General features: G+C 66.6%; 56 protein-coding genes and 1 pseudogene (1 of these 57 cut by a window edge). 31 read left to right on the top strand and 26 right to left on the bottom strand.

The genetic code is table 11. The annotated features are described in order from the left end of the window. Positions 1 to 349: the final stretch of a pirin family protein gene (locus tag A5779_RS02540; protein WP_055119343.1), read on the top strand. The gene continues 626 nt to the left of window position 1, outside the view; only the last 349 of its 975 coding nucleotides appear in the window; the start codon falls outside the window, past its left edge; its stop codon occupies positions 347 to 349. A gap of 4 nt (positions 350 to 353) precedes the next feature. Here A5779_RS02540 and A5779_RS02535 read toward each other — a convergent pair whose 3' ends face one another. Continuing rightward, complete coding sequence (locus A5779_RS02535; protein ID WP_064878615.1) at positions 354 to 2,510, bottom strand: FUSC family protein; 2,157 nt, start codon at positions 2,508 to 2,510, stop codon at positions 354 to 356. Positions 2,511 to 2,521: 11 nt separating this feature from the next. Then, positions 2,522 to 3,097 (bottom strand): TetR/AcrR family transcriptional regulator, encoded by a 576-nt coding sequence (locus tag A5779_RS02530; RefSeq protein WP_064878612.1) that lies wholly within the window; start codon positions 3,095 to 3,097, stop codon positions 2,522 to 2,524. Between the two features lie 123 nt (positions 3,098 to 3,220). On the opposite strand from A5779_RS02530, the gene A5779_RS02525 reads away from it, so the two are divergent. The 3 genes from A5779_RS02525 (at position 3,221) to A5779_RS02515 (ending at position 5,819) form a co-directional block, all read left to right on the top strand. Next, on the top strand, positions 3,221 to 3,856 hold the full coding sequence (locus tag A5779_RS02525) for a TetR/AcrR family transcriptional regulator (RefSeq protein WP_064878610.1): 636 nt from the start codon (positions 3,221 to 3,223) through the stop codon (positions 3,854 to 3,856). A gap of 71 nt (positions 3,857 to 3,927) precedes the next feature. After that, on the top strand, positions 3,928 to 4,890 hold the full coding sequence (locus tag A5779_RS02520; RefSeq protein WP_064878608.1) for an SAM-dependent methyltransferase: 963 nt from the start codon (positions 3,928 to 3,930) through the stop codon (positions 4,888 to 4,890). Beyond that, entirely contained in the window at positions 4,887 to 5,819 is a 933-nt protein-coding gene (locus A5779_RS02515; RefSeq protein WP_064878606.1) for a class I SAM-dependent methyltransferase, read from the top strand. The genes A5779_RS02520 and A5779_RS02515 overlap by 4 nt, the downstream gene beginning before the upstream one ends. Positions 5,820 to 5,882: 63 nt before the next feature. Here A5779_RS02515 and A5779_RS02510 read toward each other — a convergent pair whose 3' ends face one another. Both A5779_RS02510 and A5779_RS33955 read right to left on the bottom strand, forming a co-directional pair. Next, the gene (locus tag A5779_RS02510) at positions 5,883 to 6,080 is read right to left on the bottom strand and encodes a hypothetical protein (RefSeq protein ID WP_064878604.1); all 198 of its coding nucleotides are present in this window, start codon (positions 6,078 to 6,080) and stop codon (positions 5,883 to 5,885) included. Positions 6,081 to 6,239: 159 nt separating this feature from the next. Then, the gene (locus A5779_RS33955; RefSeq protein ID WP_165609125.1) at positions 6,240 to 6,392 is read right to left on the bottom strand and encodes a hypothetical protein; all 153 of its coding nucleotides are present in this window, start codon (positions 6,390 to 6,392) and stop codon (positions 6,240 to 6,242) included. A 231-nt stretch (positions 6,393 to 6,623) separates the two neighbouring features. On the opposite strand from A5779_RS33955, the gene A5779_RS02505 reads away from it, so the two are divergent. The 8 genes and pseudogenes from A5779_RS02505 to A5779_RS34850 form a co-directional block, all read left to right on the top strand. Next, positions 6,624 to 7,487, top strand: a complete 864-nt coding sequence (locus A5779_RS02505) for an SDR family oxidoreductase (RefSeq protein WP_064878602.1) — start codon at positions 6,624 to 6,626, stop codon at positions 7,485 to 7,487. A 5-nt stretch (positions 7,488 to 7,492) separates the two neighbouring features. Further along, complete coding sequence (locus tag A5779_RS02500; protein ID WP_064878600.1) at positions 7,493 to 8,464, top strand: NADPH:quinone oxidoreductase family protein; 972 nt, start codon at positions 7,493 to 7,495, stop codon at positions 8,462 to 8,464. Between the two features lie 2 nt (positions 8,465 to 8,466). Continuing rightward, on the top strand, positions 8,467 to 9,162 hold the full coding sequence (locus A5779_RS02495) for a haloacid dehalogenase type II (RefSeq protein WP_064878599.1): 696 nt from the start codon (positions 8,467 to 8,469) through the stop codon (positions 9,160 to 9,162). Between the two features lie 9 nt (positions 9,163 to 9,171). Next, on the top strand, positions 9,172 to 9,894 hold the full coding sequence (locus A5779_RS02490) for a class I SAM-dependent methyltransferase (protein ID WP_064878597.1): 723 nt from the start codon (positions 9,172 to 9,174) through the stop codon (positions 9,892 to 9,894). Beyond that, positions 9,891 to 10,394: a DUF456 domain-containing protein gene (locus A5779_RS02485; RefSeq protein ID WP_064878668.1), complete on the top strand. Its 504-nt coding sequence runs from the start codon at positions 9,891 to 9,893 to the stop codon at positions 10,392 to 10,394. The genes A5779_RS02490 and A5779_RS02485 overlap by 4 nt, the downstream gene beginning before the upstream one ends. Next, positions 10,391 to 10,927, top strand: coding sequence for a YceI family protein (locus A5779_RS02480; protein WP_110776807.1), 537 nt, complete (start codon positions 10,391 to 10,393; stop codon positions 10,925 to 10,927). The genes A5779_RS02485 and A5779_RS02480 overlap by 4 nt, the downstream gene beginning before the upstream one ends. Before the next feature lie 119 nt (positions 10,928 to 11,046). Then, positions 11,047 to 11,532 (top strand): hypothetical protein, encoded by a 486-nt coding sequence (locus tag A5779_RS02475; protein ID WP_064878595.1) that lies wholly within the window; start codon positions 11,047 to 11,049, stop codon positions 11,530 to 11,532. A gap of 17 nt (positions 11,533 to 11,549) precedes the next feature. Next, positions 11,550 to 15,704 (top strand): annotated as a pseudogene (locus A5779_RS34850) (HAD-IC family P-type ATPase); the annotation flags it as partial. Positions 15,705 to 15,817: 113 nt separating this feature from the next. Here A5779_RS34850 and A5779_RS34760 read toward each other — a convergent pair. Beyond that, complete coding sequence (locus A5779_RS34760) at positions 15,818 to 15,880, bottom strand: Rv1535 domain-containing protein (protein WP_237671824.1); 63 nt, start codon at positions 15,878 to 15,880, stop codon at positions 15,818 to 15,820. Between the two features lie 129 nt (positions 15,881 to 16,009). On the opposite strand from A5779_RS34760, the gene A5779_RS02465 reads away from it, so the two are divergent. After that, entirely contained in the window at positions 16,010 to 16,282 is a 273-nt protein-coding gene (locus A5779_RS02465; protein WP_064878591.1) for a hypothetical protein, read from the top strand. A gap of 6 nt (positions 16,283 to 16,288) precedes the next feature. On the opposite strand, the gene A5779_RS02460 is transcribed toward A5779_RS02465, so the two are convergent. Together A5779_RS02460 and A5779_RS02455 are read right to left on the bottom strand one after the other, a co-directional pair. Continuing rightward, positions 16,289 to 17,089 (bottom strand): tyrosine-protein phosphatase, encoded by an 801-nt coding sequence (locus tag A5779_RS02460; protein WP_064878589.1) that lies wholly within the window; start codon positions 17,087 to 17,089, stop codon positions 16,289 to 16,291. Then, positions 17,086 to 18,339, bottom strand: coding sequence for an acyl-CoA dehydrogenase family protein (locus A5779_RS02455; RefSeq protein ID WP_064878587.1), 1,254 nt, complete (start codon positions 18,337 to 18,339; stop codon positions 17,086 to 17,088). Before A5779_RS02455 ends, A5779_RS02460 begins: the two co-directional genes overlap by 4 nt. A 43-nt stretch (positions 18,340 to 18,382) precedes the next feature. On the opposite strand from A5779_RS02455, the gene A5779_RS02450 reads away from it, so the two are divergent. Beyond that, positions 18,383 to 18,868 carry a nuclear transport factor 2 family protein gene (locus A5779_RS02450; protein WP_064878585.1) on the top strand — a complete coding sequence of 162 codons (486 nt, stop codon included), beginning with the start codon at positions 18,383 to 18,385 and terminating at the stop codon, positions 18,866 to 18,868. Here A5779_RS02450 and A5779_RS02445 read toward each other — a convergent pair. Together A5779_RS02445 and A5779_RS02440 are read right to left on the bottom strand one after the other, a co-directional pair. Then, positions 18,814 to 20,058, bottom strand: coding sequence for an MFS transporter (locus A5779_RS02445; RefSeq protein ID WP_236734625.1), 1,245 nt, complete (start codon positions 20,056 to 20,058; stop codon positions 18,814 to 18,816). The genes A5779_RS02450 and A5779_RS02445 overlap by 55 nt on opposite strands. Positions 20,059 to 20,104: 46 nt before the next feature. Then, entirely contained in the window at positions 20,105 to 20,986 is an 882-nt protein-coding gene (locus A5779_RS02440) for a LysR family transcriptional regulator (protein ID WP_064878583.1), read from the bottom strand. Positions 20,987 to 21,040: 54 nt separating this feature from the next. On the opposite strand from A5779_RS02440, the gene A5779_RS02435 reads away from it, so the two are divergent. Further along, a complete protein-coding gene (locus A5779_RS02435; protein ID WP_272868659.1) occupies positions 21,041 to 21,679 on the top strand; it encodes a response regulator in 639 nt (212 codons plus the stop codon). Position 21,680: 1 nt separating this feature from the next. After that, a complete protein-coding gene (locus A5779_RS02430; RefSeq protein ID WP_064878579.1) occupies positions 21,681 to 22,847 on the top strand; it encodes a sensor histidine kinase in 1,167 nt (388 codons plus the stop codon). A gap of 6 nt (positions 22,848 to 22,853) precedes the next feature. On the opposite strand, the gene A5779_RS02425 is transcribed toward A5779_RS02430, so the two are convergent. After that, positions 22,854 to 24,467, bottom strand: a complete 1,614-nt coding sequence (locus A5779_RS02425; RefSeq protein WP_064878576.1) for an LCP family protein — start codon at positions 24,465 to 24,467, stop codon at positions 22,854 to 22,856. A gap of 91 nt (positions 24,468 to 24,558) precedes the next feature. Here A5779_RS02425 and A5779_RS02420 point away from each other — a divergent pair, with 91 nt between their 5' ends. After that, positions 24,559 to 25,473, top strand: a complete 915-nt coding sequence (locus tag A5779_RS02420; RefSeq protein WP_064878574.1) for an alpha/beta fold hydrolase — start codon at positions 24,559 to 24,561, stop codon at positions 25,471 to 25,473. Here the strand turns inward: A5779_RS02420 and A5779_RS02415 are convergent. After that, the gene (locus tag A5779_RS02415) at positions 25,448 to 26,587 is read right to left on the bottom strand and encodes an acyl-CoA dehydrogenase family protein (RefSeq protein WP_064878571.1); all 1,140 of its coding nucleotides are present in this window, start codon (positions 26,585 to 26,587) and stop codon (positions 25,448 to 25,450) included. The genes A5779_RS02420 and A5779_RS02415 overlap by 26 nt on opposite strands. A gap of 31 nt (positions 26,588 to 26,618) precedes the next feature. Further along, positions 26,619 to 27,779, bottom strand: a complete 1,161-nt coding sequence (locus A5779_RS02410) for an ROK family transcriptional regulator (RefSeq protein ID WP_064878569.1) — start codon at positions 27,777 to 27,779, stop codon at positions 26,619 to 26,621. A gap of 249 nt (positions 27,780 to 28,028) precedes the next feature. Between A5779_RS02410 and A5779_RS02400 the strand changes: the two genes are divergently transcribed. Together A5779_RS02400 and A5779_RS32725 are read left to right on the top strand one after the other, a co-directional pair. Further along, entirely contained in the window at positions 28,029 to 30,740 is a 2,712-nt protein-coding gene (locus tag A5779_RS02400) for a cadherin-like domain-containing protein (RefSeq protein ID WP_236734624.1), read from the top strand. A 221-nt stretch (positions 30,741 to 30,961) separates the two neighbouring features. After that, a complete protein-coding gene (locus tag A5779_RS32725) occupies positions 30,962 to 33,754 on the top strand; it encodes a cadherin-like domain-containing protein (RefSeq protein ID WP_082941491.1) in 2,793 nt (930 codons plus the stop codon). A gap of 129 nt (positions 33,755 to 33,883) precedes the next feature. Here A5779_RS32725 and A5779_RS02385 read toward each other — a convergent pair whose 3' ends face one another. From A5779_RS02385 to A5779_RS02365, 5 genes are all read right to left on the bottom strand, one after another. Next, positions 33,884 to 34,267 carry a RidA family protein gene (locus tag A5779_RS02385; RefSeq protein ID WP_064878563.1) on the bottom strand — a complete coding sequence of 128 codons (384 nt, stop codon included), beginning with the start codon at positions 34,265 to 34,267 and terminating at the stop codon, positions 33,884 to 33,886. A 76-nt stretch (positions 34,268 to 34,343) separates the two neighbouring features. Continuing rightward, positions 34,344 to 35,783: a Re/Si-specific NAD(P)(+) transhydrogenase subunit beta gene (gene pntB / locus A5779_RS02380; protein WP_064878560.1), complete on the bottom strand. Its 1,440-nt coding sequence runs from the start codon at positions 35,781 to 35,783 to the stop codon at positions 34,344 to 34,346. A gap of 34 nt (positions 35,784 to 35,817) precedes the next feature. Beyond that, positions 35,818 to 37,344, bottom strand: coding sequence for a Re/Si-specific NAD(P)(+) transhydrogenase subunit alpha (locus tag A5779_RS02375; RefSeq protein WP_064878558.1), 1,527 nt, complete (start codon positions 37,342 to 37,344; stop codon positions 35,818 to 35,820). A gap of 118 nt (positions 37,345 to 37,462) precedes the next feature. Further along, a complete protein-coding gene (locus A5779_RS02370; protein WP_064878658.1) occupies positions 37,463 to 38,476 on the bottom strand; it encodes a magnesium transporter CorA family protein in 1,014 nt (337 codons plus the stop codon). A gap of 62 nt (positions 38,477 to 38,538) precedes the next feature. Continuing rightward, entirely contained in the window at positions 38,539 to 39,207 is a 669-nt protein-coding gene (locus A5779_RS02365; protein WP_064878556.1) for a TetR/AcrR family transcriptional regulator, read from the bottom strand. 123 nt (positions 39,208 to 39,330) lie between these two features. Here A5779_RS02365 and A5779_RS02360 point away from each other — a divergent pair, with 123 nt between their 5' ends. Beyond that, the gene (locus A5779_RS02360; RefSeq protein ID WP_064878554.1) at positions 39,331 to 40,644 is read left to right on the top strand and encodes a cytochrome P450; all 1,314 of its coding nucleotides are present in this window, start codon (positions 39,331 to 39,333) and stop codon (positions 40,642 to 40,644) included. 56 nt (positions 40,645 to 40,700) lie between these two features. Then, positions 40,701 to 41,315, top strand: coding sequence for a DUF3159 domain-containing protein (locus A5779_RS02355; protein ID WP_064878552.1), 615 nt, complete (start codon positions 40,701 to 40,703; stop codon positions 41,313 to 41,315). Between the two features lie 13 nt (positions 41,316 to 41,328). On the opposite strand, the gene A5779_RS02350 is transcribed toward A5779_RS02355, so the two are convergent. Next, the gene (locus A5779_RS02350) at positions 41,329 to 42,186 is read right to left on the bottom strand and encodes a 3-hydroxyacyl-CoA dehydrogenase (RefSeq protein ID WP_064878550.1); all 858 of its coding nucleotides are present in this window, start codon (positions 42,184 to 42,186) and stop codon (positions 41,329 to 41,331) included. Continuing rightward, positions 42,183 to 42,854 (bottom strand): TetR/AcrR family transcriptional regulator, encoded by a 672-nt coding sequence (locus A5779_RS02345; protein WP_082941490.1) that lies wholly within the window; start codon positions 42,852 to 42,854, stop codon positions 42,183 to 42,185. The genes A5779_RS02350 and A5779_RS02345 overlap by 4 nt, the downstream gene beginning before the upstream one ends. A gap of 186 nt (positions 42,855 to 43,040) precedes the next feature. On the opposite strand from A5779_RS02345, the gene A5779_RS02340 reads away from it, so the two are divergent. Genes A5779_RS02340 through A5779_RS02330 form a run of 3 tightly spaced genes read left to right on the top strand, consistent with a single transcriptional unit; the run spans position 43,041 to position 45,698 of the window. Further along, positions 43,041 to 43,904: an ABC transporter permease gene (locus tag A5779_RS02340; protein WP_064878548.1), complete on the top strand. Its 864-nt coding sequence runs from the start codon at positions 43,041 to 43,043 to the stop codon at positions 43,902 to 43,904. Further along, positions 43,901 to 44,929, top strand: coding sequence for a taurine ABC transporter substrate-binding protein (locus A5779_RS02335; RefSeq protein WP_064878546.1), 1,029 nt, complete (start codon positions 43,901 to 43,903; stop codon positions 44,927 to 44,929). The genes A5779_RS02340 and A5779_RS02335 overlap by 4 nt, the downstream gene beginning before the upstream one ends. Further along, positions 44,913 to 45,698: an ABC transporter ATP-binding protein gene (locus A5779_RS02330; RefSeq protein ID WP_064878544.1), complete on the top strand. Its 786-nt coding sequence runs from the start codon at positions 44,913 to 44,915 to the stop codon at positions 45,696 to 45,698. The genes A5779_RS02335 and A5779_RS02330 overlap by 17 nt, the downstream gene beginning before the upstream one ends. Positions 45,699 to 45,793: 95 nt before the next feature. On the opposite strand, the gene A5779_RS02325 is transcribed toward A5779_RS02330, so the two are convergent. From A5779_RS02325 to A5779_RS02315, 3 genes are read right to left on the bottom strand one after another with little or no spacing between them, the layout of a single operon-like run. Further along, a complete protein-coding gene (locus A5779_RS02325) occupies positions 45,794 to 46,774 on the bottom strand; it encodes a zinc-binding alcohol dehydrogenase family protein (RefSeq protein WP_082941489.1) in 981 nt (326 codons plus the stop codon). Then, complete coding sequence (locus A5779_RS02320) at positions 46,771 to 47,448, bottom strand: haloacid dehalogenase type II (RefSeq protein WP_064878540.1); 678 nt, start codon at positions 47,446 to 47,448, stop codon at positions 46,771 to 46,773. The genes A5779_RS02325 and A5779_RS02320 overlap by 4 nt, the downstream gene beginning before the upstream one ends. Continuing rightward, a complete protein-coding gene (locus A5779_RS02315) occupies positions 47,448 to 48,311 on the bottom strand; it encodes an alpha/beta fold hydrolase (RefSeq protein ID WP_064878538.1) in 864 nt (287 codons plus the stop codon). Before A5779_RS02315 ends, A5779_RS02320 begins: the two co-directional genes overlap by 1 nt. Before the next feature lie 85 nt (positions 48,312 to 48,396). Between A5779_RS02315 and A5779_RS02310 the strand changes: the two genes are divergently transcribed. Next, positions 48,397 to 48,924, top strand: coding sequence for a CGNR zinc finger domain-containing protein (locus A5779_RS02310; RefSeq protein ID WP_064878536.1), 528 nt, complete (start codon positions 48,397 to 48,399; stop codon positions 48,922 to 48,924). On the opposite strand, the gene A5779_RS33380 is transcribed toward A5779_RS02310, so the two are convergent. Next, positions 48,925 to 49,035, bottom strand: coding sequence for a hypothetical protein (locus A5779_RS33380; RefSeq protein ID WP_088305440.1), 111 nt, complete (start codon positions 49,033 to 49,035; stop codon positions 48,925 to 48,927). 127 nt (positions 49,036 to 49,162) lie between these two features. Between A5779_RS33380 and A5779_RS02305 the strand changes: the two genes are divergently transcribed. Beyond that, entirely contained in the window at positions 49,163 to 49,840 is a 678-nt protein-coding gene (locus A5779_RS02305) for a TetR/AcrR family transcriptional regulator (RefSeq protein ID WP_064878534.1), read from the top strand. A gap of 3 nt (positions 49,841 to 49,843) precedes the next feature. Next, complete coding sequence (locus A5779_RS02300) at positions 49,844 to 50,617, top strand: SDR family oxidoreductase (RefSeq protein ID WP_064878532.1); 774 nt, start codon at positions 49,844 to 49,846, stop codon at positions 50,615 to 50,617. Here A5779_RS02300 and A5779_RS02295 read toward each other — a convergent pair. Further along, a complete protein-coding gene (locus A5779_RS02295; RefSeq protein WP_064878530.1) occupies positions 50,610 to 50,990 on the bottom strand; it encodes a DoxX family protein in 381 nt (126 codons plus the stop codon). The two genes, A5779_RS02300 and A5779_RS02295, sit on opposite strands and share 8 nt — an antisense overlap. Before the next feature lie 99 nt (positions 50,991 to 51,089). On the opposite strand from A5779_RS02295, the gene A5779_RS02290 reads away from it, so the two are divergent. After that, the gene (locus A5779_RS02290) at positions 51,090 to 51,986 is read left to right on the top strand and encodes a sigma-70 family RNA polymerase sigma factor (protein ID WP_064878528.1); all 897 of its coding nucleotides are present in this window, start codon (positions 51,090 to 51,092) and stop codon (positions 51,984 to 51,986) included. 9 nt (positions 51,987 to 51,995) lie between these two features. Then, a complete protein-coding gene (locus A5779_RS02285) occupies positions 51,996 to 53,714 on the top strand; it encodes an acyl-CoA dehydrogenase (protein WP_064878526.1) in 1,719 nt (572 codons plus the stop codon). Here A5779_RS02285 and A5779_RS02280 read toward each other — a convergent pair. Then, a complete protein-coding gene (locus A5779_RS02280; RefSeq protein WP_064878524.1) occupies positions 53,711 to 54,802 on the bottom strand; it encodes an alcohol dehydrogenase catalytic domain-containing protein in 1,092 nt (363 codons plus the stop codon). The two genes, A5779_RS02285 and A5779_RS02280, sit on opposite strands and share 4 nt — an antisense overlap. Positions 54,803 to 54,828: 26 nt before the next feature. Here A5779_RS02280 and A5779_RS02275 point away from each other — a divergent pair, with 26 nt between their 5' ends. Beyond that, on the top strand, positions 54,829 to 55,293 hold the full coding sequence (locus tag A5779_RS02275; RefSeq protein WP_064878522.1) for an acyl-CoA thioesterase: 465 nt from the start codon (positions 54,829 to 54,831) through the stop codon (positions 55,291 to 55,293). Next, entirely contained in the window at positions 55,262 to 55,702 is a 441-nt protein-coding gene (locus A5779_RS02270) for an SRPBCC family protein (protein ID WP_064878520.1), read from the top strand. The genes A5779_RS02275 and A5779_RS02270 overlap by 32 nt, the downstream gene beginning before the upstream one ends. On the opposite strand, the gene A5779_RS02265 is transcribed toward A5779_RS02270, so the two are convergent. Further along, complete coding sequence (locus A5779_RS02265) at positions 55,699 to 56,001, bottom strand: hypothetical protein (protein ID WP_064878516.1); 303 nt, start codon at positions 55,999 to 56,001, stop codon at positions 55,699 to 55,701. The two genes, A5779_RS02270 and A5779_RS02265, sit on opposite strands and share 4 nt — an antisense overlap. Positions 56,002 to 56,155 lie beyond the last annotated feature (154 nt).

Here is a 56,155-nt window from a genome sequence, read left to right as displayed (position 1 = left end):
TGCGCAGCTCAACCTGCCGTGGAACCGCGACTTCAACTCGTTGGTGTACGTACTGAGTGGGCGCGGCAGCGTCGGCCCCGTCGGTCACCCGATCCACCAGGGCCAACTGGCCGTGCTCGGCCCCGGCGACCGGATCACGGTATCGGCCGAGGGAACTCAGGATTCACACCGGCCCGCCATGGAAGTTCTGCTGCTGGGCGGCCGGCCGATTCGGGAACCGGTCTTCCACTACGGCCCGTTCGTGATGAACTCCAAGTCGGAGCTCATCCAGGCGCTGGAGGATTACCAGGCAGGCAAGTTCGGCCAGATCCCGCCGAATGCGCTGATGCCGCACCGGCCGCTGAACTGACCGACTAACCCACCGACTCGGCGGGCTGCGGGTACAGCAACTCCAGCTCGCCGAGATGCGCTGCAGCCGTCACCAGCGGCAGGGCCGCCGAGACCGCAAGGTCGGTTCCGGTGGCCTCGGCGCGCAACGACACCACGAAATTCTCGCCGATCGGTACCAGTTCCGACGTGGTGTCCGCGCCGGTGAGCCGGGCGCAGATCGCCGCGGCATGCTCCTCGATCACCGAGCGGGTCTGCGGATAGACGCCCAGCGGTGGGGGTACGACATCGGCGATCAGCTCTGCTACCGCCCGTACCCGGATGACCCGGTTGGCCGCCCGCACCGCCGGGGCGCGTTGGTCGGTGGGTCCGCCGGTCTCCGAAAGGTACTGGCGGACAGCGTCATCCAGTGTCCGCGTGGCGGTGAGGGTGTCATGCCCGAGTGCGATCACGCGATCGGTGGCGGCTTCGGAGGCGCCCCGTGTCACCCGCAGCACGGCGGCATCGAGGAACTGTGCGCCCACCGCCCGGGCCTGATCGATCGCCTTGGATACCGAGGCCGTCGCACCCCGCGGCCACAACAGCACCGACGCCACGATCCCCACGAACGCGCCCACCACGACGTCTTCCACCCGGACCAACCCGACTCGCCAACCTGTCGGTGCGATCAGGTTGAAGTTGATCAGCACCATCATCGTGAACGCCGCCTGCCCGGCGATGAACGATCCGACCTTGGGCACAAAGGCCGACCCGAATGCCACCAGAGGCAACAAGACCCACATCACCATCGGGTCCACCCCGACGAACTCGATGAGCACCGCACCGAGGATGAAGCCGATCGTCGTGCCGGCCACGGCGCGCAGCACACGCGTCCCGGTGTCCAGCGCGCTACTGCGCAGCACCGACATCACACCCAGCACCACCCAGAACCCGTGCTGCACAGGAAACAGGTGGGTGACGGCCACCGCGAGGGCCAACCCCAACCCGGTGCGCAGGCTGTTGCGCAGCACCACCGCGCGCGAGGCGACCAAGCCGCGGGTGATGGCTGCGACTGCGACGGTCTCGGGCATCACCCAATCCGCGGCGCCGGTTTCGGGTAGCCGCCGGCCCAGCACCCGGGCCCACACCGGGCGTGCGTCGGCCAGCGCCGCATTGCCGATGACGCGTCCGGTGACAGCGATGGTGGCCGAGATGGTGCGCCGGTTCAGCAGGACACCGCCCACTTTTGCGGCGGACGCGTCGTCGGCCATGCTCAAGATCTGGGTGATGTCCTCGCGGTAACTGCTCTGGGCCACGGTGCGCTGCTCGGCGAGAGCCGCGCGCAGATCGGCTTCGCGGGCGGCACGCTCGGCGCGATCGTGAATCTTCAGCAGGGCGGCACTATCTCGCAGTACCCGCACCGTGGGCTCGCGCGTGGCTCCCAGGAGTTCGCCCGTCCGGTCGGTGACCTGGTCGCAGATCCAACCCAGATCGTCGACCACACGCACCAGTGCGCGGCTGCCCGCGCTGAGGGCGACGGGCCGGTAGTCGGCGCCGAGGAAGCAGGCGTACAGCGCGTTCATCGCGCGGGTGACGTCACGGTCCGAGGCCTGGCCCTCCAGTCGGTCGGCCAATAGCCGGCATACCCGCGCGGCGTCGCGGCGCAGCTCATCGTGGTGGCGGGGCGCAAAGAGGTACAGCGCGGCAGGCACGCACACCACCAGGGCGATCAGCCAGCCCAGCAGTCGGTCGGGAATCGGGCCGACGGGCGTGCACAGGGGAAGGACGAACAGCAGCAGCGTGGCGCGTTGTCCGGCGGCGACGATCTCGCTGAGCACTCCGGAGAACGTCACCACCAGTCCGACGACGAACATCGCGGCGACGCTCGGCCACGGGTACGGGGCCAGGACCGTGCCCAGCACGATCAGTACGAACCCGTTGAGGGCCAGGCCGCCGTAGGCCAGGGCGCGGGCCGGCCGGTTGCCGGGGAAGTCCGCCGTGATGAGAAGGGAGACCGCTCCGAAGATCGCGAACAGCGGAGTCTGGGAGTCGCCCCCGACGGCGAAGCCGAGTGCCGCCGCGATGGGTAGGACGATGGCGGCCCGCAGGGCACGGCGCAGCGCGTCGTAATCGGGGTCCCGGTCACGTATCCAGTCGCGGAGACGCTCTGCCGTCCCACGCCAGATCTCGGCCGGGGTCAGCATGATCGCCGATGTTAGACCGGTTGGTCCGATCCCGGCGTGGGAGTGAAGCGGCCCGTTTCGAGCGCGTCGCGCATCTGGCCGGTGATCCACTCCAAGGTTTCGGGGTCGCGGGGCAACGTCGTCTGCTCGTAACCGACGACCAGATACAAACTCCATGCCGCGAAATACCGGGCGTTCCGTTCGTCGCCGATGATCTCGTGGGCAGACTCGAAGATGATGTCGAAACGCAGTTGGTCCACCACCGCCTGCACGTCGTATACGTAGGGATCGAGCGAGCTCCATACCCGGATGGCTGCCTCTGCCCCATGTGGCAGGGCCAGCGCTTCACCGATCAAGGACTCGATGCGGTGATGCGGATCCGTGTCGGCGCGGATCGCCTCGACCACCCGCAGAGTGCGCGCCTCACGCCAGTGCGCGATCAACTCCCTCGTGTAGGCCGCCCAGTTGGGGAAGTAGTGATAGAACGACCCGGTTGTGACGCCGAGTCGGTTGCACACCTCGGCAAGTTTGAGCCCGCCGTACCCGAGATCGGACAACACATCCAGACCGGTTTCGAAGTACGCCTCCCGCGACGCCACCCCCGCCATCCGGCTAACGCTAGTTCGTCGTCAATATTTTCGGCGCGGCGGGGCTTTGCTGGTCAGCCGCATATAACGCACACGAACATGACGGCATCGGGGCTCTCAGGTGACGTGTGGCACAATTTGAATGTGGCCCACATGGCGAGTCGAGGACCTGGACGTCCTCCCGCAGCAAAGGCAGCGGAGACACGCGAGCGCATCGTGCGCGCTGCCCGCGAAGTTTTCAGCGAACTTGGCTACGACGCAGCTACATTTCAGGCAATCGCGATCCGCGCGGATCTCACCCGCCCGGCAATCAACCATTACTTCAGCAGCAAACGTGTTCTGTACCGCGATGTGGTCGAGCAGACCAATGCGAAAGTGATCGCCGCCGGCATTGCCAAGGCCCGGGAGGCCACCAGCCTGCTGAACCGTATTTCGGCGTTCTTCGCCGCGGCCATGGATGCCGAGTCCACCGACCGGTCGGCGGCGGCATTCCTGGTGACCTCGGTGCTGGAGGCGCAGCGCCATCCCGAGCTCGTCTCCGAGGAGCACGACGCGTTGCGCAGCTCGCGGGAGTTCGTCAAGTGGGCAGTCGACGAGGCGATCGCGGGCGGCGAATTGACCACCGACACCGACATCCCGGCCATCGTGGAGATGCTGGTGGCGGTGATGTGGGGAATGGGCTTTTACGCCGGTTACGTGGGGCATCGTGACGACGTGGCAGTCATCGTCGACAAGTTCGAACTGCTGATGGCGAACAAGCTCTGGCAACTGCGCGATTGATACTTCGGTGCCGTGAGGTGCCCCACAGCACCGCATAGATCGACTAAGTATTCGGTAGCATTGCTTGGCAAATGACTGATCTGAGCGATGTACGGCCGGGTCGGGCCGAAGGCGACAGTTGGGACATCACCGAGAGCGTCGGGGCGACTGCGCTGGCGGTGGCTGCCTCCCGTGCTGCCGAGACCGTGCAGCCGGAACCCCTGATTCGCGACGAGTTCGCCTTCCTCCTGGTGGCGGCCGCAGGTCCGGCGTGGGCGCAGCTGGCCGGTAGCGAACCGCACTGGATCGGTGACGATCCGGAGGCTCACCGCATTCACGACATGGCCCGCAACTACCAGGCCGTGCGCACCCACTACTTCGATGACTACTTCACCGAGGTCACCCATGACGGCATCCGCCAGGTCGTGATCCTGGCCGCGGGCCTGGACTCCCGGGCGTTCCGGCTGGACTGGCCGGCGGGCACCGTCGTCTACGAGATCGACCAGCCCAAGGTGCTGCACTACAAGACCGAGACATTGCAGGCGCACGGGGCGCTGGCCCGGGCCGAGCACGTCCCCGTGCCCGTCGACCTGCGTGACGATTGGCCCGCGGCACTGATCGACGCGGGCTTCGACCCAGGGCAGCCGACCGCATGGCTGGCCGAGGGGCTGCTGCCGTACCTGCCTGCCGAGGCGCAGGATCGGCTGTTCGAACTCGTCGGCGCACACAGCGCGCCGGGTAGCCGCGTCGCGGTCGAGGACTTCGCCATGGATCCGGCACGTTTCACCCCGGAGAAGCGGGCCGCACGTCGGGCCCGCGGTGAGAACATGCGCGCCTCGCTGGGGCTCGACATCGATGCCGACGCGCTGATGTACGCGTGTGACGGGCGCGCCGACGCTGCGGAATGGCTCGCTGCACACGGCTGGGACGTCGACGCGGTGTCCAGCGCCGACGAGATGGCCCGTTTGGGCCGCGCGGCCGACGCCGACGAACTGGCGGAATTCGGTTTGGACAGCGTGCTGTTGCGCGCCCGATTGGACGGAGAATCCCGATGAGCTCACTGCGCAGCCACGACGACACCTGGGACATCGCCACCAGCGTCGGGTCGACGGCCGTGATGGTCGCCGCCGCCAGGGCCGGGGAGACCGGACGCGAGAACCCGCTGATCCGTGATCCGTACGCGGCGATCCTGGTGGCCGGTGCCGGAACCGGCTTCTGGGAGACGCTGCTGGACCAGGATGTCGCCGCCAAGATCGCAGAGGTCGACGACGAGGCCGCCAAGATCTTCGAGCACATGGGCAGCTACCAGGCAGTGCGCACGCACTTCTTCGATGCGTACTTCACCGAGGCCGCGAATGCCGGTATCCGCCAGATCGTCATCCTGGCGTCGGGCCTGGATTCTCGCGCGTACCGGCTGGAGTGGCCGGCCGGCACCACGGTGTTCGAGATCGATCAGCCGAAGGTGCTGGAGTACAAGGCCGAAACGTTGGCCGCGCATGGCGCGCAGCCGTCGGCGCAGCGCCGCGAGGTGGCCATCGATCTGCGCCAGGATTGGCCCAAAGCATTGCGGGAAGCGGGGTTTGACGATTCCCAGCCGACCGCGTGGCTCGCCGAGGGCCTGCTGATGTATCTGCCTGCCGACGCCCAGGATCGACTCTTCGAGCTCGTCACCGAGTTGTCGGCCCCGGGAAGCCGGATCGCCGCCGAGACCGCCGGCGTTTCGGCCGGTGAGCGTCGCGAGGAGATGCGTGAGCGTTTCGAGCGTTTCGCCGCGCAGTTCAACATGGAGCAGGCGCTCAACATCCAGGACCTGATCTACGAGGATCCGGACCGTGCCGATGTGGCGGCGTGGCTGGGCGCCCACGGTTGGCGGGCCGACGGTGTGCACTCGCTCGACGAGATGCGCCGACTGGGCCGCTACGTGGAGATCGAGCACGACGACACGCGGGCGTTCTCCACATTCGTCACCGCCGAAAAGCTCTGACCTCTCTGACATGACAAAAGGGGCGCCCCGATTGCGGGGCGCCCCTTCCGTTTTCGTTGTCGATCAGCGGTTCGACATCGCCTTGGTGCGATTCACATTGGTGTGCTTGACCGTGGTGTCGACCTGAGGAACCGTTGCCTTCTGATGCATCTGGTGCACCCAGAGGTGGTGGTCCACTCCGGCTGAGGCGGGTGCGGACAAGCCCAGAAGGGCGGTGGCCACTCCGCTGACGAGCACGGCGGGAATTCCGAACTTTTTCATCTATTTCTATCCTTTTTGCGAACACATTCCGCATTTGAAAACCGCCGGACCTGGCCGTTTATTCCTATAAAACCCTCACCGCCGCGGTGATGGTGGTCACCTGATCGGTCGGTTCATCGGGACGTGTCTGCGAGTCGCATCTGCGAGCCCGTCACAGCCTCAGTGGCTCTGGTGCACCGTGGTGTCGACGTGCGGCACGGTCACGTGCGGGCCGATCTGATCCAGCCAATCGTGGTGGGACACATCGGCGGAAGCCGGGCCGGCCAGGCCCAGAACTGCGGCAGCCAGACCACTGGCGATCACTGTGCTCATCCCGAACTTCTTCATTTCCTGCCTCTTTCCGACTCTGCGCTTTCTTGATTGGTTCAACTAAAGGCCGAAGGGGTTGATTCCTGATCAGCGAGGTTGGCGGCAATTGACCGTCCGGTGGCAGAAATGCGTAGGCGTCGCGGTAACCGACCCGGTTGACCGGGAGTTATCCGCCCGCCGTATACAGGAGGGGAGCTGAGCCGTTTCCCGGCCCGTTATCGAGGAGGAATCCCCATGCCAGGAGTGCAGGATCGCGTTGTCGTCGTCACCGGAGCCGGTGGAGGTCTGGGCCGTGAATACGCCCTGACGCTCGCACGTGAGGGCGCCAGCGTCGTCGTCAACGACCTGGGCGGTGCCCGTGACGGATCCGGCGCCGGACACAACATGGCCGACGAGGTGGTGGCCGAGATCAAGGCCGCCGGTGGCCGTGCCGTCGCCAACTACGACAGCGTCGCCGAGCAGGCCGGCGCCGAGAACATCATCAAGACCGCGATCGACGAGTTCGGCAAGGTCGACGGTGTCGTGAGCAACGCGGGCATCCTCCGTGACGGCACCTTCCACAAGATGACGTTCGAGCAGTGGGACGCCGTGCTCAAGGTGCACCTGTACGGCGGCTACAACGTGATCCGCGCGGCGTGGCCGCACTTCCGCGAGCAGAGCTTCGGCCGCGTCGTCGTCGCCACCTCCACCAGTGGCCTGTTCGGCAACTTCGGTCAGGCCAACTACGGTGCCGCCAAGCTCGGCCTGGTCGGTCTGATCAACACGCTGGCCCAGGAAGGCGCCAAGTACAACATCAAGACCAACGCGGTCGCCCCGATCGCCGCCACCCGGATGACCCAGGACATCCTGCCGCCCGAGGTGTTCGAGAAGCTCACCCCGGAGTACGTGGCCCCGGTGGTGGCCTACCTGATGACCGAGGAACTGCCCGACACCGATTCGGTGTTCATCGTGGGCGGCGGCAAGGTACAGCGCACCGCCCTGTTCCAGAACGACGGTGTCACCTTCACCGAGGTGCCTTCGGTCGATGAGATCGCGGCCAAGTGGGGCGAGATCACCGATCTGTCCGCCGCTCAGCAGGCCAGCTTCAAGCTGGGCTGAAATACGTGAAGGCGCTTGTAGCGCAGGCACTTACCGGTACGTCCGGGCTGGCGTACGTCGACGTGGATGATGTGGCTGATCCTTCCGGTCAAGCCGTCATCATCGACGTCGGCGCCGCCGGCGTCTGCTTCCCCGATCTGCTGCTGCTCCGCGGCGAGTACCAGCTTCGGCTCGAACCACCGTTCACCCCCGGCATGGAGGTGGCCGGAACGGTGCGCTCGGCGCCCGAGGGCTCGGGGTTCACCCCGGGCCAGCGGGTCTCGGCGATGACGATGCTGGGCGGCTACGCCGAACAGGTGGCAGCCCCGCCTGCCAACGTGATCCCGACGGCCGACGGACTCGACGACGGCCAGGCCGCATCGCTGCTGGGCAACTACTACACGATGCAGTTCGCGCTGGCCCGCCGCGGTGGGCTGCTGCCGGGCGAAACCGTGCTGGTGCTCGGCTCGGCCGGCGGTATCGGTGTCGCCTCGATCCAGCTGGCCAAAGCCATGGGCGCCAAGGTGATCGCGATGGTGCACCGGTCCGGGGCCGAGGAGTTCGTCGCGTCAGTGGGTGCAGATGTGGTGCTGCCGCTGACCGACGGCTGGCGTCAGGCGGTCATGGATGCCACCGGAGGCGAAGGCGTCGATCTGGTCGTCGACCCGATCGGCGGCGAGGCCTTCGACGACGCCATCCGGGTGCTGGCGCCCGAAGGCCGGCTGCTGGTCATCGGGTTCGCCGCGGGCGGCGGCATCCCGACCGTCAAGGTCAACCGGTTGCTGCTGCGCAACGTCAGCGTGGTGGGCGTGGGCTGGGGCGAGTTCGTCCGCCGTCACCCCGCCGCTCAGGCCCAGGTCGGCGCCGAGCTCAACAAGCTGGTGGCCGGCGGGCTTCGTCCCCCTGCGCCGGTGCGGTACCCGCTGTCCGAGGGCGCGGCCGCGCTCGATGCGCTGGCCAGTGGGCAGGTGCGCGGGAAGCTCGTCCTGGAGCCCTAGCAGTGAAAGCCCTGGCCTTCGATGTGTTCGGCACCGTCGTCGACTGGCGGTCCAGCATCATCGGTGAGCTGGAGGCATTCGGTGAAAGCCACGGGCTGCAACGGGATTGGCCGGTCTTCGCCGACAAATGGCGGGCCGGCTATGCCCCCGCAATGGACCGGGTGCGGCGTGGCGAGCTGCCGTGGACCAGGATCGACGATCTGCATCGAGCGATCCTGGTCTCACTGCTCGACGAGGTAGAGGTCGAGGCAGGCCCGGACGAGATCGACCACCTCAACCGGGCCTGGCACCGACTGGATCCGTGGCCGGACTCGGTGGCCGGACTGAGCCGGCTCAAGCAGCGCTACCTCATCACCACGTTGTCGAACGGCAACGTCTCACTGCTGACGAACATGGCCAAACATGCCGGGCTGCCGTGGGATTGCGTGATCTCGGCAGAGCTGTTCCGGCACTACAAGCCCGACCTCGAGGCCTACCGTGGGTGTGCAGACCTGCTGGACATCGCACCCGAAGAGTTGACGCTGGTTGCGGCCCATCGTTCCGACCTGCGGGCCGCGCGTGCCGCCGGACTCGGGACCGCATACGTGGCCCGGCCCCTGGAGTACGGCCCGGACGCGACTCCGCACGACGTCACGGCCGATGGTTTCGACATCGTCGCGACCGATTTTGTCGACCTTGCCGACCAACTTGGTGCGTAGCGTAGGGGTGTGGACACCGCATCGAGTCAGGCATTGCGCAAGGTGCTCGAGCTTCTCGCCGACCCGCCGGCCGAGCCGGACATCAGCAAGGGGTATCTCGACCTGTTGGGCGACGGCAGTGACGCCCCGAAGAACGCGGGATTCATCCAGAAGGTGTGGGCGTCCCCGCTCGGGTCGAAGCTCTACGACAACGCCCAGGGGATCGGCCGCAAGCTGATGACGGCGTGGCAGGAACCCACCGAATGGCTGAACATCCCGCCCGGCGGCCTCGCGCTCGATGTTGGCAGCGGTCCGGGCAATGTGACGGCCGCGCTGGCGCGGTCGGCCGGGCTCGACGGGTTCGCGTTTGGTGTGGACATCTCCGAGCCGATGTTGGCCCGCGCTGTCAAGGCCGAAGCCGGCCGCCAGGTCGGTTTCCTGCGGGCCGACGCTCAGAAGCTCCCGTTCCGGGACGACGTCTTCGATGCGGTGACGTCGATCGCGGTGTTGCAGCTCATCCCCGACGCAGAGGCCGCACTGGCCGAGATGGTGCGGGTGCTGCGCCCCGGCGGGCGGATGGCGATCATGGTCCCCACGGCGACGAACCGGGGACCGGCGCAGCTGTTGTCGAAGGGCGGTGCGCGCTTCTTCGCCGAAGATGAGCTCGCCGACCGGTTCGAGGCGCTGGGTCTGGAGCGGGTGCGGTCGAAGACCATGGGCACCATGCAGTGGGTGCGCGGGCAGAAACCGTGAGCACTCTCGGCGTTGTTCTCGTCGCATTGGTCATTGCCGTAGGTCTTCTCGGCATCGTGTTGCCTGTGCTGCCCGGTGGTGGGTTTCTGGTCTTCGCCGCGATCGCGGTGTGGGCGGTCTGGGAGGCCAAGGACGGGACCAACGCCACGGTTGCGTGGGTGACGCTCGGGGTCGCAGCGGTGTTCTTCGTGACGGCCGAGGTGATCAAGTATGTCTGGCCGGTACGCCGGATGCGGGCCGCGGAGGTGGGGATCTGGAGCCTGGCAGCCGGCGGGGTGCTCGGCCTGATCGGGTTCTTCGTGATCCCGGTGATCGGTTTGGTGATCGGCTTCGTCGCGGGGGTGTATCTGGCGGAGCTGGCCTCGCGTCGCGACTACCGGCGGGCTTGGACGTCAACTGTGCACGCACTCAAAGGTGTTGCGCTGTCAGTCGGCGTCGAGCTGACCGGAGCCCTGCTCGCGACGGTCACCTGGGTGACGGGCCTGGTGATCGCCGCGTGACACAGTGGGACCTGGGCCCCGACTCGGGTGAGTTGCTGCTCCACACCGGTGTGACGGGTAGCGCGTCGCGGATGGGCCATCGGTTGACGATCGCGATGCGCTCGTGGCACGCGACCGTGGAATGGAACGGCGACACACCTTCGGCGGTGGAGGTGACGGTGGACCTCGACTCCCTGGACGTGCTGCGGGGCGAGGGCGGCATGACTCCGTTGTCGGGGGCCGAGAAGGTGCTGATCCGATCGAACGCGTTGAAGACGTTGCGGGCGAAGAAGTTTCCCCAGGCCCGGTTCCGATCCTCATCGATCGAGCGCTCCGGTTCTCTCGTACGGATCGCGGGGGTTCTGGAGCTCGCCGGGCATTCCGGCGAGCAGACCGTGGAGGTTGAGGTGTCCGACGATTCTGTGCGCGGCACGGCTGCTGTGCGGCACGGCGATTTCGGAATCAAGCAGTATTCGATGCTCATGGGGGCGATGAAGGTGGCCGACGAGGTGCGGGTGACGTTGTCTGACACCATGCTTCGCGAGGGTGCCTGACCAGCGGAGAGCCGCTGCTGTTCACCGGACTGACAAGTTCCTGTCAGCTTTGCTCAAGCCGGGTGTAGGACGCCGTTCAAAGGGGTAGTTGTTGAGACGGTGAAGGTGAGGAGTCCCTCGTGAACATCGTCTCAGGTGCCCTACGGGCAGTCAGCCGTACCGCAGACGCGACCACCGCAGCCGCGGGAGCTGTTGGCGGCGCTGCCGTCAACGGCGTGGTCGGGGGAATCAAAGGGGTCGGCTCAGGTATTCGCAACGGAGTCAGTCAGGGCAGCAGATCGCCCGCCGCGGCCGCGCTCACACTGGCCGCGGTAGGCGCCGCGGGCCTCGTCGAGTGGCCGGTGCTGCTGACCGTGGGAGGCGCCGCGCTGGTCGTCCATCAGATCAACCAGCGCGCAGGCGACGGCCAGGCCGGCGCTGAGCAGCAGGCCCGCGACACCTCACCGCCCAGGAAATCCGCGGCGGCCAAGCGCACCGCTGCAGCCAAACGCTCCGCCCCGACCAAACGCGCCCCAGCCAAGCGTTCCGCGAGTGCCGGTAGTCCCAAGGCGACATCTCGGCGGTCGGCATCCCGACGGACCTCGGCGGCGACCCGCAGTAAGTGATCACCGCGATCGGACGGATGATCCAGGGCGCGGCCGAGCTTGCGGCGGCGCCCGTGGTCCGGCCGGTGCGGACGGTGTTGACGGCCGTGGCCGAGATGGTCGGTGGCCCGGCCGCGCGGCGCTGCTGGCGGGGCCCAGACCGGTGTTGGATCGAGGTCCGCGGCCTGCAGGGAGATGACGGAAAGCGGGTCGCCACCGCGGTGTTGCGTGAGCTCCGCAAGCAGCCGGGGGTGCGACGGGCACGCCTGAACCAGCCGTTGTCGCGGGTGATCATCGATATCGAGACCGACGCCGATCCGGAATCCGTCGACCTGGTTCGAATGTGTGATGTGGTTGCCGAGGCCGAGCAAGGCGCGGCCACGCGAAGCGAACCCCGGCGGCCCAATGATCTGCCGGGCGATGGAATTCTGCTGGCTCTCAAGGGGATCACCGCCGCAGCGAGCGGGATCGGCATCGGTGTCGCCGTGGCGGGCCGCACGCTGATGTTGCCGAGAGTGCCTGCCGGAGTGATGGCGGCCGTCAGCGCTGTCGACTATCAGCCGAAGGTGCGTGCGGTGCTGGAGGCCCGGCTCGGTGTGCCGGGTGCGGACGCCGTCCTGAGTCTGGGTGCTGCCGCCGTGTACGCGCTCACCCAGGCCCCCGCGGCCGTCACCGTGGAATTCGTCCGCCATCTGGCCCAGCTCGCCGAAACCGCGGCTGCTGCCGAGGCCTGGGAGGCGCTCGAACCGGATCTGGCGCCACAGGCCGAATGTCGGACCGTTGCCCCCGAGCCCGCGCGCCCGTGCGCACTGCCCGACGGTGTGGTGGAACGCTATGCCGAGCGGTGTGGCCGGGCGCAGGCGATGGCCGCCGCCTCGGTAGGTGCCCTGACACGCGATCCCGGTGCCGCCGCCACGGCAGCCGTGGTCACCGCACCCAAGGCGGCACGCAACTCGCGAGAGGCCTTCGCCAGCACGTTGGGTCGCGGCCTGGCCGATCGGCGCGATCTGGTGCAGTTGCGGCCGGACGCATTGCGCCTCCTCGACCGGGTCGACGCCGTCGTCGTCGATCCCCGCGCGCTGGCCACCGATGACCTACGGGTGGGGCGTTTCCGCGACGTGGCCCAAGCCGACCGTGCCGAGGTGTGGCAGTGGGCCCAGGGCCGGCTGGAAGCGGGCGAGCTGTCCGCCGGTTGGCACCGGGTGGCGCCGGCTTTCGGCGGGGCTGCGCGCAACGGCAGGGCCCGCGGGCAGGTGCTGGTGTATCGGAGACACGATCCGCGGGCTCACGGTGTGCTGGCCGAGATTCGCCGGGCCGGCGCCCAGGCGGTGTCTCTGAACCTCGACCAACTCGGCGACCTGCGTTCGTCATTCGACGACCTTCACGAGGCGGACTCGGGCACCGACATCGATAGGGCCCTGGCCGGCGCGGTCGAGACACTGCAGCGCGACGGACGCACCGTGGCGGTGCTGTCGGTGGACGCACCGCGTGCGCTGAGTGCTGCAGACCTGGCGGTCGGACTGCTCGGGCGAGGTGCCATCCCGTGGCAGGCCGACATCCTCGCCGTGGACCTCGCGGCGGTGTGGCGGATGTTGCACGCGATTCCCGCCGCGCGACGAGCCAGCGAACGTGGGGTCGAGCTGTCCGCCGGAGGCACGTTGCTCGGTGCGTTGCTGATGGTCCCCGGCGTTCGCGGACGGGGCCCCGGGCCGGTGACCGCGGGGGCGGCCGCGGGGCTGGTCAACGGATTCTGGCTGGCCCGCAGCGCTCTTCTGGATGCCGAGCCCAAGGCGGTGCCCGTCGAGGACTGGCACGCGATGACACCCGGGCAGGTCCGCAACCGGCTCGCCGAAGTCCATGCCGCCGAAGGAGATTCGCAACGGGTGCAGCCCGGCGGACGGCAATGGCGGCAGGCGGTGCCCCGGCCGCTGACCGAACTGGTCACCGCACTGCGTTCGGAACTGTCCGATCCGCTGACTCCCGTGCTCGCGGTCGGCTCGGCCGCCAGCGCGATGCTGGGCTCACCGGTCGACGCGGTTCTGGTCGGCTCCGTGCTCACCGGTAACGCCCTACTGGCCGCCACCCAGCAGGTCCGTGCGGAGCGGTTGCTGAGCCGGTTGCTGGCTGTCCAGGATCCGCCGGCCCGGCGACTGGTGACCGGCGGTGATCGTAGCGGCGAAGCCGACTACGACAGCGTCGCGGCAACCAGGCTGCGGCCCGGAGACATCATCGAGGTGCGGCCGGGGGAGGTGGTGCCGGCTGACGCGCGGATCATCGAAGCCGTCGACGCAGAGGCCGACGAGGCCTCGCTCACCGGCGAGTCGTTGCCCGTCCCCAAACAGGTCGCCGCCGCTCCGGGGGCGGAACTGGCCGAGCGGCACTGCATGCTCTATGCCACAACGACATTGGTCACCGGCACTGTCGTCGCCGTGGTGACCGAGGTGGGTGCAGCGACGCAGGCCCGACGTGCGGCCGACATCGGGCACGGCGCCGGCCCGGCCGTGGGCCTGCAGGCACAACTACGTGAACTCACCAACCGCGCACTGCCTTTCAGCATGGCCGGGGGCGCCCTGGTAAGCGGGCTCGGCCTGCTGCGCCGGCTGCCGCTGCGCAGTGCGGTGGCCAGCGGTGTGGCAGTGGCGGTGGCCGCCGTGCCGGAAGGGCTGCCGCTGGTGGCGACGCTGGCCCAACAGGCCTCGGCACGACGGTTGACCCGCACCGGGGCGTTGGTCCGCAGCCCGCGATCGGTGGAGGCACTCGGCCGCGTCGACGTCGTGTGTTTCGACAAGACCGGCACCCTCAGCGAAAACCGGTTGCGGGTGTCGCAGGTGCGCACCGTGGGCGGCCACGTTTCCGAGCAGCAGGTACTCGACTGCGCGGCCCGGGCAACTCCGCCGAAGAACGGCGACCAGTACGAGCACTCGACCGATGCGGCGGTGGCGGAGGCGGTCGCCGCGCCGCAGGCGGCCGACGGAACCGGCACCTATCTGCCGTTCCGGTCCGGCCGCAAGTTCTCGGGTGCGTTGGTCGGCGACGAGTTGTCGATCAAAGGTGCACCCGAGGTGGTGTTGTCGGCCTGTAGGGGCCTGGACCCCGCGGTGGCGCGCACGGTCGAGGAGATGGCGCGCAACGGACTGCGCGTGCTCGCCGTGGCCCGGCGCACGCTGACCGCCAACCAGGCCGAACGCGGCCGGTCCGACACCGACCGCCTGGCCGCACTCTGCACCCGGCAGTTGCGGTTCGTCGGACTGGTGGGATTGTCGGACACCCCACGATCTGAGTCCGCTCAGGTCTTGAAATCCCTGCAGGACAATGAGATCGGTGTGCGACTCATCACCGGTGATCACCCGGTCACGGCGAAGGCGATCGCCGCGGAGCTGGGTCTGACGATCGCAGACGAGCAGGTCATCAGTGGCGAGGACTGGGTGGCGATGCCGCGGCGCAGCCAGGAAGCGGCGGTACGCGACCGGCGCGTGTTCGCCCGGATGTCACCGGAGCACAAGGTGCAGGTGGTACAGACGCTCGAACGCATCGGGATGGTGTGCGCCATGGTCGGTGACGGCGCCAACGATGCGGCTGCGATCCGGGCGGCCACCGTCGGCATCGGAGTGGCGGCCCGCGGCAGCGATCCGGCCCGGAGTTCGGCCGACGTGCTGCTCCTCGACGGACGGATCGGTTCTCTGACCGATGCGCTGGACGAAGGCCGTCAGCTGTGGCGCCGGGTTCAGGCTGCGGTGGCGGTGCTGCTCGGCGGGAACGCGGGCGAGGTGGTGTTCTCCATCGTGGGCAGCGCGCTGACCGGCCGCTCGCCGCTGAACACGCGGCAATTGCTGCTGGTGAACATGATGACCGATGCGCTGCCGGCCGCCGCGCTGGCGGTCAGCCCGACCACCCATGCCGTCGGGGCTGCCGGGCACGGGCCCGACCAGACCGAGCTGTGGCGAACCGTGGCCATCCGGGGTGCGGCGACCGCGGGCGCCGCGACCGGTGCCTGGCTGACGGCGGGCTTCACCTTGGCCCCGCGGCGCGCCTCCACCGTGGCGCTCGTCGCCCTGGTCTCCACCCAACTGGCGCAGACCCTGATCGACTCGCACGGCCCGCTGGTGATCGCCACCGCCGCCGGCTCGTTGGTGACCTTGGGAGCCGCGATCAGTACCCCCGGCGTCAGCCAGCTGCTGGGCTGCACGCCGTTGGATCCGCTCGGGTGGGCCCAGGCACTCAGTGCGGCCGGCGTTGCCACCGGCATCGCCGCGGTCGCGCCCCGATTGGTGTCGAGGTTCACCGGCCCGGTTTCCGAGGAACCGGCTCAGTCGTCGATGTCGAGCACTCCGCAGCGCCACAGCACCGCATACACCTCGCGCAACGGCACGGTCAACACGCGGGATACGGCGTCGGTCAACGGATCGGCCGGAGCGCCGGAACCGGAAGTAATCACGCCTCTCACGCTGAGAAATCGACACGTCGAGATGTCGAAGTCGACGTGACGGAAAGGTGACCAATGGCAGAAAACTCGAAAACCGCAAAGGGGCACCGTGACGCGGTACACGCCGTGCGCGACGCGCAGGGCTTCGCCATGACCTTGCCGGTGGTGGGCCGGATCAAGGTGCCGCACCCCGAACAACTGGCCTACTACGGCGCGCTCGGCATCCTCGCCGCGGTCGAGATCATCGACTGGCCGGTGGCCCTGCTACTCGGGGCCGGACACGCTCTGATGCAGAACGAGCACAGCCGGGTGGTCCAGGAGGTGGGCGAAGCGCTCGAAGGGGCGTAACCGCGGTCAGCCGACCAGGTTGGACCGCAATGCGGCCAAATCGTCGGGCGAGACCCCGGCCGCCTGGACGAAACCCGCCACCGAGCCGTAGGCGTCCTCGAGTTTGCGCCACGCCGCGTCGAGATACTCCTCGCGCACCCCGAGCACTTCGTCGGTCAGTCTGGCCTCGGCGTAGGTGATCATCTCCGGGGCCTCCTGAGCCCGCGCGCGGACCGACTCCATGATCCGGTTCCGCAGGGAGGGGATCGCGCCGTTGCTGGCCAGGAAGTCGGTGATGATGCGGTCTCGATCGACGCCGACGGTCGCCAGCACGGTCGCCACGGTGAATCCGGTCCGGTCCTTGCCGGCGAAGCAGTGTGCGATCACCGGACGCTCCTGTGCCAGAAGCGAAATCACCTCACGCACCGCACCGTGCGCTCCCGGCAGCGTCGGGAACTCCTCGTATACCTCGGTCATGTACCGCCGGGCCGCGGTGGCCACGTCCTCACCTTCGACGGATTCGGACATCACCCGCTGGAAGGTGTTCTCGTGCGGCGCATCCTGCGTCGACCCGTTGTCAGGATGGAACGGCAGCAGATGGACTGCGACCCCGTCGGGCACCTGCCCGGTGCCCTGCCGCTGTACCTCCTGGTGCGAGCGCAGGTCGGCGACGTCGGTGATGCCCAGCCGGCTGAACACCGCCCGGCCGGCATCGGAGAGCTGGCTGAGCTGACTCGAGCGGTAGAGCAGCCCAGGCCGGATCGCGGTCTCCTCCGCGACATCCCGAAAGTTCCACGCCCCCGACAGTTCCCCCAGCTCGGTGGTCACTGTGCAGCCACCGCCGAACCCGTATGGCCACACGCAGCCGAAGCCAGCGCGGACTTTTCCCGGCCCAGCTCAGCCCGGGCGATCGTGCGCATGTGGACCTCGTCGGGTCCGTCGAACAACCGCATCGCGCGATGCCAGCTGTAAAGCCGGGCCAGCGGGAAGTCGTCGCTGACGCCCGCTGCGCCGTGCACCTGGATGGCGCGGTCGATCACGTCGCAGGCGACCTGAGGGGCCACCGACTTGATCTGGGAGACCAGCACGTGTGCGGCCTTGTTGCCTTCCTGGTCGATCATCCACGCGGCCTTCTCGCACAACAGCCGGGCCTGATCGATCTCGTTGCGGGACTTGGCAATCGACTCGCGCACCACACCCTGCTCGGCCAACGGCTTGCCGAACGCGACCCGCTTCTGCACCCGGTCGATCATCAACGCCAGCGCCCGCTCGGCCGCACCGAGGGCGCGCATGCAGTGGTGGATACGGCCCGGCCCCAGCCGGGCCTGGGCGATCGCGAACCCGCTGCCCTCTTCATGCAGCAGGTTCTCCGCCGGCACCCGCACGTTGTCGAACACGATCTCGCAGTGCCCATGCTGATCCTGCCAGCCGAACACCGGCAGTGAGCGCTGGATGTCCACCCCCGGGGTGTCCGCCGGCACCAGGATCATCGACTGCTGGGCGTGCGACGCCGCGTCAGGATTGGTGCGGCCCATCACGATCAGGATCTTGCAGCGCGGATCGGCCGCCCCGGTGATCCACCACTTACGACCGTTGATCACATAGTCCGCACCGTCACGCAGCATCGTGGTCTCGATGTTGCGGGCATCGCTGGATGCCACGGCAGGCTCGGTCATCGCGAACGCACTGCGGATCTCACCGGCAAGCAGCGGCTCCAGCCACTGCTTGCGCTGGGCCTCGTCGGCGAACAGGTGCAGGGTCTCCATGTTGCCGGTGTCCGGCGCGGCACAGTTGAGCGCCTCGGGGGCGATCTCCATGCTCCACCCGGACAGTTCGGCCAGGGGCGCGTACTCGAGGTTGGTCAGTCCGGACTCCGAGGGCAGGAACAGATTCCACAGGCCCTGCTCACGCGCCTTGACCTTGAGCTCTTCCACCACCGGCGGGACCGTGTGATCCTTGGGCCCCTTCTCCTCGCGATAGGCGTGGTAGGAGGCTTCTGCGGGGAGAACGTGCTCCACCATGAAGTCGGTCAACCGGGAGTGGTAATCAGCCGCTTTGGCCGACAGCGCGAAGTCCATGGCAGCCACGATAGCCACATGGTTAGACAGGTAGAAAGGTGGCATGACCGGAACGCCACCCGCCATCCCGCCCGAGAGTCGCCCGCCGTTCCCGCCCTTCACTCCCGAAACAGCTCTCCAGAAGGTCCAAGCAGCCGAGGACGCGTGGAACACGCGTGACCCGCAGAAGGTCAGCTTGGCCTATACGCCGGACTCGCAGTGGCGCAATCGCGACCAGCACATCGTCGGGCGGGAGCAGATCGTGGAGTTCCTGACCGCCAAATGGGAGCGCGAGCTGGACTATGTGCTGCGCAAGAGCCTGTGGGGGTTTCGGGAGAACCGGATGGCGGTGCGGTTCCAGTACGAATGGCACGACGCACAGGGCCAGTGGTACCGCAGTTACGGGAATGAGTTGTGGCAGTTCACACCCGAGGGTCTGATGGCCCGGCGCGAGGCCAGCATCAACGACGTCGCGATCGACGAGTCGCAGCGGCGCTACTTCGGTCCGCGCCCGGAAGCGGAGTACGGTCGCGACATCGAACTCTGGTAGTCGCCCAGCGTCGAGGCCAGCACCCCCGCCACCACCGCCAGACCGATCACGGTGCCGGCCACGGCGCGCCATCCCGCGGCGTCGAACGCCAGCCCGCCGACCCAGCCGATGACGCTGGATCCCGCGTAGTAGAAGAGGTTGTACAGCGACGACGCCTGGGCCTTGCCGTCCCCGGCGGCGGCACCCACCCAACCCGAGGCGATCGCGTGCGCACCGAAGAAGCCGGCGGTGGCGATCACCAGCCCGATCAGCACCACGAAGACATTGCCGGCCAGCGTGATCGCGACGCCGGCGATCATCGTGGCGATCGAGCCGATCAGCACGGTCTTGCGGCCGAACCGACTGGCCTCGGCGCCGGCCCGGGCAGAGGCCCAGGTGCCCGACAGGTAGGCCAGGAACACCAGGCTGACGACGGTCTGCGGCAGGTTGAACGGGGTGGCCATCAGCCGGAAACCGAGGAAGTTGTACATCGCCACGAAGCCGCCCATCAGCAGGAAGCCCTGGCTGTAGAGCACCAGTTGACGGGGTGAGCGGAGGTTCTCGGCGAGCCGACGGCCCAGGTTGCGGCTGCGGGCCGGGGTGAATCCCCGCGCCGGCGGGGCGAGCTTGACGAATGCGAATGCCGACAGACCACACAACACCGCGACCACGAGGACGCCGACGCGCCATCCGGCGAACTCGGCGATCGGCCCGGTCACGAGCCGGCCGGCCAATCCGCCGATGGTGGTGCCCGCGACGTAGGTGCCTGCCGCCCGGGCGGCATGCCCGGCGTCGATCTCCTCGGTGAGGTAGGCGATGGCCACCGCGGGCACCCCGCCCAGCATCAGCCCTTCGAGCAGCCGACCGGACAGCAGCAGCGCGGCACTCGGGGCCAATGGCACGATCAGGCCGAGAACCGTTGCCGCGGTGATGGATATCGTCATGGCCTGGACCCGGCCGATGCGATCGGCCAGAGCGGACCACGGGATCACACCCAGTGCCAGCCCGACGGTGGCGGCCGAGATCGTCAACGCGGCGTGCGCGGCGCCGGTGCCCATGTCGTGGGCGATCAGCGGGAGTACGGCCTGGGGTGAGTACAGCTGAGCGAAGGTCGCGACGCCGGCGCAGAACAGTGCGGCCAGCAGCCTCCGGTACTCGGTTGAGCCACGGGAATGCCCGCGCCATTCAACGGAGGTCAGGGAGGTGGACACTCAGCCGACGGTAGGACGCCGACAAAAATGTGTCCAATGCATGAGTTTACTCAAGCTCATGAATATTCTGCATGACAAATTCGGCCAGACGCGCCGCGGCGGGCGGCAGCGGGCGGTCGGCGTTCCACGTCAGCCCGATCTGGCGCCTGGCCGAACTCTCCGACAGCGGCACGTACGCGGCTCCGGGTTCGGCCCGTTCGGCCCGGGGTACCGGGACAACCGCGACCCCGAAACCGGCGGCCACCAGCCCTTCCATGGTCGGGATCTCCATCGCCTCGAACACCACCGGCGGCGAGATGCCGGCCTCGGCGCACAGTTCGTCGGTGAGCTGACGCAACCCGAAGTCGGGTGCCAGGGCAATGAAAGGCTCGGCGCCGGCATCTGCCAACCGGACCCTGGATCGGCGGGCGAAGCGGTGCTCGCGCGGCACGGCCAGGCACAACCGCTCCATGTACAGTCCGCGCCAGCGAAAGCCCTCGGGGCGCGGCGAAGTGATCGCCAGGTCGGCTTCACCGCCGGCCAGGCGTTCGACGATCTCGTGGGCCGCGCCCTGGAACAGCTCGAAGCGCACCCGCGGAGCCTCGGTCCGGAACCGGCGCAACAGATCCGGCACGTACCAGCCGGCCTGCGAATGCAGGAAGGCCAGCCGCACGGTCCCGGTATCCGGGTCGCGTAACTCGGCGATTCTCTCGGTGGCCGTACGGATTTCGTTGATACTGCGGCGGGCGTGCTCCAACAGGATGTGCCCGTAGGCGTTGAGCCGGAGCCGTCGGTTCACCCGATCGAACAGTGGAACACCCACCTGCTCTTCGAGCCGGGCCAGTGCGCGCGACAGGGTGGGTTGGCTGATGCCGAGTTCGGCTGCGGCGTCGGTGACATGCTCGGTTTCGGCGAGCACCACGAACCACTGCAGCTCGTCCAGATGCATACCGCCGACTCTAAACGCGCTGATCACCGGTCAGCCTGTGCCATGCTGTGTCGCATGGTCGCCAAGGTGCGGGTGGTCGTGGGTGATGACCACCCGATGTTCCGCGAGGGCGTCGTGCGCGCCTTGACCTCCAGCGGCGAGATCGACGTGGTGGCCGAGGCCGACAACGGTGCCGACGCACTGGAATTGATCAGGACCCACCAGCCGCAGGTGGCCCTGCTCGATTACCGCATGCCACAACTCGACGGGGCCCAGGTGGCGGCCGCGGTCAGCCGTGACGAGTTGCCCACCCGGGTGTTGCTGGTCTCCGCGCACGACGAGTCGGCGATCGTCTACACCGCGTTGCAGCAGGGGGCGGCCGGATTCCTGTCCAAGGAGTCCACCCGCAGCGAGTTGGTGAACGCCGTGTTGTCGTGTGCCAAGGGCCGCGACGTTCTCGACCCGAACCTGGCGGCCGGGTTGGCCGGCGAGATCCGGCGTCGCAACGAACCCGACGTCCCGGTGCTCAGCCCGCGGGAACGTGAGGTGCTCGACCTGATCGCCAAGGGCCTTTCCATCCCGGCCATGGCCAAGCAGCTGTTCCTGGCGCCGTCGACCGTGAAAACCCATGTGCAGCGCCTCTACGAGAAGCTGGGCGTCAGTGATCGGGGCGCGGCAGTCGCGGAGGCGATGCGCCGCCGGCTGCTGGACTGACATGGCTGGCGGGCGCGTCGTCGAATTCTTCACCACCCAACCCGTGCGGGTCTCGGCGCTGCTGCGGCTGCCGCTGATCGGTCTGATCGTGGTGCTGGTCTCGGTGTGGGACGTCGACCACTGGTTACCAGTCCTGTACGCGGTGATCCTGAGCGTCTACGCCGCCGTGGCGGTGCTGTGGCTGGTGGTGGTGTTCCGCGGGCCCATGCCGCCGTGGGCCGAATGGGCCTCGACCGCCGTGGATGTGCTGGTGCTGGTCGCCCTGTGCGCCGTCTCGGGCGGAGCCACCGCGGCGCTGCTACCGGTGTTCTTCCTGTTGCCCATATCCGTTGCGTTCCAAGACCGTCCGTGGCTGACCGCACTGCTCGGCGGCAGCACCGCAGTGGGATATCTCGCGGTGTGGATCTTGTATTCCGAGCGCGACGACAACGTCGGCCTGCCCGATATCGTGTACATGCACGTGGGCTTTCTGGCGTGGCTCGCGGTCGCGTCGGCCGCGCTGTCATTTGTGCTGGCGCGCCGCTCGGCGCGGGTACGGACCTTGATGGAGGTGCGTCGCCAGTTGGTGTCGGAATCCACCCGGGCCGACGATCTGCGCAACGCCGAACTGGCCGAGCACCTTCACGACGGGCCACTGCAGACCCTGCTCGCCGCGCGCCTCGACCTCGACGAGATCCGCGAACGCATCCCGGATCCCGGCCTGGACCGCGTCCATGCCGCACTGCAGGAGACCGCCGTCGGACTGCGCTCCACCGTCACCGCACTGCATCCGCAGGTCCTGGCTCAGCTGGGACTGACCCCGGCGGTGCGGGAACTGTTGCGTCAGTACGAAGCTCGGCCAGATATAGCGGTGCGGGCAGATCTGGAGGACGTCGGGCAGCCCGACGGGCAGGCGCTGTTGTATCGCGCCGCGCGCGAACTGCTGGCCAACATCAACAAACATGCCGGGGCGACCACGATTTCCGTCGGCCTCTACCGTTCGGGGGAGCGCGTCGTGCTGACCGTGGCGGACAACGGCAAGGGATTCGACCCGGCGATACTGGGCCAGTCTGTGGCCGAGGGACACATCGGGCTGGCCTCACTGCAGGTGCGCATCGATGCCATGGGCGGCTCGATGGCGATCAGCTCAGAGCCCGGGTTCGGCACCCAGGTCCGGGTCACGCTGTAGCCGCGGCTATTTCACGCAGGGAATGCCGGAGACCTTCATCTGGCTCAGGTCAGTGGGGGCCGGGGTGTAGGTACCGGTCGCGGTGGCGGCCACCGTCGTCACCGGCGTGCTGGGCGTGGTCTCTTCCGTCGTCTTGCTGCTGGAGTCCCAGGTGGAGTCCGACCCGGACTCTGACGTCGAATCGCTCGATCCCGACAGGTATTCGTCGCCGGGGAAATCGGTCCCCAGCGTCAGCTGAACGGTGCCGGCCACCACTTCGGAAGACGGGTTCGCGATCACGCCGAGCTCGTCGGCCAACGATTGAGCAGCGGCCTCGGCGCCGGTCCCGTAGTCGATCGTGGTGGTGGCGGCCAGTGATTCGCCGTCACCGATCTGCCCCTCGGTGAATCCGTGTGCGCCGAAGGTCGTTTCGAGCTGGGCAGCCAGTCCGCTGTAGGTCGACGCATTGATCACGTCGAGCACCGCACCGTGGCCGTTGAGCGTCTGAGCCTTGCTGGTGGGTGCCGACGACGACGCGGCGTCGTCCTTGGAGACGAGGTCATGCACGATCTTGCGGATCGTCGGCACATCGACGAGGTTGATGTCCTCGCCGTAGGAATTCTGGCTGAACTCCTTGATCGGCAGCGTGTAGAGCGTCGGTGGTTTGTCGGTCAGCGCGGAGGCCCGTCGGGCGAAACTGGGCAGGTCGAATCCGGCGTCCAACGCGACGTTCTGCTTGACCACGTTCAGCAGGCTGCGCAGTCCGGTTGGGCTGTTCAGCGTTCCGCTGTGGCCCAGCGCCGACACCAGCGCCGCGATGAAGGCCTGCTGACGGCGGGTGCGGTCGAGGTCGGTGAAGTTCTCGTCGTTGATATCGCGACGCTGACGCACGAAGGCCATCGCCTGGGCTGCGTCGATCTCCTGGACGCCCTGGTGGAAGTCGGCCCCCGAGTACGGATCTGAGGTGTCGGCGTTGAGGCAGACCGTGATCGGTGACACGGCCTTGGCGATCTCGAAGAATGCGCCGAGGGTGACCTCGACGAAATGGTCGATCGGGATGCCGAGCAGGTTGCGGACCGTCGCGATCTCCGCCTTGCGGCCCGCCTCACGGGCCTGCTGCTCATTCGCCGACGGGTTCTCGGAGTCAGCCTCCAGCGATTCCATCTCTCGCTGATAGGCCCAACCGTAGGCCTGTTTGACCTTGCCCTTGCACGGCGAGACATCGCACCCGGCCAGGTCCACATAGTCGTCGCGCGGAATCGAGAACGCGGTGGCCGGGCCGCCGTCACCGGGCAGGTGCACCACGATCAGAACGTTGGCGTTGTAGCCGCCGACAGTCTCGTCGCCGGCGTGGAGGGCCTGGTAGACATCCTCGGGCAGCGGGTTGCCGTGCTGATCCAACCGGCTGTCCAACCCCATGATCAGGATGTTCTCGGTGTCGCCGGCCGACATCGGCCCACCGTCGAGAGCGTTGGAGGTGGTGATGCCGTCCAGGGCCCCGTGGTAGGTCACCCAGCCCGCACCGGTACCGGCCACCACGGATGCCGCCACCAGGCCGACTGCGGCGCGGCGAGCGGCCCGCACGCCCCGACGCGGCATACGGTGCCGGGGGACGCCGGCGGTGTGGGCAGGTGTGTTCATTGCCCTGTCATTATGGGGCCGTTCGCTGAGACTCGTTCCACCGGGGAAAATTGCTGGTCAGTGCCGACGTCTTGGCATTAGCGTGCGCAGGATGAAATTGCGCATCGCCGTCGTCGTGCTGCTGTTGGCTGTGGTGGCGTTGCTGCTCAATGAACTGGTGGCGACCAAGGAGCACCATCGGGCCGAGCCGTTCGGCGGCGGGCACGTGCTGGAACTGGACGGTCCCGACCTCAACGTGCGTGAGTACGGGCCGCCGGGGGAACGCGCGGTGGTGTTGCTGCACGGGTACTCGGCCTCCCTGGAGTGGTGGGAGAAGGTGGCCCCGCAGCTGGCCCGCGACCAGCGGGTGATCGCGATCGATCTGGTCGGTCACGGCGGCTCGGAGGCGCCCGCCGCCGGCGCCGCCTACCGGTCGGATGCGCAGACCACGGCGGTGCGCAACGCGCTCGTGGCGCTCGGTGTGCGTCACGCGGTGCTGATCGGCCATTCGATGGGCGGAGCGGTCTCGTCCGAGCTGGCCCGGCAGTATCCCGACCTGGTGGAGCGCGTCGTGGTCTCGGACACCCCGGGATCGGACGATCTGGTCAGCATGCCGCTGCTCGGACAAATGGTGTGCTGGCCGGTGATCGGGCCGGCGATGGATCTTGTCCGCGGCGTCGACGCGATCAGCGAGAGTTCACTGCAGACCGGGTTTGCCGCGGACTACCCGGTGCCCGGCTATGCTCACCGCTCGTTGGAGCGGCTCACCTACACCGGCCTGTGCGACTCGAAGGACGGTCCACACCCGACTGCGGAAACGCTTGCCGCACTGCACAAGCCGGTACTGGTGCTCTGGGGTGACGAGGACGTGCTGACCCCGACTGCGCCCAATGTCCAGCGTTACACCGCGGTCGGGTTGCCGCCCGTGGTGATCAAAGGGTCCGGACATTCGCCGATGGTCGAGCAGCCCGATCAGTTCCTGGCTGCCGTGACCGGCTTCGTCAGGACCCCAGCCCCCGCGAGATGACCAGGCGCTGAATTTGATTGGTGCCTTCGAAGATCTGGGTGATCTTGGCTTCCCGCATGAAGCGTTCGACCCGGAAGTCGCGGGTGTAGCCGACACCGCCGAACACCTGCACGGCGTCGGTGGTGACCTTCATGGCGGCATCGGTGGCGATCAGTTTCGCGACGCTGGCCTGTGACGAGTAGGGCAGCCCGAGATCGCGGCGACGCGCGGCATCCAGGTAGGTGGCGCGGGCGCTGACCACTGCGGCGGCCATGTCGGCGAGCAGGAACCCGAGGCCCTGATGGTCGACGATCTTGCGGCCGAACGTGGTGCGCTCGTTGGCATAGCGGACGGCTTCGTCCAGGGCGGCCTGCGCGATGCCGACCGCGACCGCGGCGATGCCGAGGCGGCCGGAGTCCAACGCGGAGAACGCGATCGACAGTCCCTGCCCCTCGGTGCCGATCAGCCGGTCGGCGGGCAGGCGGGCATTGTCGTAGAACGCCGAGGTGGTGGGCACGGCGTGCAGACCCATCTTCTCCTCGGGTTTCCCGAAGCTCAGGCCGTCGAGATCGGCGGGGACCAGGAAGCACGAGATGCCCTTCGAACCTTCTCCGGACCGGGCGAACAGCGTGTAGAAATCGGCCTTCCCGCCGTGGGTGATCCACGCCTTGGAGCCGTTGAGGACGTAGCTGTCGCCGTCGCGCGTGGCCTTGCAGTTCAGGGCGGCGGCGTCGGATCCGGCCTGCGGTTCGGACAGGCTGTAGGCACCGATCTGGTCACCGGCGAGCATGCCGGGCAGCCAGCGCTGCTTCTGTTCCTCGGTGCCGTAGGCCAGCAGCGGGTGCGACGAGAGACTGTGCACGCTGACCGCGACGCCGATCGCGGCCCACCGCGCCGCGATCTCCTCGAGAACCTGCAGGTAGACCTCGTAGGGCTGGCCACCGCCACCCCACTCCTCCGGCTGGGGCAGGCTCAACAGCCCGGCCGCGCCGAGCTGGGCCATGACGCCTTCGGGGTACTTCTCGTCGCGTTCGTACTCGTCGACGATCGGGTCGAGGACCTTGTCGGCGACATCGCGGGTCAGCGCGATCAGGTCGCGAGCGTCGTCCGAGGGCAGGAGGCGGTCAACCGGCATACTTGCACATCCTAGTTTTCCGGGCGGCAGGTCACGGGCTGGGGGTTTGCAGCAGTCCGGCGATGTCGGGATCGAGTTGCTGCAGGGCCACGATGACGGCCACCCGGTAGTCGCGGCCGATCTGCGAGCGCACGGTGGCGGTGCGGCCACGCCTCTCGGGTGGTCTGATCTCGTCGATACGCGCTTCGAGGGCGACGATGAGTTCCTCGAACTCGGTGATGAGCCCGGAGAGGATCAGGATCTCCGGGTCAATGAGTGCTTCCATGAGGATCGCGGTGTGCGCGATCCGGTCGATCACATCGCGGATGATCTTCTGGGCGGCCGGGTTCCGGCTCGTTTCCTGCGCCACTGCGACGAGGTCGATGTCCTTCAGGGGCACACCTTCGGTGTGCGGGGCGACGGGTTGCATGGCGTGCAGTGACATTTCGGCGTTTACGCAACCGGTTCTGCCGCAAAGGCATTGCGCGTTGCTCCCCGCGATCGGCATGTGCCCGACAGCTCCGGCGACGCCGGTGGCGCCGGAATACGGCCGTCCGCCGATGATCAGCCCGACGTTCACGTGGCCTCCGCAATCGAGGAGTAGCGCGGAGCGCACCTCTCGGGCTTCGCCGGCAATCGTTTCGGCAAGCGTCATGGCCTGGGTCGAATCCAAAACGGCGGTCGGTACTCCGAGGGCGTGCGAGATGGGTTGGCCCAGCTCTACCTCGGACCACCCGAGCGACTTGGATTCCACGACGAATCCGGTTGTGCTGTCGATGAATCCGGGTATGCAGATGCCCGCGGCGGCGACGGATTCCACCGCGGGGTCGTCGATCAGCTGTTTGGCGATCCGGATGATCGAGCGGATCACCGACGCGGCCGCTCTGCCTGCCGTGGGTGTCTCATCTTCGTGGGTGATGTTGCCCGTTGCGTCGGCGACGGCGATACGTGCGCGACGTTCGTCTATCCAGATTCCGAGGACCCGACGTGCGTGTGGATTGCAGCCGAGAAGTTTGCGGGGCCGGCCGCGGTAACCCGGACCCTCGACGCGGGAATCCAGTTCGACCAGGGTGCCGTCCTCGATCAGCTCACCGACGAGGGTGGTGATGGAGGGACGGCTCAGCCCGAGGCGATCAGCCAGATCGGCTCGAGCGAGCGGACCCTCGGTCCGCAACAGGTGGACGACGCGCTGGCGGTGCAGCAGGTGCAACACCTGCTTTTCCCGGCGCGCTGATTCTGACCGCTTCAGCGGAACCTCCTTGACGGCGTCGTAAGGCGGCTGCTATTAAGTTCGTCACAGAAATTAAATAGGTACCTAGGGCATCGGAGCCAGGCCATGACCGCTAGTAATCCCCGCATCAACCCCCTGTTCGCCTCGTCTTCGTCGAGCACGTCGGCCCGGTCGGCCGCGTCTCGGAGAACAACTCAAACTACCGCGAGGATCGGCGCGTACAGCGGTGTCGTGGTGGCGGGATGGCTGGTCGCCGCGGTAGCCAGCGGCTATGGCGTCGCCGCGGCCGACACGACCGGTTCGTCATCGGATTCCTCGACGTCGGCGTCCTCTGGTGACTCGTCCCGCGGGGCAACGGCGGCCAAGCCTGAGTCCGGGTCCGCGAAGGGCGTCGCTTCCAAGCCGAGAAAGAGTGGGCCGCCGTCGCTCGGTCTTGGCAAGGACTGGAGGCAGAAAGCCGGCGGGTCGAAGAGGTCGGGCAAGACGGCCACGACCAAGGAACTGGCGCCCGGAGTGACGGTGAGCAGCAGTGGAGGGGCACGCGACACCGCAGACGAGGCAGTGACCAGCATTGGGGCTCAGGAGGAATCGGCCAGTTCCGGCATGGCAGTTCCTGCGTCGGGACCCGTGCCATCGGTGCCCGCCACGACTGTTGACCAGCCGCTGGAGGTGGTGTCGTCGATAGCCGACAAGGTCCGATCGACCGTCTTGGATCTGCCGGGGATCAAGAACGCGCCGGAACGACCGGCAACAGACGTGGAGATGTCACACGTCTCGGATACCGCGCAGCCCTTGGCGTCACCGAGTCAGGTGAAACTCGGTGACAGGGTGAAGCAGTCGCTTGACCGGGTGGAGCGAGTGACCGGTGTGATCTCCGAGAAGGTGTCGGAGGAGATCGCCGACAAGCTCGCCGAGCCGAAGCCGGCTTCTACGGTGTATGAGGCCAAGGCGCTTGCGGTGTCGACAGCGAGTGATGTTCAGGTCGCGACGGCTGCGGTGGTGGCTCCGAAGAATCCGGTGGCCAACCCTGTCGAGGATGCGGCGGGGGTGCTCAACGGGATTGTCACGAATCTGTTGAATCCGTTCCTGGCGCCGTCGCCGGATTCTCCGGAGCCGTTTACGCCGATGGCGTGGGCGGTGTTGGGGTGGGTTCGGCGCAATCTGTTCAATCAGGCGCCGGTGGTGAGTAATCCGACGACGACGGTGCAGGCGGGTCAGACGGTGACCGGCAATATCGGGGTGACCGATGCCGAGGGTGACGCGTTGACCTACACCGTGACCCAACAGCCGCAGCACGGCACGGTGACCATCGATCAGGAGACCGGTGAATTCACCTACACTCCGGATGACATCAATTACGTGGCGGCGCAGACAGATACGTTCACCGTGTCGGTCACCGACGGCGACAAGATCAACCTGTTGGCTCTGTTCAAACCCCGCACTGCTCAGAAAGACGTCGATGTCACGGTGCTCAGCCCGGCTGTAGAGCGGGTGATCCTGGATCTTCCCGACGACATCACCAACCCGAACCGGCCGAGGTTCTCCGCGGACGGCAAATCGATCTACTTCGGGGCCACACCCGTAGCCGGCGGTCGCGACGAGGTGTACCAGATGAACATCGATGGCACCGACCTTCGATGCTTGACTTGTGGTGTCACGACGAGCGTTACCGACGATCTGCAGAAACCGCTTCCATTCGAAGACGGATCGGGCCGGGTGCTGATCCGGGTTACGTCCAGCACAGGTTCGTACACCTATGCGGTTCTGGAAGACGGTGTGAACGGAAGGGAACTGGTTCCCCTCACTACGCCGGACAGTCCGACATATGTCGTTGACCGGCAACGCGAAATGAAGATCTCGCCCGACGGGACCCACGTGTTGTTCAGCCGACTTGAATTGGGCACCAACGGTTACGTGGCAATCGTTCCAGTCGTTGGCAAGCTGGTCCGCACGGACAACGGGTACGTGATCGACGACGCACGTGTGGTTGCTCCCTATGGCGAGGGTAAGTCTTGGACGCCCGACGGCAAGAGCGTGATCATCATGGGCGGACAGTACGACGCTGGCAATGTCGACGCCATCAAGGTCGATCTCGCCACCGGGAACATCACCCGTGAGACAGCTGGTCTCGACTACGAGGAGAACGTCTTCGAATCGCCCAACGAACAGTGGATCGTCACCGGAAGCACGCGGGGGTTGAACGCCCTCACCCCGATGTCGCGGATCGCACGGCCGGCATTCCTGCCCGCCTACATCGTCGGACCGGTCTACAACGCCTATGCGTCTCCGGTGAATGTCTCCAATCAGGCCTGGGTGATCGCAGTCGGAGACGAGCTTGAGAGGGAGAACGGTCTCCCGCTGATCGTCGAAGGTGACGGGTACGCCGGTCAAAGCATGCCCGGTTGGAACAACGACGGAACGGCAGTTGCGTTCTGGGAACAGAGCAACGAAGACCCAACGGACACCCGGTTGGTCATTGCCAACCTGAAATACACGACGAGTGTGGGCCCCCTCCAAGGCGATAACAAGACTCCGGAATTGTCGTCGACGCTGCCCAAACTGAGCACCTACGTTCCCAGCGCGCCGGAACTTCCACCGACCGGTACCTATGCCGGCGCGGGTGGGGGCACCGCGGTGGTCAGCGAGGCCGCGGACCCGACGAATCCGGGGCACACGATCCGCACTGTCACCTACACCGACTATGTCAACGAGGACGGGATGATCCTCAACGGCACCGAGGCCACCGACTCCACGGCCAACCAGTTGTACATCCACTACACCGCCGACGTCAGCGTGACCGGGACGCACACCGGCTACCTCAAGGGCGATGCCACCATCACCAACCGGCAGACATACAGCGGGTACATCACCTCCGATGTCGACGGCGACGTGCAGAGCATCTTGGACCAGAACGCGATCAACGAAGCGCAGCAGAACGTGTAGGCGTCGACGGTCCGTACTACCCCTTCGCCTCGACCACTCCGGCCAGTTCACTCAAGTGGACGCGCCGGAGTGGTTGGCGTGCAAAGGATTCAAGCTCAGCTCCGTCGTACATTCTGACATCTGGCCAATTCTGTCAATCGGCTTCCGGTCGTCAAGAAAAGTGCTGTGATTAAATTCGTCAACCCAATTAAACCTGCCCACAGGGCAACTGGAGTCACGCCATGACTGTTGTCAATCCGCTCTTCAATCCGCAATTCACTGCCCCTCCATCTCGCCGGACACTTCAGGCCACCGGGCGTATCGGTGCCTACAGCGGCATCGTGGTGACTGGTTGGTTGGTCGCGGCCGTCGCCTCCGGATACGGCGTCGCCGCGGCCGACTCGACCGGCACCTCCTCCTCGGATTCGTCGACGTCGACCTCCGCGAGCTCGGCGGCTGGTGAGACCTCGACGGGGCCGTCATCTGCCGGTGCGTCGGGCGAGAGCTCACCGGGCAAGGGCAGATCGTCGAACGGTCCCCGTAAGAGTTGGGCCAAGAAGACCACCAAGCCGAAGGTCGTCGGCGAGACGTCATCGACCAAGGAGTTGGCACCCGGGGTGACGATCAGCAGTAGCGGTGGGGCACAGAAGGAGCCGGGTCGGCCGGAGGGACTCGCCGGAGCGATCGATGCGCACCTGCAGGCGTTGTCGTCGATACCGGACAGGGTGCGCGAGAGCGTGCTGACCCGCAACGACGGCACGGAGAAGCCGGAGTTGTCGCTGCCGTCGCTCTCGCTGCCGGAAGTCTCGTTGCCCGACGTCACGTCGCCTCGGGCCGCGGATGCTGTGGCGGACGCCGATTCGAAGACGACGGCTCCGCTCGGGGCGGTCAAGCTCAGCGCCACCCTCGAGCGGTCGCTGGCGAAAGCCAAGGAGGTGACTGAGCGGGTCGAGCAGGTAACGGGGTCGATCAGCGAGAAGCGTTCGGAGCAGCTGAGCCAGAAGCTCGACGCGCCGATGCCGGCGGCTACTGCGCGCGAGGCCAGGACGCCGGCAGTGTCGAGTGCGGCGAATGTGCAGATTGCCACGGCTGCGGTGGCGCCGAGGAGTCAGGTGGCCACCCCTACCGATCCGGCGGGGGTGCTCAACGGGATTGTGGCGAATCTGCTCAACCCGTTCCTGGCACCGTCTCCGGATTCACCTGAGCCCTTCACCCCGATGGCGTGGGCGGTGTTGGGGTGGGTTCGGCGCAATCTGTTCAACCAGGCGCCGGTGGTCAGCAGCCCGACCACCACAGTGCAGACCGGTCAGACCGTCACCGGCAATATCGGTGTGACCGACGCCGAAGGTGACGAGTTGACCTACACGGTGACCGAGCAGCCGAAATACGGCACGGTGACGATCGACCAGGAGACCGGGGAATTCACCTACACCCCGGACGATATTGATTACGATGCGGCGCAGATGGATTCGTTCACCGTGTCGGTCACTGACGGGAACAAGGTCAACCTGCTGGCGCTGTTCAAACCACGCACCGCTCAGAACGACATCGACGTCACGGTGCTCAACCCCACCGTCGAGCGGGTGATCCTGAACCTGCCTGACGGCATCAAGAACCCGAACACCCCGCGGTTTTCGGAAGACGGCCAGTCCATCTACTTCGGGGCCACACCGGCCGAAGGTGGCCGCCAGGAGATCTACCGGATCAGCGTCGACGGCAACGAAGTCGAGTGCATCACCTGTGGTGTGTCGACTGAGGTCAGCGGCGGCCTCGGTAGGGTCGTTCCCTTCCAGGATGGTTCGGGGCGACTGATGATCCAGGTCACGACGAGTCCGAACTCCTATGTGGTCTACGAGGAGACGGCCGACGGCAAGCAGCTCGTTCCGGTCATCACACCCCCGGCGGGGGCACGCGTCCTCGATCCGCAGCGCGAGATGCGGATCTCGCCCGACGGGACACACGTGCTGTTCAGCCAGATCCAGATGACCCCGCAAGGTCTTATCACCGCCGTGCCGATCGTCGGCAGGCTGGAGCGTACCGATGCCGGCTACGAGATCGCCGACGCCCGTGTGGTTTACCCGGTCGGCGAGGGCAAGCAGTGGACCCCCGACGGCAAAGGGGTGATCATCCTCGGTGGGCGGTATGAGGCCGGGAACGTCGACGACATCGTCGTCGACCTCGAGACGGGCGAAGTGACCCGCCTGACCGGCAACCTCGACTACGACGAGGACATCGACCTCTCGCCCAATGAACAGTGGATCGCGGTCGGAAGCACCCGTGGGTACGACGCGCTGACACCGATGTCGCGGATCGTGCGGCCGGCGTTTCTGCCGGCGGACATCCAAGGGGCGGTGTACGAGAAATACCGGGGAACCGGAGACGCCACCAACATCACGAACCAGGAATGGGTCATCGCAGTCGAGGATGATCTGAAGGGCGAGAACGGGATTCCGGTGTTCGTCGACGGCGACGGATACACCGCCCGCAGCATGGCGAGCTGGAACAACACCGGAGATGCGGTGGCATTCTGGGAGGCCAGCGGGGCTGATGAGACAGACACCCGGCTGGTCATCGCCAAGCTGAACTACACCACCAGCGTCGGCCCGGTGGCCGGCGACCGGACGACGCCGGACCCGACGTGGGCCCCCGAACTCAAGACCTACGTTCCCAGCGCGGCCCCGCTGCCTCCCACCGGCACCTATGCCGGGGCCGGCGGTGGTACCGCGGTGGTCAGCGAGTCCACTGATCCGACGACCGGCCACATCGTCCGCACCGTCACCTACACCGATTACGTCAACGAGCAGGGGATGATCCTCAACGGCACCGAGTCCACCGACACCACCGCCAGTCAGTCATCCATCCGCTACCTCGCCGACATCACGGTGACAGGCGAACACACCGGATACCTCAAGGCGGACGCCACCATCAACAAGCTCCAGCGAACGATGACCGGCCACATCACCTCTGACCTCGACGGTGACGTAAAGAGTGTCAACGATCAGGACAGGATCGACGAGGACAGGGCGAATATGTAGTTGTGTCGGCGAGCGCTGTGACGAACGTGCAGCCTTTCGGCGAAAATTCGCCAAATGGCAGGGATTTCCTGCACGTTCGTCACAGTGTCGTGAACCGGATATACGTCGGGGATCCCGGGCGCGGCCGGGTCAGCGCATCCGCGCGACGATCTGGACCTCGACCAGCGCACCTGGGATCGCCAACTCGGTGACGCCCACAGCCGTCCAGGCCGGGTACGGTGCGGCCACGAACTCGTCCTTCACCTCACCGAAAGTCTGCACGTGTTGCTGCAGGCCGACGTGGTAGCTGGTGATGTCGACGACATCGGCGAAGGTCAGTCCGGCCTCCGCCAACAGTCCCTGCAGGTTCGAGAAGGCCTGGATGAACTGGGCCCGTGGATCCTCCGGAACGGACATGTCGGGGCGCATCCCGATCATCCCCGAGCAGCGCAGGTGATCGCCGTCGATCACCGCCGGCGAAAAGTGGTGCGCGTCGTACATCGGCCGCATCCATTCCGGTACAACGATTTTCATGGGCACCTTCCAGTGAAGAAACGCGAAAGCCCCCTATTTCCGGGGAAATAGGGGGCTTTCGCACTAGCTGAGGGAATTACACCCGCGCCTCGGCCGGCAGTGCTGCCAGGATGTCGTTGACGCGGTCGCGGGCGTCGCCGAACAGCATCTGGGTGTTCTCGCGGAAGAACAGCGGGTTCTGCACGCCGGCGTAGCCCGAGGCCATGGAGCGCTTGAACACGATGACGTGGTCGGCGTTCCACACGGTGAGCACCGGCATGCCGGCGATCGGGCTGCCCGGATCCTCGGCGGCGGCCGGGTTGACGGTGTCGTTGGCGCCGATCACGAGGACGACGGAGGTGCCTTCGAAGTCGTCGTTGATCTCGTCCATTTCGAGCACGATGTCGTAGGGCACCTTGGCCTCGGCCAGCAGCACGTTCATGTGGCCGGGCAGGCGGCCGGCGACGGGGTGGATACCGAAGCGGACGTTGACACCGCGCTCACGCAGCTTGCGCGTCAGGTCGGCCACGCCGTACTGGGCCTGCGCCACGGCCATGCCGTAACCGGGGGTGATGATCACCGAGTCGGCGTGAGCGAGAAGTTCGGCCGCGCCCTCGGCGTTGATCTCGCGGTGCTCGCCATAGTCCTTGTCCTCGGCCGGCCCGGCTTCGATGCCGAACCCGCCGGCGATCACCGAGATGAACGACCGGTTCATGGCCTTGCACATGATGTAGGACAGGTAGGCACCGGAGGAGCCGACGAGTGCACCGGTGATGATCAGCAGGTCGTTGCCCAGCAGGAAGCCGGATGCCGCTGCGGCCCAGCCCGAATAGCTGTTGAGCATCGACACCACGACGGGCATGTCGCCGCCACCGATCGAGGCGACCAGGTGCCAACCGAGCAGCAGTGCAAGCACGGTGACGACGATGAGCAGCCACAGGTGCGGCTCGATCACGAACCAGACGGTCAGCGCAGCGAAAACCACCAGCGCACCGACATTGAGGAAGTTCTTGCCAGGCAGCATCAGCGGCGCGGACTTCATCCGGGCCGACAGCTTGAGGTTGGCCACGATCGAACCGGTGAAGGTGACCGCACCGATGAAGACGCCGATGAACACCTCGGCCGAGTGGATGCCGAGCATCTTCTCGCCGACGAGCTTCACCGCTTCGTCGCCGCCGAGGCTGTTCTCGACGTGCAGGTAGCCGTTCCAGCCGACCAGCACGGCGGCCAGACCGACGAAGCTGTGCAGCAGCGCGATCAGCTCGGGCATGCCCGTCATCTCGACGACCTTGGCGCGCCACAGGCCGATCGCGGCGCCGACGATCATGGCGCCGACCAGCAGGGCCAGGCCCAGCGGCTCGATCTTGCGCTCGACGGCCAGCGCGATGGTCGCGATCAGGGCGATGGCCATGCCGGTCATGCCGAAGGTGTTTCCGGCCCTTGACGTCTCGTGCTTGGAGAGGCCGGCCAGCGCAAGGATGAACAGCAGGGCTGCGACGACGTAGGCGGCCGAGGCAACGTTTTCTAGGGTGAACATGGAATCCGTTCCAAAGTCTCTGTGGGTAGGACCGTCAGCTGCGGGAGAACATCGCGAGCATGCGACGCGTCACCGCGAAGCCGCCGAAGACGTTGATACTGGCCAGCAGGATGGCCACGAAGGCAAGGGCGGTGATGGCGATATCGCCGTGGCCGATCTGCAGCAGGGCACCCACCACGATGATTCCCGAGATCGCGTTGGTCACCGACATCAGCGGGGTGTGCAGCGCGTGGTGCACATTGCCGATCACGTAGTAGCCGATCACGATCGCCAGCGCGAACACCGTCAGGTGGACCTGCAGCGCGGCCGGGGACATCGCGATCAGGGCGAAGATCGCGGCCGCGGCGCCGAACGTGACGCCCAGCCGGCGCCCGGTCGACATCGGCTGCTTCTCTTCCTTGACCACCGGGGCCGCCGCAGCCTGCTGGGCGGCCGGAGCGGCGGAGACCTGCACCGGTGGCGGGGGCCAGGTGGTCTCGCCGTCGCGCACCACGGTCATCGAGCGCTGCACCACGTCGTCCCAGTCGAGGACGACCTTGCCGTCCTTCTCCGGGGTCAGCAGCTTGAGCAGGTTCACCAGGTTGGTGCCGTACAGCTGGGAGGCCTGGGCGGGCAGGCGGCCGGCCAGGTCGGTGTAGCCGATGATGGTCACGCCGTTGTCGGTGACGATCGCCTGGTCCTTGACCGTGCCCTCGACGTTGCCGCCGTTGGCCGCGGCCATGTCGACGATCACGCTGCCTGCCTTCATCGAGGCCACCATCTCGGCGGTGATGATGCGCGGCGCGGGCTTACCGGGGATCAGCGCGGTCGTGACGATGATGTCGACGTCCTTGCACTGCTCGGCGTACAGGGCCGCTTCGCGGGCCTTGTAGTCGTCGTCCATCTCCTTGGCGTAACCGGTGGCCGAGACCTCGGCGGCCTCGTTGGCCACAGAGAGGTACTCACCACCGAGGGAGGCGACCTGATCGGCGACCTCGGGACGCGGGTCGGTGGCTCGCACGATCGCGCCGAGGCTGCCGGCAGCGCCGATGGCAGCGAGACCGGCCACACCGGCACCCACCACGAGGACCTTGGCCGGCGGGACCTTGCCCGCGGCGGTCACCTGACCGGTGAAGAATCGGCCGAATGCGTGGGCGGCCTCGACCACGGCGCGGTAACCGGCGATGTTGGCCATCGAGGACAGCACGTCCAGCGACTGGGCGCGCGAGATACGCGGCACCGCGTCCATGGCCAGCACGGTGATCGGTCGGGTGGACAGCTTCTCGACCAGCTCGGGCTTGAGCCCGGGTGAGATCAAGCTCACCAGAGTCGCTCCGTCGCGCAGCTTGCCGATCTCGGCATCATCAGGTGCGTTGACCTTCAGCACGACGTCGGCGTCCCACGCGTCACCGATCTCGGCACCGGCGTCTACATAGGCGGCGTCGGAGAAGCTCGAGGCAGCACCGGCGCCGGTTTCTACGACTACGGCATAGCCGAGCTTGATGATCTGCCCGACTGTCTGCGGGGTGGCGGCGACGCGCGTTTCCCCAGGTAGGGACTCGCGCGGGATCCCGATGAGCATCGAATCCGCTCCGTTCTATGTGTCCAGGCCTCTTCGTTCAGCCTGGAAGAGTGTCGCACTTGTGTTCAGATAACGCGCATGCCCCTTTTGGGGGATGTGACTGCTGGCCCTGGTGCGGCTACAGCCAGTCACGACGTTTGAACATCACATACAACAGGATGACCAGCACAACAATCAAAATGGAGCTGGCGACGAACCCCACGGCGGTGTTGATCCCGGGATACAGCACGTTCTGGCCGTAGAAGCCCGTGATGGCCGTCGGCACCGCGATGATGGCAGCCCAGCCGCTGAGTTTCTTCATCACGGTGTTGAGCCGCGCGTCCTGCAGGGACAGGTTGGTCTCGAACACCGTGGTGACCATGTCGCGTAGCGATTCGGTCCATTCCGAGGCCCGCAGCACGTGGTCGTAGAGGTCGGCGTAAAGCGGATCGAGCGCGGGTTCTGTTGACGAGTCCAACCGCCGGTGCTGGATGGTGCTGACCACCTCACGCATGGGCAGCACCACCCGGCGCAGGTCGACCAGGTCCTTGCGCAGCTGGAACGTGCGTCGCTGGAGGCCGCGTCGTGGACCGCCGTCGGCGAACAACTCGTCCTCGAGCCCTTCGATGGCATCGTCGAGCGCTTCGACGGCCTCGAAGTGTCCGTCGACGACGACGTCGAGCAGCGCATGGACCAGTGACCCGACGCCGTACCGCTGTCCACCGAGGTCGTCGAAGCGCCGCGACACCTCGCTGATGTCGAACTCGGTGGACTCACCGTTGAAGCTGGGCAGACGCACGGTGATCAGACCTCGGGGCAGGACGAATGCCGAGATGCGATGTTTGATCAACAGCGATGTGTCGGGTGTCGTGTCCGGCTCCGGCTCCCGGGTGTCGACGGCGTACACCGTGAAGAACGTATGTGTTTGGTACACAGAGGTTTTCGTGCGTTCCTTGGGCGCGACGGCATCCTCGACCGCCCACATGTTGAGCCCGAGCTCGGTGGCCAGTTCACGGAGTGCCTCGTGATCGGGGTCGTAGATGTCGGCCCAGACGAGCGTGTCCTCGTCGGCCAGACAGTCCGAGATATCCGTGAACTTGAAGGCGTCCACCGACTGTCCGGACCGCCACACCCGTCCCTGCACCTGTCTCACGATGAACCAGTCAAGCACCGCGGGATCGTTGTAGCGGTCATTCGCCCCAGTCGGTTGGTCGGTCAGTCGGTTCCGATGGCCACCATCGGAAGTAGGTACCTGCGCACGTACTCGCGGGTGTCGTCCAGGCTGGTCAGTTTGATGCTGGTGTGCGGGGTGACGATGAACGACAACGTGAGTCGGGTGTGCAGCTCGGCCACGGTGCGGATGTGACGTTCCTGCTCCGGGGTGGTTTCGCTGGTCCCGTACACATCGGTGCGTAGCTGCGCAGCCGAGTAATCCGTCGCGAAATCGATGATGGCTCCGGCGTCGATGGTGAGACTGGGCAGGATCGTCTCGGGTTCGGTCCGGAGCAGCTTTTTGAGCAGGGCGTGGTCCCGCAGGAAGGTCACCGTGAAGACGGTTTCGTAGACCATGCGGTCTTCGAGAGTGTCCGCGTGGGCACGAGCCTGTGCACTGCCGTCGAGGTAGCGCCGTGCCTCGGACAGCACCACCGCGTCGATCAGCACGTCCTTGGTGGGGAAGCGGCGGTAGAGCGTCGCCCGCCCGACCCCGCTGCGACGCGCGACATCTTCCATGGTGGTGCGCCGAATGCCGACCAACTCGGCCTGTTCCAGTGTCGCGCTCAAGATGCGCCCGGTGATTTCGTCGGGGTCTCGTACGCGGGCCAGGACCGCGGGATCCGGTTCGGCGAGTCGCCGCACGAAGTCCGCTGTTCGAGTTGATGTCACCGAACTACTCCTTGCCCGCGTCGATCGATCGTCGTAGCCTAGCCATCGAGACGGGTGAGACGATGAGCGTCTAACTGTCTCGCAAGTCTCATTCTAGGGTTCCGGCCGAGCGAGGGGCGCGTTATGGACATCAAGCTGTGGACGAGATGGTTCGCACTGCACGCGGTGCCGAAGGCGTTCATGTCGGTGCAAGGGCGGGCGGGCAATCCGATGGGTGCGCTGATCTCCAGCCACGGCAAGGGCATCGACCCCTATCCGTTGATGGAACAGATCCGCCGACGTGGTCCGTTGGTGAAGACCCCGTTCGTCTGGGTCACCGCCGACCACGGGGTCTCCCGGGAGGTGCTGCGGGACAAGAGGTTCGGCGTTACCGCACCCACCGGGATGGGGATGCCGAAACCGGTTCAGCAGCTGCTGGACCGGACCGATCCCCAGGTGGCGAATCCGGTCGAGCCGCCCGCGATGGTCATCGTCGACCCGCCCGCGCACACGCAGTACCGGCAGCTGGTCGCGCAGAGTTTCACTCCGCGCGCGATCGACAAGCTCGACGCCAGGGTGGCGCACGTGACTGCCGAACTCATCGACCGGCTGGCGGGTACACCCCGTCTCGATCTGATCGCGGACTTCGCCGCCGTCCTCCCGGTTGCCATGATCGCCGAGATCCTCGGGCTGTCCGGCGAATCCCGCGCGCAACTGCTCGAGTGGGGTCACGATGGGGCGCCGCTGCTCGACGTCGGGATCCCGTGGCGGACCTACCGTAGGGGTATCGACGGCATGCGCGGTCTCGGCGCATTCCTCGCCGAGCACTTCGACAAGGTCCGTGCCGGCGCCGCCGAGGACAACCCGTTCACCAAGATGGCCGCCGACCACACGCTGACAGACCACGAACTCGCGGCCAACGCAGCACTTCTCATCGGCGCGGGCTTCGAAACCACGGTCAACCTCATCGGCAACGGGATCGTGCTGTTGCAGCAGCACCCCGATCAGCTCGCCCTGCTGCTCGACAATCCGGACCTGTGGCCGGCTGCGGTGGAAGAGATCCTGCGTATCGAGAGCCCGGTGCAGATGACCGCGCGCACCGCACAGTGCGACGTGGAGATCGAGGGTCGACGCGTTCGTGCCGGGGACATGGTCGCGGTGCTGCTCGGCGGCGCCAATCGTGATCCGCGGGTGTTCGCCGAACCGGAGCGTTTTGACGTGACCCGCTCCAACGCCCGCGAGCATCTGGCATTCGCTTCGGGTATCCACGCCTGCCTTGGGGCGGCCCTGGCCCGCATCGAGGGGGCGACCGCGCTGCGCGCACTGTTCGAGGCCTATCCGGACCTGCGCCTGACCGAGGCCCCGCGCCCGCGGGGTCTGGTCAATCTGCACGGATATGTGAAGCTGCCCGCCCTGCTGGGGTCCAGACGCACCGAGCCGGCCGGTCTGGTCTGCTGAGCTCGGTACTCTCGATGTGGACCTGCCCGATCTTGAACGCGAGGCCCACACCCCCCATGACGGATTCCCCACTCGACGGACTGATGGCGCGCGTCGGCGGTGTCAGCGGCATGGTCTACTCGGCGCTCCCGGTGACCGTGTACGCGACGGTCTCGGCGCTGTCGGGACGGGTGCCTGCGATCATCTCCGCGCTGGTGACGGCGGCCCTCGTATTCGGTTGGCAGTTGATGCGGCGCGAATCGATCAGGCCCGCACTGTGGGGATTCGTCGGGGTGGCGGCCTGCGGGCTGCTGGCCCTGGTAACCGGCCAGGCCAAGGACTTCTACCTCCCGGGTATCTGGATGTCCTTGGCATCGGCCATCGTGATGACCGGCTCGATCCTGGTCAGGCGTCCCCTCGTCGGGGTGATCTGGGCCTGGGCCACCGGTCGCGACAGCAGCTGGCGCAGGGTCCCCGGGGTGCGGCTGGTCTTCAACATCGTCACCGCAATCCTGGCGACAGTGTCCTGGTCGCGATTCCTGGTGCAGAACTACCTCTACGACACGGGGCAGGACGGACTGCTGGCAGTGGCGCGGCTGGCAATGGGCTGGCCGTTGTTCGTGGTCACCACGACGCTGGTCCTGCTCAGCGCCCGGTACGCCATCCGGGCGCTGCCGCGTTCGGCATCCTGACCGGAGCCGCTCCTCAGCTGTACTTGTAGAAGCCCTCGCCGGTGGCCAGGCCCAACTTGCCCTTGTCGATGTAGTTCTCTTTGAGCCACGCGGCGAGCTTCTGAGCTTCGGCGTCTCCGTTGGCCATGATGTTGTACGGCGTTGTGAGGCCGATGATGTCGTAGATCTGGAACGGTCCGACGGGTGCGCCGGTGGCGATCCGCCAGGTGTCGTCCACGGCGCTGGGGTCGGCGTAGCCGCCGGCCGCGAGCTCGGCAGCCGCATTGAGGAACGGCACCAGAAGTGAGTTGAGGACGTAGCCGGCCTTCTCCTTGTGCAGTTCGATGGGCACCATCCCGATGGCCTTGGCGAAGTCGACCACTGCGGCGAATACCGCCGGGTCGGTGTCGGTGGTCCCCATGATCTCGGCGGTGTTGAACTGCCACACGCGATTTGCGAAGTGCAGGGCCAGAAACTTGTCGGGGCGGCCGGTGGAGTCCTTGAGATCGCTGGGCAGCAGCGTGGAGGAGTTGGTGGCGAAAATGGTCTTGGCCGGGGCGAGTTCCCCGAGCTTCTGGTAGGTGTCCCGCTTCAGATCGAGGATCTCCGGGATCGCCTCGATGACCAGATCGGCGTCGGCCACCGCGTCCTTCAGATCGGAGGTCAGCGTGAGCCGGCCCAACCCTTCCTGGGCCTTGCCGTCACGCGCGTCGGGTACCTCGTTGGCGTAGGTTTCGGCCAGCTTCGCGAACCGGTCCTTGGCCGCTTCGAGGACCTTGTCGTCGATGTCGTAGGCCGTGACGGTGAAGCCTTTGAACGCGGATTGGAACGCGATCTGTGAACCGAGCACTCCGGTCCCGAGCACGGTCACCTTCTTGATGGAGTTCGTCATGAAGCCTCTCCTTCTCGTGGTGTTTTGGTTGTCAGGAACCCCAACACGATCTGGTTGATCTGCTGGAGCAGTTCGTGGGCGCCGTCAGCACCCCACTTCACGCCGGTCGACGGTTGGACCACCAGGAGATGCAGTGCAGCGAAGACGCTTCTGGCGGCGCGGTCGGCGTCGGCCCGCATCTCGGTGTCGGTGGCCGGATCGGCCGGGTGACAGCGCATCAGGCGCGCGGCGATCGCATCCTCGAGTCGTTTGACGTGGTCGAGGCCCTCGGCACGGAAACGTTCGGTGGGGGAGCCGAACAGCAGTTCGCGCTGGTAGGCCGTTGCATTTCCGGGTTGCCGTGCGGCCTCGGTGATCACGGGTGCCACCATCGCGAACACGGCAGCGCTCGGATCGTCGATGTCGGCCGCGTTGCGCATGCCGGTCTCGATGGCCTGCCGGAACTGGTCGTTGTAGACCATCAGCAGCAGCTCGGCTTTCGACGACGCGTAGCGGAACAGGGTGCCTGCCGCGACGTCGGCGGCCTCGGCGATCTGGGCCACCGTGACGGGCTCGAATCCGTGCGCCTCGAACAGTGAACGTGCGGCAGCGAAGATCCGCTGCTGCTTGTCCTGCATGTTGCGCGTCCGTCGGCCGGTCATCATCACCTCGCTAATGAGTACGCTCATTAATGAACGTACTCACTAGTCGTGGGCGATGTCAACCGGCGTGAATAAACTCAGCCCGATTTCAGACCTTCACCGCACCGGTGCTCGCCGGTACCAATACCCAGGTGAACGGATCACTGCCCGGTTGCTGTCGTCGCTGAAGCCCATCGCCACCCCACTACCTTCAGCAACAGAAAGCTGTCCACAGTGTCTGTGTTCGTCGACATCGTTCCCCCCGAGGCCGAAGCCGGTCCACCGCGCGCGGTCAGGCCGTCAAACCGATGGCGCACCCTGCTGACCACGTCCGCGCTGCCACTGCTGTCGGTGGTCCTGTTCTTCGTGGTGTGGCAGGTGGTGGCCTGGGCAGGCATCTGGAACCAGACGTTCGTGCCTTACCCGTCGGCGGTCTGGCGGGCCTTCGTCGACGTCTCGACCACTCATGACGGCGCACGCGGCTATGCGGGGTACCTGCTCTACGAGCACCTGTACATGACGCTGCGCCGGGTACTGGCCGGCGTGGTGATCGGCGTGGTGGTCGGCGTTCTCCTGGGCCTGCTGATGGGTTCGGTCGGATGGCTGCGCAGCGTGCTCGAACCGTGGCTGACCTTCCTGCGGGCGCTGCCGCCGTTGGCGTACTTCTTCCTGCTGGTGATCTGGCTCGGGATCGACGAGGCGCCCAAGATCACGCTTCTCGCTCTGGCCGCACTACCGCCGGCCGCCGTGGCCACCACGGCCGCCGTGGTCGCTGCCCCCGTCGGTCTGCAGGAAGCTGCGCGGGCGTTGGGCGCCACCCGGGCACAGGTCATCCGCGACGTCGTGGTGCCCTCGGCGCTGCCGGAGACCTTCACCGGGATCCGGCTGGCCGTGGGGATGGCGTACTCGTCGGTGGTGGCCGCCGAACTGTTCAACGGCATCCCCGGCATCGGTGGATTGGTCAAGGACGCAAGCAATTACAACAACACACCGGTCGTACTGGTCGGGATCTTCGCCATCGGGATCTCGGGCTTGGTGATCGACGGAGGTTTGCGGGCTGTCGAACGACGGGCCGTTCCATGGAGAGGGAAGATATGAGATTGACGAAGCTGCTCACGGTGCTGGCTGCCGCGACGGTGGCACTGGCCGGTTGCGCGGTGGACCACTCCGGGGAGAAGTCCGACAAACCCACCATTCGTGTTGGATACCAGTCCTTTCCGAGCGGCGATCTGATCGTCAAGAACAACAAGTGGCTCGAAGAGGCCCTGCCCGACTACAACATCAAGTGGACGAAGTTCGACTCCGGAGCCGACGTGAACACCGCATTCATCGCCAAGGAACTGGACTTCGGTGCCCTGGGCTCGAGCCCGGTCGCCCGCGGTTTGTCGGCGCCGCTGAACATTCCGTACAAGGTGGCGTTCGTGCTCGACGTCGCCGGCGACAACGAGGCGCTGGTGGCTCGTGACGGCGCCGGCGTCAACTCGATCGCCGACCTGCGGGGCAAGCGTGTCGCCACGCCGTTCGCGTCCACCGCGCACTACAGCCTGCTGGCAGCGCTGGCGCAGAACGGCTTGTCGCCCAACGATGTCCAGCTGATCGACCTGCAGCCGCAGGCCATCCTGGCGGCCTGGGACCGTGGCGACATCGCCGCGGCCTACAGCTGGCTGCCCACACTGGACCAGCTGCGCAAGACCGGCAAGGATCTGATCACCAGCCGGCAGCTGGCCAAGGACGGCAAGCCGACGCTGGACCTGGCCGCCGTGTCCGACGAGTTCTCCACCGCCCACCCTGAGGTGGTCGACATCTGGCGTCGGCAGCAGGCCCGCGCGCTGAACGTCATCAAGGACGATCCGCAGGCTGCGGCCAAGGCGATCGCCGCCGAGGTCGGTCTGAGCCCCGAAGATGTTGCCGGACAGCTCAAGCAGGGCGTCTACCTGACGCCGGCCGAGGTGGCATCTCCCGAGTGGCTGGGTACCGATGGCGCACCGGGCAACATCGCCGCCAACCTGCAGAGCGCATCGCAGTTCCTGGCCGATCAGAAGCAGATCCCCGAGGCCGCTTCGCTGCAGGTCTTCAAGGACGCCATCTACACGAAAGGCTTGCCGGATGTCCTCAAGCAGTGACGCATCGGGCGGCCTGAAGATCAAGAACGTCGCCCATCGGTACGGGCGCGGTTCGGACGAGGTGACCGCGCTCGGACCGGTGGATCTCGATGTCGATCCCGGTTCGTTCCTGGTGCTGGTCGGGGCGTCTGGGTGCGGCAAGAGCACGTTGCTGCGGCTGATCGCCGGTTTCGAGACCCCCTCCGAAGGGGAGGTCGAGGTCTCCGGCTCCCGCCCCACGCCCGGTGTCACCTCGGGTGTGGTGTTCCAGCAGCCGCGGCTGTTTCCGTGGCGCACGGTGGGCGGCAACGTGGATCTGGCGCTCAAGTACGCCGGCGTGCCGCGTGAGCGACGGACCGAACGGCGCGAGGAACTGCTGGAGCGGGTAGGTCTGGAAGGCACTGCCAAGCGCAAGATCTGGGAGATCAGCGGCGGCCAGCAGCAGCGTGTCGCGATCGCGCGAGCGCTGGCCGCCGAGACCCCGCTGTTCCTGTTGGACGAGCCGTTCGCGGCCCTGGACGCGCTGACCCGTGAGCGCTTGCAGGAGGATGTCCGTCAGGTCAGTGCCGAGTCCGGCCGCACCACGGTGTTCGTGACGCACAGTGCCGATGAGGCGGCGTTCCTGGGTTCGCGGATCGTGGTGCTGACGCGTCGACCGGGCAAGATCGCGTTGGATCTGCCGGTGGACTTGCCGCGCACCGGCGTCGATGCGCACGAACTGCGACGCTCACCCGAATACCTCAAGTTGCGTACCGACGTGAGCGAGGCAGTCAAACTCGCTGCCGCATAGGTCGTTTCATCTCGAAAGTGACGCTACGGTCGTAAACTTTCGCGGTCAACGACCCTGGCGTCACTTTCGGCGGAGCCGCTACCAACACGCCGCGGTCAGACGACCACCACCATCTTCCCGCCGGCGGCACCTGACTCCATCACTTCGTGTGCTTCGCGGATCTGATCGAACGTGAACACCCGCGACGGCGCGGCGTCCAGCACGCCGTCGGCGACCTGGCGGGCGATGTCGCTCAACGGCACGTCGGACAGCGGGAACCCAGGTGAACCGAACACGAAGCTGCCGAAGAACGTCAGATTGACGCCACTGGCCATCTGCAACAGCGGGTTGAAATCGGGGATCGGGTCGAGCCCGCCCAACCACCCCGCCAGGCATGCGGTCCCGCCCCGGCGCAACATGTCCAGGGAGTCGAGGATGGTGCTGTTGCCGACCAGGTCGAGTACTGCGTCCACGGTGCCGGATTCGGCGATGTGCGCGCTCAGATCGGGCACCTCCTGTTCGGCGCGAGTAACACCGAGACTTTCCAGCAGTGCGAATCGTTGGGGCCTGCGGGTGGTCGCGATGACGCGCGCCCCCGCGTTGACCGCGAGCTTGACCGCGGCTTGGCCGAACGACGAGGTGGCGCCGCGGATCACCACGGTCTGGCCGGGCCGCAGGTCGATGTTGCGGAACAGGCAGGTCCACGCCGTCGCATAGGTCTCAGGCAGGGCTGCCAGTTGGTCCCACGGCAAGTCGGCGTCGATCAGTGCGACGTTATCGGCCCGGACGCGGGTGTACTCGGCGTAGCTGCCGTTGATGGTGCGGCCCAGTCCACCCATGAGTGCCGCAATCTTGGCGCCCACAGGGAATTCGCCGCCGGGACACGAGTCGACGATGCCGACGCATTCGATGCCGCTGACCTCCGCGGCCTCGGCCCATTCACCTCGGCGCATGTGCATCTCGGCGTGATTGATGCCGAAGGCCTTGATCTGGATGACCACCTCGCCGGCTTTGGGCTCGGGTTTGGGGATGTCGGTGTAGACGAGGTGGTCGAGCCCGCCGAAGCCGTCGAGAACGATGGCGCGCATGGTGCTCATGATTGTTCCTCCAGAATGTGGCTGAGTTGTACGAGGTCTGTTGCGACGACGGTGGGTTGGGGCACGTTCGGTGCTCGCAGCACACCGTTACCGGGACGGGTGATGAGTGCTCCGCTGAATCCGGCGGCCTGGGCGCCCAGGGTGTCCCACATGTGGGCGGCCACCATCATGCAGTCCGAGGGCGCCACCCCCAGATGTTCGGCGACGCCGGTGTACAGCACCGGCGACGGCTTGAAAGCGCGATGCTCGTCGACGCTGAACTGGTGCTCGAAGTAACTGCCCAAGCCCGCCCGTTCCAGCGGCGTCGGCCCGTCTCGATGTGGTGAGTTGGTAAGTGTGACAAGGCGAAAACCGTTTGCCAGAAGCCGCTGCAAGCCTGTTGCGACGTCGGTGTGTGCCGGCATGGCGCGCATGCCGTCAGCGAGCGCGGTGAGATCGTCCGTGGTGAGATCCACGTGGCGGACATCGGCGGTCATCCGCAGCGCAGCCTGACCGAGCATGAAGAAATCGGTGTACCGCCCGGACAGTGTGATGGCCATGGAGTACATCACCAGCTGGTTGAACCATTCGCGAAGGACCTGAGGGTCGCCGAACATTCGCTCGAAATACGGTTGCAGGGAATCGATGTCGATGAGCGTCTCGTTGACGTCGAACACCAGCACCCCGGGCCGCATCAGGCGACCCGGCGTTGCAGGAATCCGTCGATCAGGCCCGCGACTTCGTCGACATGGGTTTCCAGCAGGAAGTGGCCGCCGGCGAGCAGATGGATCTCGGCGTCGACCGCGTCCTTGGCGAAGGCGCGCGCCCCGTCGGGCCCGAAGATCGGGTCGCCCTCGCCCCACACGGCAAGCACGGGAACCTCACTGCTGCGTAGGTACTCGTGCAGCGCGGGATACAACGGGGCGTTGGTGGCGTAGTCCCGGAACAGCTTGAGCTGCACCACATCGTTGTCGGGCCGCGACACCATCGCGGCGTCGTGCACCCAGGTGTCGGGGTTGACCAGGCTTTCGTCCGAAACCCCGGTCAGGTACTGCCATTTGATGCCGTCGATGCTCAACGCGGTCCGCACCCCGGCCTCGGTTTCGGGGGTCTGCTCGCGCTGGTAGGCCCACACCCCGGACCAGAAGCTCTCGACGAAACCTTCGTCGTAGCCGTTGCCGTTCTGGCTGACGATCGCGGTGATGGCTTCCGGGTGCCGCAGGGCCAGTCGCCAGCCGATCGGTGCGCCGTAGTCCTGGACGTAGATCGCGTAGCGGGACACCCCGAGTTGGGTGAGCAGGCCGTCGGTGAGGTCGGCCAGGGCGTCGAAGGTGTAGTCGAAGTCGGTGACCGCGGGCGCATCGGAGTGGCCGTAGCCCAGGTGGTCGGGGGCGATGACGTGGTAGCGCTCGGCCAACCGGGGGATCAGGTCACGGAACATGTACGAACTCGTCGGGAAACCGTGCAGCAGCACGATCGTCGGTGCGTCGGGCGCTCCGGCCTCGCGGTAGAACAGCCGCTGCCCGTCGACGGTGGCGTAGCGATGGTGAACGGTCATGTCTAACTCCTTTAACTAGTTTTAGTGGTTAGTGACATCTAACGCCCGACGGCATAACCTGTCAATAGCTATTTGGAGGTTAGATATGAAGTTCATTGAGGTAGGCCTGACGGACGAGTCGCTGCTGCTCGATCTCCTCAACACCACGCCGGTGGTGGAGGGAATGCAATACGACGTGCTGAAGAGAAATGCCGCCGTGACGGTCTGGCTGCGTGAGCATCAGGCGGCCGAAGCCGAACTGGCAGAACTGGCCGTAGCGCGGAATCTGCTTCAGGACGTGGTGCGCGGAACCGAGTCGCCGGATGCGCTGACGCCGTACCTCAATGCCGCGGTTCTACGAGCGCACGCGACGGAGAACGGCGTGACCTGGGAACTGGATGTCGACGAGGAAATGCGGGGCGCCGTGCGGGCGGTCCTGGCCTGGGATGCGCTGCGGACCGCGCGTCCGGGGCGGCTGCGCGCGTGCGCGAACCCGGACTGTCGGCTCTTCCTGATGGATCGGAGCAAGCCCAACGCAAAACGCTGGTGCTCGATGACTACCTGCGGAAACCGCATGAAGGCGCGCCGATACCACCGGCGCGCAAGGATTGCGAAGACTGACGAACAGCCCTGATTACACCGGGGGATAGGCCGGCGGCGGGTAAACGCCACGCAAGCCCCAGGCCAGCCACGGGAAGAAGAAGTCGCTCTCGTCGCTGACGTCGTAGTCAGGATTCGGATCCATTCCCGCAGTCTAGACGCAGTACGCGAGGTCGGAACAGGGCCGGGAACGGAAATTGCCTACACTCTTCAACCATCTAGTTGATTGATTTCCCGGGCAAGGTCCCGGCGATGCTGATAGTGAGTGTGCTATGTCATCCGACGCAGAGGGCGGCCGGGGCCGCGGGGGCGCGACTGCCAACGGGACATCCCGCCGCGATGAACTGCTGACCGTTGCGGCGAAACTGTTCGCCGCTCGCGGGTATCACGGCACCCGGATGGACGATGTCGCCGAGGCCGTCGGGCTGAACAAGGCCACGGTCTATCACTACTACTCGAGTAAGTCGCTCATCCTCTACGACATCTACAAGGGCACTGCGGACTTCACCGTCGAGGCGCTCCACGATGACCCGACCGCCTCGGCGCGGGAGACCATCTACAACTTCACCCGGCGGCTGATGGTCGGCATCGCCAACGACCTGGAGCGCGCTGCGGTGTACTTCCAGGAGGGCCCGTATATCGCGGAGTGGTTCACCGAGGAGCAGGTGGCCTACATCCGGCGCGCCGAGACCCAGGTGTACGAGCATGTCCGCGACGTGATCGACCGCGGTATCGCCAGCGGCGAGTTCTACGACTGTGACTCGCACGTGTTGGCACTGGGCTACATCGGCATGACGCTCGGTTCCTACCGATGGCTGCGACCCCACGGCCGACGGAGTGCCCAGGAGATCGCCGTCGAGTTCAGCACGGCGCTGCTGCGCGGGCTGATCCGCGACGAGGGAATCCGCAACGAATCGCCATTGGGCGTCGAGATCGAGGAAAAGGCCTAGAACATGACCGATCTGTTCCGACTGGACGGCAAGGTCGCCGTCGTCACCGGAGGCGGCCGGGGCATCGGCCTGATGATGGCCCGTGGCCTGCTGCAGGCAGGCGCTTCGGTGTACATCTCAAGCCGCAAGGAAGCCGAGCTCAATGCGGCCGTAGACGCGCTGTCCCCGCTCGGCCGGATCTCGGCGGTGCCCGCTGATCTCGGCACTGCCGAAGGGGTCGCCGCACTCACCGCGGCCGTCACCGGACGCGAGGACGCCATCCACGCACTGTTCAACAACGCGGGCGCGGCCTGGGGTGCGCCCTACGAGGAGTTCCCGGAGTCCGGATTCGACAAGGTCTACGACGTCAACGTCAAAGGCGTCTTCCTGCTGACCCGCGCGCTCACCCCGTTGCTGAATGCCGCTGCCACCGAAGATGATCCGGCCCGCGTGATCAACACCGGCAGCATCGACGGCATCGTCGCCCCGGGCAAGGGCCGCGACAACTTCTCCTACAGCGCCAGCAAGGCCGCCGTGCACATGCTGACCCGGCACCTCGCCGGTGAACTGGCCCCGAAGATTCTTGTCAACGCGATCGCCCCGGGTCTGTTCGAATCCCGGATGACCAAGGAGATGCTGCGGGCCGGCTCGGAAGAGGTAGGCGCCGTCCTTCCCTTGGGCCGGATCGGACAGCCCGACGACATCGCCGGCATCTCGGTGTTCTTGGCCAGCCGGGCCAGCGCCTACATCACCGGCGCGGTCATCCCGGTCGACGGCGGCGTGAGCACCATCAGGTGATGGGCAGGGTGAACCAGCCCCAGGCCAAGAAGGCGAACACGCCGAGATAGACGATGTCGCCGGCCATGTACAGCCACTCGCTACGACGGAACCTGGTCGTGGCTGCCCCGGCCATGAACAGCGCCAGGCCGCAAGCGGCCACCGGGGTCATCACCGGTGCGATGTTCAACGCCGCGGGCAGCACCAGGCCGATCGCGCCGACCAGCTTGATGGTCCCGATCACCTTCAGGTGACCGTCACCGAACTCGTCGACCCAGTGCTGGGTGCTGCCCATCGACCGGTACCTCTCCCGCGACATCAGCAGCATGGTGGTCCCGCCTGCGGCGTAGGCCGCCGCGGCGATGATGGTGATGATCCAAAGGGTGGTGTGCATTCCTCGCTCCGTTTCGTGGTTACGTCTGGGCTTCGTAGTTACGTCGGGCACTGCTGACTCGTCACTCTTATGACGGGTCGGCGCGAGGAGAGGTAACTGATGACGCCTGAGGCATCTTTGGCGGAGGCATTCGAAGGGCAGCGGCCCCGACTGCTCGCGGTGGCCCAGCGCGTCCTGGGCTCCCGGGCAGACGCCGAGGACGCCGTGCAGGAAGCATGGCTGCGGCTGTCTCGTCAGGACGCGGCCTCGATCGAGAACGTCGCGGGTTGGCTGACAACGGTGGTGGGCCGCATCTGCATCGACATGTTGCGGTCGCGCACCAGCCGCGGCGAGGTGACGCCCACCGCCGACATTCCCGAATTCGCCGTCACCGAGGACTTGGACACCCGGGAGGACTCCCCGGAGGACGCCGCGGTGCTAGCCGACTCGGTGGGGCTGGCGATGCTCGTCGTGCTGGGGTCGCTGCGTCCGGACGAGCGCCTCGCGTTCGTCCTGCATGACATGTTCGCCGTGCCCTTCGCGGAGATCGCGCAGATCCTGGAGAAGTCGAGCGACGCCGTCAAGATGCTGGCCAGCCGTGCGCGCCGGAAGGTGCAGGACGTGCCGGCGCCCACCGGCGGCCGCCGACGGAAGCAGGAGCAGCGCGCGGTCGTCGACGCCTTCCTGGCCGCCGCGCGTGACGGAGACTTCGATGCCCTGCTTCGCGTGCTGGATCCCGACGTCAGTTGGCAGCGGTACACGGCCACCGGCGTGACCGTCGGGACCGGATCGGACGCGATCGTCGCCGCGGTGCGGCGCGGCCAGGGCACCCGCGTCCTGGCCCGGCGCGTATCGGTCAACGGCGAGCCGGGGATCCTGGCGTGGGGGCCGACCGGTCGTCCGCTCAGCGTGATGGCCTGCGTCGTCGACGGGGGTCGACTGGTGGGGATCGTGTCGATCATCGACCCGGGACGGCTGGCTCGGATGTCACTGCCCGAGCCGCCGTCCGGCGATTAACCTGGCCGCATGAAGTCGACCATCCTCTCGCGGCGCGACCTGGACTTCCTGCTCTACGAGTGGTTGGACGTCGAAAAGCTCACCAAGTTGGACCGGTTCTCCGAGCACTCACGCGAAACGTTCGACGGCGTATTGGATCTGTGCGAGCAACTCGCGACCCGCTACTTCGCGCCGCACAACAAGCTCAGCGATGCGAACGAGCCGACGTTCGACGGGCAGACGGTCACGCTGATCCCCGAGGTGAAAGAGGCCTGGGACGCGTTCGCGGCGGCCGACCTGATCGCCATGGGTTTCGACGATGAGCTCGGCGGTGCGCAACTGCCGGTCACCGTCGCGCAGGCCGCATTCGCCTGGATCGCCGCGGCCAACGTGTCGACATCGGGCTATCTGATGCTCACCATCGCCAACGCGAACCTGCTGGCCCGTTTCGGCTCGGCCGAGCAGATCGAGCGGTTCGTCAAACCCATGCTGGCCGGCCGGTTCTCGGGCACGATGGCGCTGTCGGAGACCCAGGCCGGATCGTCGCTGGCCGACATCACCACGCGCGCCGAACCTCAGCCCGACGGCAGCTATCGGGTGTTCGGGTCGAAGATGTGGATCTCGGGCGCCGAGCATGAGATGACCGAGAACATCGTCAACCTGGTGCTGGCCAAGATTCCCGGCGGGCCGGCCGGAACCAAGGGCATCTCACTGCTCATCGTGCCCAAGTACCTGGACGACGGAAGCCGCAACGGGGTCGCCATCTCCGGGCTGAACCACAAGATGGGGCAGCGCGGTATCACCAACACGGTGCTCAACTTCGACGGTGCGGTCGGCTATCTCGTCGGCGAACCGCACCGCGGGATCGTCTACATGTTCCACATGATGAACGAGGCCCGCCTCGGCGTCGGGATGGGCGCCGTCGCACTCGGGTACACCGGCTACCTGAAGTCGCTGGAGTACGCGCGCGAGCGTCCCCAGGGCAGGCCCCTGGGGATCAAGGATCCGTCGACCCCGCAGGTGCCCATCATCGAGCATGCTGACGTCAAGCGAATGCTGTTGGCGCAGAAGGCTTATGTCGAGGGTGGCCTGGCTCTGGCGCTCTATTGCGCCAAACTCGTAGACAGGGATGCCGCCGGGGACAGTTCTGTCCTCGACATCCTCACCCCGATCGCCAAGAGTTGGCCGTCGCAGTGGTGCGTGGAGGCCAACAATCTGGCGATCCAGGTGCACGGCGGCTACGGCTACACCCGCGAATACGACGTCGAGCAGCACTACCGCGACAATCGGCTGAACCCGATCCACGAGGGCACCCACGGCATCCAGAGCCTGGATCTTTTGGGGCGCAAGGTGACCCAGAACGGCGGGACGGGCCTCGCGGCATTGGGAGAGCGGATCGCAGCGACGGTCGCGGCCGCTTCGGATGCGGCGCCCGAACTGGCCGCACAGCTCGACGCGGCCTGGCAGCGGTTGGTCGCCGTCACCGCTGCCATGTTCGCCTCGGGTGATATCGAAGCCGCGATGGGCAACAGCGCGGTATACCTGGAAGCCTTCGGGCACATCGTCGTCGCCTGGATCTGGCTGGAGCAGTTCCTGGCCGCCGAAGGCCGGACCGGGGATTTCTATGACGGTAAGCGTCAGGCCGCCCGGTACTTCTTCCGTTACGAACTGCCCAGGACCGCACCGCAATTGGATCTGCTGGAGAGCCTGGACCGCACCACGCTCGAGATGCGTGACAACTGGTTCTAGTCGAACTCGATGATCTGCCGCACAGCTCGCCCGTCGGCGAGGGCGTCCATCCCGGTGTTGATCTCATCGAGGGTGATGGTGTCGGACACGAGGGATTCGACCGGTAGCCGACCGGCCCGCCAGAGTTCGACGAAGCGCGGGATGTCGCGTGCCGGCACCGCCGAGCCCAGGTAGCTGCCGATCAGCGACCGGCCTTCGGCGACGAAACCCAACGGCGACACCGAGATCCGGGCGTCCGGGCGGGGTAGGCCGACAGTGATCGTGCGCCCGCCCGGGCCGGTCAGCGCGATCGAGGTTTCCAACGCCGCGGGATGACCGGCAGCTTCGATCACGATGTCGGCCTTGAGGTCGGCGGCCTGCTCGGGGGTATAGGTCTCGTGCACGCCGAGTTCACGGGCCCGGGCCAGTTTGTCGGGCAGCTGATCCACACCGATGACGCGGACGTCGTCGTGGGCCAGCGCGGTCAGGGCCGCAGCCATGCCGACACCGCCCAGTCCGACGACCGCCACGGTCTGGCCCGGACGCGGCGTGCCCACGTTGAGTACCGCGCCACCCCCGGTCAGGACCGCGCAGCCCAACAACGACGCGACCACAGCCGGGACATCCGAGGGCACCGGCACCACCGAGCGACGGTCCACGACGGCGTAGGTGGCGAAGCCGGACACCCCGAGGTGATGGAACACCGGTCGGCCGTCGCGGGTCAGCCGGATGTCGCCGTTCATCAACGTGCCGGCACCGTTGGCGGCCGATCCCGGTCCGCAGGGGGTCAGGCCGTCGGTGGCGCACGCGGGGCAATCTCCGCAGCGCGGCAGAAAGGTCATCACCACCCGCTGGCCCACCGGCAGATCGGTGTCACCGGCCTCGACTATCCCGGCTGCTTCGTGGCCCAGCAGCATCGGGACCGGTCGTACCCGGTTGCCGTCCACGACCGACAGATCGGAGTGACACAAACCCGCGGCCTCGATACGGACCAGAAGTTCACCCGGGCCGGGCTCGGCGAGTTCGAGGTCGCTCACCCGGATCGGTCGGGACTCGGCGTACGGGCGGTTGAGGCCGATGTGCTCGAGGACGGCGCCGCGGATCTTCATGACCTCCAGCCTGTCAGACTGCCGGAATGACCGACGGAGCTGAATTGACCCCCGAGGACTTCCCGCTGCACTGGCCGGTGCTGACCCGTTGGACCGACAACGACATGTTCGGCCACCTCAACAACGCGGTGTACTACGAGCTCTTCGACACCGCGATCAACGCCTGGATCAACACCAACTGCAACGTCGATCCGGTCACCGCGTCCTGGCTCGGTGTAGTCGCCGAGTCCGGGTGCCGCTACTTCGCGGAGCTGAAGTTCCCGGACCCGCTGGTGGTCGGTCTGGCGGTGGCCCGGTTGGGGAACAGCAGCGTCACCTACCGACTCGGGCTCTTCGAGCCGGACGGGCCGGTCGCGGCGGTCGGCCATTGGGTACATGTCTATGTCGATCGGACCTCGCGACGTCCGGTACCGATTCCCGACGTGATCCGCGATCTGTTGCAGTCGATATGCTCGCCGGATGCCACTCGTGAGCAAGACCGTCGAGGTTGATGCCCCTGCCGAGAAGATCATGGCGATCGTCGGCGATTTCGAGGCCTATCCGCAGTGGAACCCCGAGATCAAGGGCTGCTGGATCTTGGCCCGCTACGACGACGGACGGCCCAGCCAGCTGCGGCTCGACGTCGAGATCCAGGGTCAGTCCGGCGTCTTCATCAACGCTGTCTACTACCCGGCCGAGAACCAGATCTTCACCGTGCTGCAGCAGGGCGACCACTTCACCAAGCAGGAACAGCGCTTCTCCGTCGTTCCTTTGGGGCCGGACAGCACGCTGCTTCAGGTCGATCTCGAGGTCGAGGTCAAGCTGCCCATCCCGGCGATGATGGTCAAGAAGCTCATCGGGGACACCCTGGACCACCTGGCCAACGCACTCGTCACCAGGGTGAAGGAACTGTCCGCCTAGGCCGCACGGTCCGCCGCCGCCGCACGGAGTTCCAGCACGCGATTGCGGATGCGGTACTCGGTGGCTCGCGGCATCTCGGCGGGGCGATAGCGGCCGTGCCTGACCCGGTATACGCGGCCGTGGCTCATCTCCCAGCGCAGGGCGTCGGAGATCGCCTTCGATGTGCGCCCCGAGGTCGTGAAGCCCTGATCCGCGAGGGCATCGACCAGGTCGGCGACCGATTGTGGGCCGCATTGCAGCAGCTGCATGGTGAGTACGTAACGGAGGTTCGTGCCCCGCAGCAGGAGTTTGTCCGCCATGGAGTCACGGTGCCAAGGGGGTCTGACACTCATGCCGGTCCCGGATTTCCGGGGGATATCCGATGTGCCCGACTGTTAGCGACAATCCAGCGACAATCGCCTCACACACATCGTCAGCATCGGCGGTCACATCAACGATCAACACATGCGCCAC

The sequence above is a fragment of the Mycolicibacterium peregrinum genome (genome assembly GCF_001665625.1).
Taxonomy (GTDB): Bacteria; Actinomycetota; Actinomycetes; order Mycobacteriales; family Mycobacteriaceae; genus Mycobacterium; species Mycobacterium peregrinum_B.
This window is presented reverse-complemented; position numbering and strand designations above follow the sequence as displayed.

Excerpts from the sequence above, each read along its gene's own strand:
- A5779_RS02305 (WP_064878534.1), top strand. The coding sequence starts at position 49,163 with ATGTCATCCGACGCAGAGGGCGGCCGGGGCCGCGGGGGCGCGACTGCC.
- A5779_RS02510 (WP_064878604.1), bottom strand. The coding sequence starts at position 6,080 with ATGAAAAAGTTCGGAATTCCCGCCGTGCTCGTCAGCGGAGTGGCCACC.
- A5779_RS02300 (WP_064878532.1), top strand. The coding sequence starts at position 49,844 with ATGACCGATCTGTTCCGACTGGACGGCAAGGTCGCCGTCGTCACCGGA.
- A5779_RS02420 (WP_064878574.1), top strand. The coding sequence starts at position 24,559 with ATGAAATTGCGCATCGCCGTCGTCGTGCTGCTGTTGGCTGTGGTGGCG.
- A5779_RS02435 (WP_272868659.1), top strand. The coding sequence starts at position 21,041 with ATGGTCGCCAAGGTGCGGGTGGTCGTGGGTGATGACCACCCGATGTTC.
- A5779_RS02450 (WP_064878585.1), top strand. The coding sequence starts at position 18,383 with ATGACCGGAACGCCACCCGCCATCCCGCCCGAGAGTCGCCCGCCGTTC.
- A5779_RS02310 (WP_064878536.1), top strand. The coding sequence starts at position 48,397 with ATGAAGTTCATTGAGGTAGGCCTGACGGACGAGTCGCTGCTGCTCGAT.
- A5779_RS02275 (WP_064878522.1), top strand. The coding sequence starts at position 54,829 with ATGACCGACGGAGCTGAATTGACCCCCGAGGACTTCCCGCTGCACTGG.
- A5779_RS02455 (WP_064878587.1), bottom strand. The coding sequence starts at position 18,339 with ATGGACTTCGCGCTGTCGGCCAAAGCGGCTGATTACCACTCCCGGTTG.
- A5779_RS02515 (WP_064878606.1), top strand. The coding sequence starts at position 4,887 with ATGAGCTCACTGCGCAGCCACGACGACACCTGGGACATCGCCACCAGC.
- A5779_RS02345 (WP_082941490.1), bottom strand. The coding sequence starts at position 42,854 with ATGAGCGTACTCATTAGCGAGGTGATGATGACCGGCCGACGGACGCGC.
- A5779_RS02280 (WP_064878524.1), bottom strand. The coding sequence starts at position 54,802 with ATGAAGATCCGCGGCGCCGTCCTCGAGCACATCGGCCTCAACCGCCCG.
- A5779_RS02335 (WP_064878546.1), top strand. The coding sequence starts at position 43,901 with ATGAGATTGACGAAGCTGCTCACGGTGCTGGCTGCCGCGACGGTGGCA.
- A5779_RS02290 (WP_064878528.1), top strand. The coding sequence starts at position 51,090 with ATGACGCCTGAGGCATCTTTGGCGGAGGCATTCGAAGGGCAGCGGCCC.
- A5779_RS02355 (WP_064878552.1), top strand. The coding sequence starts at position 40,701 with ATGACGGATTCCCCACTCGACGGACTGATGGCGCGCGTCGGCGGTGTC.
- A5779_RS02425 (WP_064878576.1), bottom strand. The coding sequence starts at position 24,467 with ATGAACACACCTGCCCACACCGCCGGCGTCCCCCGGCACCGTATGCCG.
- A5779_RS02535 (WP_064878615.1), bottom strand. The coding sequence starts at position 2,510 with ATGCTGACCCCGGCCGAGATCTGGCGTGGGACGGCAGAGCGTCTCCGC.
- A5779_RS02530 (WP_064878612.1), bottom strand. The coding sequence starts at position 3,097 with ATGGCGGGGGTGGCGTCGCGGGAGGCGTACTTCGAAACCGGTCTGGAT.
- A5779_RS32725 (WP_082941491.1), top strand. The coding sequence starts at position 30,962 with ATGACTGTTGTCAATCCGCTCTTCAATCCGCAATTCACTGCCCCTCCA.
- A5779_RS02415 (WP_064878571.1), bottom strand. The coding sequence starts at position 26,587 with ATGCCGGTTGACCGCCTCCTGCCCTCGGACGACGCTCGCGACCTGATC.
- pntB (WP_064878560.1), bottom strand. The coding sequence starts at position 35,783 with ATGTTCACCCTAGAAAACGTTGCCTCGGCCGCCTACGTCGTCGCAGCC.
- A5779_RS33955 (WP_165609125.1), bottom strand. The coding sequence starts at position 6,392 with ATGAGCACAGTGATCGCCAGTGGTCTGGCTGCCGCAGTTCTGGGCCTG.
- A5779_RS02505 (WP_064878602.1), top strand. The coding sequence starts at position 6,624 with ATGCCAGGAGTGCAGGATCGCGTTGTCGTCGTCACCGGAGCCGGTGGA.
- A5779_RS02385 (WP_064878563.1), bottom strand. The coding sequence starts at position 34,267 with ATGAAAATCGTTGTACCGGAATGGATGCGGCCGATGTACGACGCGCAC.
- A5779_RS02265 (WP_064878516.1), bottom strand. The coding sequence starts at position 56,001 with ATGGCGGACAAACTCCTGCTGCGGGGCACGAACCTCCGTTACGTACTC.
- A5779_RS02375 (WP_064878558.1), bottom strand. The coding sequence starts at position 37,344 with ATGCTCATCGGGATCCCGCGCGAGTCCCTACCTGGGGAAACGCGCGTC.
- A5779_RS02270 (WP_064878520.1), top strand. The coding sequence starts at position 55,262 with ATGCCACTCGTGAGCAAGACCGTCGAGGTTGATGCCCCTGCCGAGAAG.
- A5779_RS02320 (WP_064878540.1), bottom strand. The coding sequence starts at position 47,448 with ATGCGGCCCGGGGTGCTGGTGTTCGACGTCAACGAGACGCTCATCGAC.
- A5779_RS02330 (WP_064878544.1), top strand. The coding sequence starts at position 44,913 with ATGTCCTCAAGCAGTGACGCATCGGGCGGCCTGAAGATCAAGAACGTC.
- A5779_RS02325 (WP_082941489.1), bottom strand. The coding sequence starts at position 46,774 with ATGAGCACCATGCGCGCCATCGTTCTCGACGGCTTCGGCGGGCTCGAC.
- A5779_RS02315 (WP_064878538.1), bottom strand. The coding sequence starts at position 48,311 with ATGACCGTTCACCATCGCTACGCCACCGTCGACGGGCAGCGGCTGTTC.
- A5779_RS33380 (WP_088305440.1), bottom strand. The coding sequence starts at position 49,035 with ATGGATCCGAATCCTGACTACGACGTCAGCGACGAGAGCGACTTCTTC.
- A5779_RS02440 (WP_064878583.1), bottom strand. The coding sequence starts at position 20,986 with ATGCATCTGGACGAGCTGCAGTGGTTCGTGGTGCTCGCCGAAACCGAG.
- A5779_RS02285 (WP_064878526.1), top strand. The coding sequence starts at position 51,996 with ATGAAGTCGACCATCCTCTCGCGGCGCGACCTGGACTTCCTGCTCTAC.
- A5779_RS02360 (WP_064878554.1), top strand. The coding sequence starts at position 39,331 with ATGGACATCAAGCTGTGGACGAGATGGTTCGCACTGCACGCGGTGCCG.
- A5779_RS02295 (WP_064878530.1), bottom strand. The coding sequence starts at position 50,990 with ATGCACACCACCCTTTGGATCATCACCATCATCGCCGCGGCGGCCTAC.
- A5779_RS02430 (WP_064878579.1), top strand. The coding sequence starts at position 21,681 with ATGGCTGGCGGGCGCGTCGTCGAATTCTTCACCACCCAACCCGTGCGG.
- A5779_RS02465 (WP_064878591.1), top strand. The coding sequence starts at position 16,010 with ATGGCAGAAAACTCGAAAACCGCAAAGGGGCACCGTGACGCGGTACAC.
- A5779_RS02520 (WP_064878608.1), top strand. The coding sequence starts at position 3,928 with ATGACTGATCTGAGCGATGTACGGCCGGGTCGGGCCGAAGGCGACAGT.
- A5779_RS02350 (WP_064878550.1), bottom strand. The coding sequence starts at position 42,186 with ATGACGAACTCCATCAAGAAGGTGACCGTGCTCGGGACCGGAGTGCTC.